General features: G+C 55.1%; 56 protein-coding genes and 1 other RNA gene (1 of these 57 cut by a window edge). 34 read left to right on the forward strand and 23 right to left on the reverse strand.

Going from position 1 to position 55,678, the window contains the following annotated elements:
* Window positions 1–61: 61 nt before the first annotated feature.
* Window positions 62–1,108: a 3-deoxy-7-phosphoheptulonate synthase AroH gene (aroH, locus tag EKN83_RS11925; RefSeq protein ID WP_025757322.1), complete on the reverse strand. Its 1,047-nt coding sequence runs from the start codon at window positions 1,106–1,108 to the stop codon at window positions 62–64.
* Between the two features lie 152 nt (window positions 1,109–1,260).
* Entirely contained in the window at window positions 1,261–2,094 is an 834-nt protein-coding gene (locus EKN83_RS11930) for a pyruvate, water dikinase regulatory protein (RefSeq protein WP_023311315.1), read from the reverse strand.
* A 335-nt stretch (window positions 2,095–2,429) separates the two neighbouring features.
* On the opposite strand from EKN83_RS11930, the gene ppsA reads away from it, so the two are divergent.
* The 3 genes from ppsA (at window position 2,430) to EKN83_RS11945 (ending at window position 8,821) form a co-directional block, all read left to right on the forward strand.
* Window positions 2,430–4,808, forward strand: coding sequence for a phosphoenolpyruvate synthase (ppsA, locus tag EKN83_RS11935; RefSeq protein ID WP_025757321.1), 2,379 nt, complete (start codon window positions 2,430–2,432; stop codon window positions 4,806–4,808).
* 233 nt (window positions 4,809–5,041) lie between these two features.
* Window positions 5,042–6,442, forward strand: a complete 1,401-nt coding sequence (locus EKN83_RS11940) for an MFS transporter (protein WP_025757320.1) — start codon at window positions 5,042–5,044, stop codon at window positions 6,440–6,442.
* Window positions 6,443–6,445: 3 nt separating this feature from the next.
* Window positions 6,446–8,821, forward strand: a complete 2,376-nt coding sequence (locus EKN83_RS11945; RefSeq protein WP_126800988.1) for a glycoside hydrolase family 3 N-terminal domain-containing protein — start codon at window positions 6,446–6,448, stop codon at window positions 8,819–8,821.
* 5 nt (window positions 8,822–8,826) lie between these two features.
* Here the strand turns inward: EKN83_RS11945 and rprA are convergent.
* An RNA gene (gene rprA / locus EKN83_RS11950) (antisense sRNA RprA) lies at window positions 8,827–8,934 on the reverse strand.
* Window positions 8,935–9,143: 209 nt separating this feature from the next.
* Complete coding sequence (ydiK, locus tag EKN83_RS11955) at window positions 9,144–10,259, reverse strand: AI-2E family transporter YdiK (protein ID WP_025757318.1); 1,116 nt, start codon at window positions 10,257–10,259, stop codon at window positions 9,144–9,146.
* A 200-nt stretch (window positions 10,260–10,459) separates the two neighbouring features.
* Here ydiK and EKN83_RS11960 point away from each other — a divergent pair, with 200 nt between their 5' ends.
* From EKN83_RS11960 to EKN83_RS11970, 3 genes are all read left to right on the forward strand, one after another.
* Complete coding sequence (locus tag EKN83_RS11960; RefSeq protein WP_126800989.1) at window positions 10,460–13,516, forward strand: FAD-binding and (Fe-S)-binding domain-containing protein; 3,057 nt, start codon at window positions 10,460–10,462, stop codon at window positions 13,514–13,516.
* Entirely contained in the window at window positions 13,513–13,923 is a 411-nt protein-coding gene (gene menI / locus EKN83_RS11965; protein WP_045285297.1) for a 1,4-dihydroxy-2-naphthoyl-CoA hydrolase, read from the forward strand. The genes EKN83_RS11960 and menI overlap by 4 nt, the downstream gene beginning before the upstream one ends.
* Before the next feature lie 86 nt (window positions 13,924–14,009).
* Window positions 14,010–14,204, forward strand: coding sequence for a YdiH family protein (locus EKN83_RS11970; RefSeq protein WP_003857766.1), 195 nt, complete (start codon window positions 14,010–14,012; stop codon window positions 14,202–14,204).
* A 44-nt stretch (window positions 14,205–14,248) separates the two neighbouring features.
* On the opposite strand, the gene EKN83_RS11975 is transcribed toward EKN83_RS11970, so the two are convergent.
* Together EKN83_RS11975 and EKN83_RS11980 are read right to left on the reverse strand one after the other, a co-directional pair.
* Window positions 14,249–14,878: a helix-turn-helix domain-containing protein gene (locus EKN83_RS11975; protein WP_025757315.1), complete on the reverse strand. Its 630-nt coding sequence runs from the start codon at window positions 14,876–14,878 to the stop codon at window positions 14,249–14,251.
* Window positions 14,879–14,944: 66 nt separating this feature from the next.
* The gene (locus tag EKN83_RS11980) at window positions 14,945–15,604 is read right to left on the reverse strand and encodes a winged helix-turn-helix transcriptional regulator (RefSeq protein ID WP_126800990.1); all 660 of its coding nucleotides are present in this window, start codon (window positions 15,602–15,604) and stop codon (window positions 14,945–14,947) included.
* A 444-nt stretch (window positions 15,605–16,048) separates the two neighbouring features.
* Here EKN83_RS11980 and EKN83_RS11985 point away from each other — a divergent pair, with 444 nt between their 5' ends.
* The 7 genes from EKN83_RS11985 (at window position 16,049) to fliB (ending at window position 23,388) form a co-directional block, all read left to right on the forward strand.
* Complete coding sequence (locus EKN83_RS11985) at window positions 16,049–16,579, forward strand: fimbrial protein (RefSeq protein ID WP_025757313.1); 531 nt, start codon at window positions 16,049–16,051, stop codon at window positions 16,577–16,579.
* A gap of 56 nt (window positions 16,580–16,635) precedes the next feature.
* Window positions 16,636–17,313, forward strand: a complete 678-nt coding sequence (locus EKN83_RS11990; RefSeq protein WP_126800991.1) for a molecular chaperone — start codon at window positions 16,636–16,638, stop codon at window positions 17,311–17,313.
* Window positions 17,314–17,357: 44 nt separating this feature from the next.
* Window positions 17,358–19,898 carry a fimbria/pilus outer membrane usher protein gene (locus EKN83_RS11995; RefSeq protein ID WP_126800992.1) on the forward strand — a complete coding sequence of 847 codons (2,541 nt, stop codon included), beginning with the start codon at window positions 17,358–17,360 and terminating at the stop codon, window positions 19,896–19,898.
* Between the two features lies 1 nt (window position 19,899).
* Window positions 19,900–20,847, forward strand: a complete 948-nt coding sequence (locus EKN83_RS12000; RefSeq protein WP_126800993.1) for a fimbrial protein — start codon at window positions 19,900–19,902, stop codon at window positions 20,845–20,847.
* Window positions 20,848–20,858: 11 nt separating this feature from the next.
* The gene (locus EKN83_RS12005; RefSeq protein ID WP_126800994.1) at window positions 20,859–21,371 is read left to right on the forward strand and encodes a fimbrial protein; all 513 of its coding nucleotides are present in this window, start codon (window positions 20,859–20,861) and stop codon (window positions 21,369–21,371) included.
* A gap of 48 nt (window positions 21,372–21,419) precedes the next feature.
* Entirely contained in the window at window positions 21,420–22,082 is a 663-nt protein-coding gene (locus EKN83_RS12010; protein ID WP_126800995.1) for a helix-turn-helix transcriptional regulator, read from the forward strand.
* An 88-nt stretch (window positions 22,083–22,170) separates the two neighbouring features.
* Entirely contained in the window at window positions 22,171–23,388 is a 1,218-nt protein-coding gene (gene fliB, locus EKN83_RS12015) for a flagellin lysine-N-methylase (RefSeq protein ID WP_126800996.1), read from the forward strand.
* A gap of 43 nt (window positions 23,389–23,431) precedes the next feature.
* On the opposite strand, the gene fdhF is transcribed toward fliB, so the two are convergent.
* From fdhF to ycgZ, 4 genes are all read right to left on the reverse strand, one after another.
* Window positions 23,432–25,582: a formate dehydrogenase subunit alpha gene (gene fdhF, locus EKN83_RS12020; protein ID WP_126800997.1), complete on the reverse strand. Its 2,151-nt coding sequence runs from the start codon at window positions 25,580–25,582 to the stop codon at window positions 23,432–23,434.
* A 189-nt stretch (window positions 25,583–25,771) separates the two neighbouring features.
* The gene (locus EKN83_RS12025; protein WP_023327185.1) at window positions 25,772–26,050 is read right to left on the reverse strand and encodes a biofilm development regulator YmgB/AriR family protein; all 279 of its coding nucleotides are present in this window, start codon (window positions 26,048–26,050) and stop codon (window positions 25,772–25,774) included.
* A 29-nt stretch (window positions 26,051–26,079) separates the two neighbouring features.
* Window positions 26,080–26,400, reverse strand: coding sequence for a hypothetical protein (locus tag EKN83_RS12030; RefSeq protein ID WP_095449784.1), 321 nt, complete (start codon window positions 26,398–26,400; stop codon window positions 26,080–26,082).
* A 4-nt stretch (window positions 26,401–26,404) separates the two neighbouring features.
* Window positions 26,405–26,644 carry a regulatory protein YcgZ gene (gene ycgZ, locus EKN83_RS12035; RefSeq protein WP_024909397.1) on the reverse strand — a complete coding sequence of 80 codons (240 nt, stop codon included), beginning with the start codon at window positions 26,642–26,644 and terminating at the stop codon, window positions 26,405–26,407.
* A 337-nt stretch (window positions 26,645–26,981) separates the two neighbouring features.
* Between ycgZ and EKN83_RS12040 the strand changes: the two genes are divergently transcribed.
* Both EKN83_RS12040 and EKN83_RS12045 read left to right on the forward strand, forming a co-directional pair.
* Window positions 26,982–28,202, forward strand: coding sequence for a diguanylate phosphodiesterase (locus EKN83_RS12040; RefSeq protein ID WP_126800998.1), 1,221 nt, complete (start codon window positions 26,982–26,984; stop codon window positions 28,200–28,202).
* A 188-nt stretch (window positions 28,203–28,390) separates the two neighbouring features.
* Window positions 28,391–29,122, forward strand: a complete 732-nt coding sequence (locus EKN83_RS12045) for a MerR family transcriptional regulator (protein WP_126800999.1) — start codon at window positions 28,391–28,393, stop codon at window positions 29,120–29,122.
* 59 nt (window positions 29,123–29,181) lie between these two features.
* Here the strand turns inward: EKN83_RS12045 and EKN83_RS12050 are convergent, their stop codons facing one another.
* Genes EKN83_RS12050 through EKN83_RS12060 form a run of 3 tightly spaced genes read right to left on the reverse strand, consistent with a single transcriptional unit; the run spans window position 29,182 to window position 30,440 of the window.
* Window positions 29,182–29,673 carry an Hcp family type VI secretion system effector gene (locus EKN83_RS12050; protein WP_095449782.1) on the reverse strand — a complete coding sequence of 164 codons (492 nt, stop codon included), beginning with the start codon at window positions 29,671–29,673 and terminating at the stop codon, window positions 29,182–29,184.
* Between the two features lie 4 nt (window positions 29,674–29,677).
* Window positions 29,678–29,944, reverse strand: a complete 267-nt coding sequence (locus EKN83_RS12055; RefSeq protein WP_255220586.1) for a hypothetical protein — start codon at window positions 29,942–29,944, stop codon at window positions 29,678–29,680.
* On the reverse strand, window positions 29,916–30,440 hold the full coding sequence (locus tag EKN83_RS12060) for a DUF2778 domain-containing protein (protein ID WP_126801000.1): 525 nt from the start codon (window positions 30,438–30,440) through the stop codon (window positions 29,916–29,918). The genes EKN83_RS12055 and EKN83_RS12060 overlap by 29 nt, the downstream gene beginning before the upstream one ends.
* Window positions 30,441–30,895: 455 nt before the next feature.
* Here EKN83_RS12060 and EKN83_RS23530 point away from each other — a divergent pair, with 455 nt between their 5' ends.
* The 9 genes from EKN83_RS23530 (at window position 30,896) to EKN83_RS12100 (ending at window position 38,583) form a co-directional block, all read left to right on the forward strand.
* Window positions 30,896–31,219, forward strand: a complete 324-nt coding sequence (locus EKN83_RS23530; protein ID WP_260591235.1) for a YbjP/YqhG family protein — start codon at window positions 30,896–30,898, stop codon at window positions 31,217–31,219.
* 4 nt (window positions 31,220–31,223) lie between these two features.
* Window positions 31,224–31,403 carry a YbjP/YqhG family protein gene (locus tag EKN83_RS23535; protein ID WP_260591236.1) on the forward strand — a complete coding sequence of 60 codons (180 nt, stop codon included), beginning with the start codon at window positions 31,224–31,226 and terminating at the stop codon, window positions 31,401–31,403.
* A 551-nt stretch (window positions 31,404–31,954) separates the two neighbouring features.
* Window positions 31,955–32,323, forward strand: a complete 369-nt coding sequence (gene sufA / locus EKN83_RS12070) for a Fe-S cluster assembly scaffold SufA (RefSeq protein WP_025757299.1) — start codon at window positions 31,955–31,957, stop codon at window positions 32,321–32,323.
* Window positions 32,324–32,331: 8 nt separating this feature from the next.
* Window positions 32,332–33,822 carry a Fe-S cluster assembly protein SufB gene (sufB, locus tag EKN83_RS12075; protein WP_025757298.1) on the forward strand — a complete coding sequence of 497 codons (1,491 nt, stop codon included), beginning with the start codon at window positions 32,332–32,334 and terminating at the stop codon, window positions 33,820–33,822.
* A 9-nt stretch (window positions 33,823–33,831) separates the two neighbouring features.
* Window positions 33,832–34,578 carry a Fe-S cluster assembly ATPase SufC gene (sufC, locus tag EKN83_RS12080; RefSeq protein ID WP_025757297.1) on the forward strand — a complete coding sequence of 249 codons (747 nt, stop codon included), beginning with the start codon at window positions 33,832–33,834 and terminating at the stop codon, window positions 34,576–34,578.
* Complete coding sequence (gene sufD / locus EKN83_RS12085; protein WP_126801001.1) at window positions 34,553–35,824, forward strand: Fe-S cluster assembly protein SufD; 1,272 nt, start codon at window positions 34,553–34,555, stop codon at window positions 35,822–35,824. The genes sufC and sufD overlap by 26 nt, the downstream gene beginning before the upstream one ends.
* Window positions 35,821–37,041, forward strand: coding sequence for a cysteine desulfurase SufS (gene sufS, locus EKN83_RS12090; protein WP_126801002.1), 1,221 nt, complete (start codon window positions 35,821–35,823; stop codon window positions 37,039–37,041). Before sufD ends, sufS begins: the two co-directional genes overlap by 4 nt.
* Before the next feature lie 14 nt (window positions 37,042–37,055).
* Window positions 37,056–37,472 (forward strand): cysteine desulfuration protein SufE, encoded by a 417-nt coding sequence (gene sufE, locus EKN83_RS12095; protein WP_025757294.1) that lies wholly within the window; start codon window positions 37,056–37,058, stop codon window positions 37,470–37,472.
* Between the two features lie 97 nt (window positions 37,473–37,569).
* Entirely contained in the window at window positions 37,570–38,583 is a 1,014-nt protein-coding gene (locus tag EKN83_RS12100) for a L,D-transpeptidase family protein (RefSeq protein WP_126801003.1), read from the forward strand.
* Between the two features lie 60 nt (window positions 38,584–38,643).
* On the opposite strand, the gene lpp is transcribed toward EKN83_RS12100, so the two are convergent.
* From lpp to EKN83_RS12120, 4 genes are all read right to left on the reverse strand, one after another.
* Complete coding sequence (lpp, locus tag EKN83_RS12105; RefSeq protein WP_001082307.1) at window positions 38,644–38,880, reverse strand: murein lipoprotein Lpp; 237 nt, start codon at window positions 38,878–38,880, stop codon at window positions 38,644–38,646.
* Window positions 38,881–39,189: 309 nt separating this feature from the next.
* A complete protein-coding gene (gene pykF / locus EKN83_RS12110) occupies window positions 39,190–40,602 on the reverse strand; it encodes a pyruvate kinase PykF (RefSeq protein ID WP_045284943.1) in 1,413 nt (470 codons plus the stop codon).
* Window positions 40,603–40,979: 377 nt separating this feature from the next.
* Window positions 40,980–42,125 (reverse strand): trans-sulfuration enzyme family protein, encoded by a 1,146-nt coding sequence (locus EKN83_RS12115; protein ID WP_126801064.1) that lies wholly within the window; start codon window positions 42,123–42,125, stop codon window positions 40,980–40,982.
* An 11-nt stretch (window positions 42,126–42,136) separates the two neighbouring features.
* The gene (locus EKN83_RS12120) at window positions 42,137–43,507 is read right to left on the reverse strand and encodes a pyridoxal-phosphate dependent enzyme (protein ID WP_025758307.1); all 1,371 of its coding nucleotides are present in this window, start codon (window positions 43,505–43,507) and stop codon (window positions 42,137–42,139) included.
* A gap of 400 nt (window positions 43,508–43,907) precedes the next feature.
* Between EKN83_RS12120 and EKN83_RS12125 the strand changes: the two genes are divergently transcribed.
* The 4 genes from EKN83_RS12125 (at window position 43,908) to fumD (ending at window position 46,747) form a co-directional block, all read left to right on the forward strand.
* Window positions 43,908–44,930, forward strand: a complete 1,023-nt coding sequence (locus tag EKN83_RS12125; RefSeq protein WP_045284941.1) for a methionine ABC transporter ATP-binding protein — start codon at window positions 43,908–43,910, stop codon at window positions 44,928–44,930.
* Entirely contained in the window at window positions 44,923–45,591 is a 669-nt protein-coding gene (locus EKN83_RS12130) for a methionine ABC transporter permease (RefSeq protein ID WP_025758308.1), read from the forward strand. Before EKN83_RS12125 ends, EKN83_RS12130 begins: the two co-directional genes overlap by 8 nt.
* A gap of 23 nt (window positions 45,592–45,614) precedes the next feature.
* On the forward strand, window positions 45,615–46,427 hold the full coding sequence (locus EKN83_RS12135; protein WP_025758309.1) for a MetQ/NlpA family ABC transporter substrate-binding protein: 813 nt from the start codon (window positions 45,615–45,617) through the stop codon (window positions 46,425–46,427).
* A 110-nt stretch (window positions 46,428–46,537) separates the two neighbouring features.
* Window positions 46,538–46,747 (forward strand): fumarate hydratase FumD, encoded by a 210-nt coding sequence (gene fumD / locus EKN83_RS12140; protein ID WP_003857676.1) that lies wholly within the window; start codon window positions 46,538–46,540, stop codon window positions 46,745–46,747.
* Here the strand turns inward: fumD and EKN83_RS12145 are convergent.
* From EKN83_RS12145 to EKN83_RS12160, 4 genes are read right to left on the reverse strand one after another with little or no spacing between them, the layout of a single operon-like run.
* Window positions 46,728–47,414 (reverse strand): amino acid ABC transporter permease, encoded by a 687-nt coding sequence (locus EKN83_RS12145; RefSeq protein ID WP_126801004.1) that lies wholly within the window; start codon window positions 47,412–47,414, stop codon window positions 46,728–46,730. The two genes, fumD and EKN83_RS12145, sit on opposite strands and share 20 nt — an antisense overlap.
* A complete protein-coding gene (locus EKN83_RS12150; RefSeq protein WP_088244179.1) occupies window positions 47,398–48,174 on the reverse strand; it encodes an amino acid ABC transporter permease in 777 nt (258 codons plus the stop codon). The genes EKN83_RS12145 and EKN83_RS12150 overlap by 17 nt, the downstream gene beginning before the upstream one ends.
* Window positions 48,174–48,989 (reverse strand): amino acid ABC transporter ATP-binding protein, encoded by an 816-nt coding sequence (locus EKN83_RS12155; protein WP_025758312.1) that lies wholly within the window; start codon window positions 48,987–48,989, stop codon window positions 48,174–48,176. The genes EKN83_RS12150 and EKN83_RS12155 overlap by 1 nt, the downstream gene beginning before the upstream one ends.
* A gap of 1 nt (window position 48,990) precedes the next feature.
* A complete protein-coding gene (locus EKN83_RS12160; RefSeq protein ID WP_126801065.1) occupies window positions 48,991–49,821 on the reverse strand; it encodes an ABC transporter substrate-binding protein in 831 nt (276 codons plus the stop codon).
* Window positions 49,822–50,064: 243 nt separating this feature from the next.
* Here EKN83_RS12160 and EKN83_RS23350 point away from each other — a divergent pair, with 243 nt between their 5' ends.
* The 4 genes from EKN83_RS23350 (at window position 50,065) to EKN83_RS12175 (ending at window position 52,841) form a co-directional block, all read left to right on the forward strand.
* Window positions 50,065–50,232 carry a hypothetical protein gene (locus tag EKN83_RS23350; protein WP_014831607.1) on the forward strand — a complete coding sequence of 56 codons (168 nt, stop codon included), beginning with the start codon at window positions 50,065–50,067 and terminating at the stop codon, window positions 50,230–50,232.
* A 107-nt stretch (window positions 50,233–50,339) separates the two neighbouring features.
* A complete protein-coding gene (locus EKN83_RS12165) occupies window positions 50,340–51,665 on the forward strand; it encodes a sensor histidine kinase (RefSeq protein WP_126801005.1) in 1,326 nt (441 codons plus the stop codon).
* On the forward strand, window positions 51,658–52,269 hold the full coding sequence (locus EKN83_RS12170; protein ID WP_045284934.1) for a response regulator transcription factor: 612 nt from the start codon (window positions 51,658–51,660) through the stop codon (window positions 52,267–52,269). The genes EKN83_RS12165 and EKN83_RS12170 overlap by 8 nt, the downstream gene beginning before the upstream one ends.
* An 89-nt stretch (window positions 52,270–52,358) precedes the next feature.
* A complete protein-coding gene (locus EKN83_RS12175; protein ID WP_126801006.1) occupies window positions 52,359–52,841 on the forward strand; it encodes a GlcG/HbpS family heme-binding protein in 483 nt (160 codons plus the stop codon).
* A gap of 30 nt (window positions 52,842–52,871) precedes the next feature.
* On the opposite strand, the gene EKN83_RS12180 is transcribed toward EKN83_RS12175, so the two are convergent.
* Window positions 52,872–53,012 carry a hypothetical protein gene (locus EKN83_RS12180; RefSeq protein ID WP_003857665.1) on the reverse strand — a complete coding sequence of 47 codons (141 nt, stop codon included), beginning with the start codon at window positions 53,010–53,012 and terminating at the stop codon, window positions 52,872–52,874.
* Between the two features lie 125 nt (window positions 53,013–53,137).
* Between EKN83_RS12180 and EKN83_RS12185 the strand changes: the two genes are divergently transcribed.
* Together EKN83_RS12185 and EKN83_RS12190 are read left to right on the forward strand one after the other, a co-directional pair.
* Window positions 53,138–53,920: an MBL fold metallo-hydrolase gene (locus tag EKN83_RS12185; protein WP_126801007.1), complete on the forward strand. Its 783-nt coding sequence runs from the start codon at window positions 53,138–53,140 to the stop codon at window positions 53,918–53,920.
* A 72-nt stretch (window positions 53,921–53,992) separates the two neighbouring features.
* Window positions 53,993–54,628: a carbonic anhydrase gene (locus EKN83_RS12190; RefSeq protein WP_025758321.1), complete on the forward strand. Its 636-nt coding sequence runs from the start codon at window positions 53,993–53,995 to the stop codon at window positions 54,626–54,628.
* Window positions 54,629–54,656: 28 nt separating this feature from the next.
* Here the strand turns inward: EKN83_RS12190 and EKN83_RS12195 are convergent, their stop codons facing one another.
* Window positions 54,657–55,678 carry the 3' portion of an FAD-NAD(P)-binding protein gene (locus EKN83_RS12195; protein WP_126801008.1) on the reverse strand. It continues 574 nt past the right edge of the window, so 1,022 of the gene's 1,596 nt are visible here — the last part of the coding sequence; its start codon lies beyond the right edge, outside the window — the gene reads right to left on this strand; it ends in the stop codon at window positions 54,657–54,659.

Genomic DNA, 55,678 nt, shown 5'->3' on the forward strand with positions numbered 1-55,678 from the left:
GGGGAGAGGGAGAAGGGCACGAATCGTAGGCCGGGTAAGCGCAGCGCCACCCGGCAGGATGTTAAAAGCGAGTGTCCACGGCGGCAGCCAGCTTCTCCAGCAGCAGTTCACTGTCTTCCCAGCCCAGGCACGGGTCGGTGATGGACTGCCCGTAAACCATCTGCTGTCCGGCAACGATCTTCTGCGTGCCTTCCTTGATGAAACTTTCGGCCATAATGCCGGCGATAGCGGTTGAACCGCTGCGGATCTGCTGGCAGATCTCATCGCACACATCCAGCTGGCGGCGATGCTGTTTCTGGCAGTTGCCGTGGCTGAAATCCACCACCAGATGTTCCGGCAGGTCGAATTCGGCCAGCGATTCGCAGGCCGCCGCAATATCTTCTGCATGGTAATTGGGTTTCTTGCCGCCGCGCATGATGATATGGCCGTACGGGTTACCGCTGGTCTGGTAGATGGTCATGTGGCCGCTCTTGTCCGGTGACAGGAACATATGGCTGGCACGGGCTGCGCGGATGGCATCCACCGCGATACGGGTGTTGCCATCGGTACCGTTTTTAAAGCCCACCGGGCAGGAGAGGGCAGAAGCCATCTCGCGGTGGATTTGGCTCTCGGTGGTGCGCGCGCCAATGGCGCCCCAGCTGATCAGGTCAGCGATAAACTGCCCGGTCACCATATCGAGAAACTCGGTTGCCGTCGGCACGCCCAACTCGTTGACCTGTAACAGCAGCTTACGCGCCAGCTCAATACCGTGATTCACACGATAGCTGCCGTTCAGGTCAGGGTCGGAAATCAGGCCTTTCCAGCCCACCACGGTGCGCGGTTTTTCAAAGTAGGTTCGCATCACGATCTCAAGGCGATGCTGGTACTTATCCCGCAGCCCCTGCAGCCGTTTGGCATAATCCATCGCCGCATCCAGATCGTGGATGGAGCACGGCCCAATCACCACCAGAAGACGTGGGTCTTCACCATTGAGGATTTTTTCAATGCGTCGACGGGAGGCCGTCACATGTTCCGCAACGGTGGCGGAAACGGGATGCCGCTGTGCCAGTTCAGCCGGCGTAACCAGGCTGTCAATGCGCGCAGTGCGGAGTTCATCGGTTTTATTCATGGAATGTCTCAGAAAATTTTTGCTTCATCGGCAGACTACCGGGAAGTGATGGGCATCACCTTAAACCAATCCCTGCTGATTTCAAGTTCGGGGCGACACCGCCCCGTGGTTGCCGATGATGATACCTGAATCTGAGTTAATGTACTAGCATATTAGTACATGCGGCGGTTAAGCCCCATGATGTCGAGAATTTTGGTGGCGATCTCTTCTACCGAATAATTGGTGCTGTTCAGCCACGGGATCTGGTTTTTACGGTACAGCGCTTCCACTTCGGAGACTTCCATTCGGCACTGGCGCATCGAAGCGTAGCGGCTATTTTCGCGGCGCTCTTCGCGGATGGCGGCGAGGCGTTCCGGGTTGATGGTCAGGCCAAACAGCTTGTGCTGCAGCGGCTTCAGGGCGGCGGGCAGCACCAGGTTATCCATGTCGTCAGCAATAAACGGGTAGTTGGCGGCGCGAATACCGAACTGCATCGCCAGATAGAGGCTGGTCGGGGTTTTGCCGCAGCGCGACACGCCCAGCAGGATCACCTGCGCCTGGTCGAGATTACGCAGAGAGATACCGTCGTCGTGCGCCAGCGTGTAATCAATGGCGGCGATACGGGCATCGTACTTGGTCAGGTTACCGGGATTAAGCCCGTGGGTACGGTGGGCGATGGGGGTCGGGTCGAGCTTAAGTTCGCTTTGCAGCGGGGCCACCAGCGCCTGCACGATATCCTGACAGAAGCCTTCACTTTGCAGAATGATCGAGCGAATCTCGGGGATCACAATCGAGTAAAACACCAGCGGGCGGACGCCGGTCTGCTGATAGATGGCGTCAATCTGGTCTTTCACCGCTTTGGCGCGGCTTTCATTTTCGACAAACGGCAGCGTGATGCTGTTAATCGAAACGGGGAACTGCGACATCACCGCGTGGCCCAGCACCTCGGCGGTGATCGCCGTCCCATCAGAAATATAAAAAACGTGGCGATCGACAGCACTATCCATTTTACCCACCCTGAATATCATACGTAATTGTCTGAAAGCATAAATTAAAAAAGTAATTTATACAGCAAAGAACTTATCCTAATTATGAATGAAACGCTGTTTTTGATTTTCCTGAAAAGTGGATTTCATTTTTCAAATAGCGACTTTATTTTTGGGGTTTCTGGCTGAATATAGAGGAATCATCGGCTTAATCGTTGATGGGAAAGTATCCGAAAAGTTGAAAATTTAAATTGCTTACACGATTCACCGTTTTTTTAGCGGAAATAAATATGCCACTATAAATACGTAGTCAGGCGTTACTTACTCCGATCAAATATCACAAAAGGATTGTTTCGATGTCCAACAATGGCTCGTCACCGCTGGTGCTTTGGTATAACCAACTCGGCATGAATGATGTAGACAGAGTTGGGGGCAAAAATGCCTCCCTGGGTGAAATGATTACAAATCTGTCAGGTATGGGTGTCTCCGTACCGAACGGGTTTGCCACCACCGCCGATGCCTTTAACCTGTTTTTAGACCAGAGCGGTGTTAACCAGCGCATTTACGACCTGCTGGATAAAACGGATATTGATGACGTTACCGAGCTTGCGAAAGCCGGGGCGCAGATCCGCCAGTGGATCATCGACACACCTTTCCAGCCGGAACTGGAAAAAGCCATTCACGACGCGTACAACCAGCTTTCTGCTGATGACGCGCAGGCCTCTTTTGCCGTGCGCTCTTCTGCCACCGCAGAAGATATGCCGGATGCCTCGTTTGCCGGGCAACAGGAAACCTTCCTGAACGTTCAGGGATATGACGCCGTGCTGGTGGCGGTGAAACATGTCTTTGCGTCCCTGTTCAACGACCGCGCTATCTCCTATCGCGTGCATCAGGGCTATGACCACCGTGGCGTCGCGCTTTCCGCTGGCGTTCAGCGCATGGTGCGCTCGGATGTCGGTTCCTCCGGCGTCATGTTCTCCATTGATACTGAATCCGGCTTCGACCAGGTGGTGTTTATCACCTCCGCATGGGGTCTCGGTGAGATGGTGGTGCAGGGGGCGGTTAACCCTGACGAATTCTACGTCCACAAGCCGACGCTGGCCGCAGGCCGCCCGGCGGTGGTGCGCCGCACCATGGGCTCGAAAAAAATCCGCATGATCTATGCCCCGACGCAGGAGCATGGCAAGCAGGTGAAAATTGAAGATGTGCCGCAGGAGCAGCGCGATCGCTTCTCCCTGACCGACGCCGAAGTACAGGAGCTGGCGAAGCAGGCGGTGCAGATCGAAAAACACTATGGCCGTCCGATGGATATCGAATGGGCGAAAGACGGTAACACCGGCAAGCTGTTTATCGTGCAGGCGCGCCCGGAAACCGTCCGTTCTCGCGGCCAGGTGATGGAGCGTTATACGCTGCACGCGCAGGGCAAAATCGTGGCGGAAGGCCGTGCGATTGGTCACCGTATCGGTGCCGGTCCGGTGAAAGTGATCCACGACATCAGCGAAATGAACCGTATTGAGCCTGGCGACGTGCTGGTAACCGACATGACCGACCCGGACTGGGAGCCGATCATGAAGAAAGCCGCGGCTATCGTTACCAACCGCGGTGGCCGTACCTGTCACGCTGCCATCATTGCGCGTGAACTGGGTATTCCTGCGGTTGTCGGCTGCGGTGACGCCACCGAGCGCATGAAGGACGGGCAGAATGTGACCGTCTCCTGTGCCGAAGGCGATACCGGCTACGTGTATGCTGATATCCTCGACTTCAGCGTCAAGAGCTCCAGCGTGGATACCATGCCGGACCTGCCGCTGAAAATCATGATGAACGTCGGTAACCCTGACCGCGCGTTTGACTTCGCCTGCCTGCCGAACGAAGGCGTAGGTCTGGCGCGTCTGGAATTCATCATCAACCGTATGATCGGCGTCCACCCGCGTGCGCTGCTGGAGTTTGACGACCAGGATCCGAAACTGCAGAACGACATCCGCGAGATGATGAAAGGCTACGACTCGCCGAAAGAGTTCTACGTCGGCCGTCTGACCGAAGGGATCGCCACGCTGGGCGCTGCCTTCTGGCCGAAACGCGTGATTGTGCGTCTGTCAGACTTTAAGTCTAACGAATACGCCAACCTGGTGGGCGGCGAGCGCTATGAGCCGGAAGAAGAGAACCCGATGCTGGGCTTCCGCGGAGCCGGACGCTACGTATCCGACAGCTTCCGCGACTGCTTCGCGCTGGAGTGTGAGGCGGTGAAACGCGTGCGCAACGACATGGGGCTGACCAACGTCGAGATCATGATCCCGTTTGTGCGTACCGTGGATCAGGCGAAAGCCGTGGTGGACGAGCTGGCTCGTCAGGGGCTGAAGCGCGGCGAGAACGGGCTGAAGATCATCATGATGTGTGAAATTCCGTCCAACGCCCTGCTGGCTGAGCAGTTCCTTGAGCACTTCGACGGCTTCTCTATCGGTTCGAACGACATGACGCAGCTGACGCTGGGTCTGGACCGCGACTCCGGCGTGGTCTCTGAGCTGTTCGATGAGCGTAACGAGGCTGTGAAAGCGCTGCTCTCTATGTCCATCCGTGCAGCGAAGAAGCAGGGTAAATACGTCGGGATTTGTGGTCAGGGCCCATCTGACCATGAAGACTTTGCCGCATGGCTGATGGAAGAGGGGATTGATAGCCTGTCCCTGAACCCGGATACCGTGGTGCAAACCTGGCTGAGCCTGGCGGAACTGAACAAGTAACCGCTAAAAAACGGATAAAGGCGAGGAGATATCTCCTCGCCTTTTTTATTTCCGCCCGAATATGCTCCCCATCACAAATAAAGTAAAAAACTAAATATCATAATTTGTCTGTTAATTTAGACAATTGTTAGCCCGCAAAGCGTTGCTAATACTTGAGCCTTACTGCGCATTTCCCTGGTGAAGATGCGCAACTGGTTGAAATACGTTTTAACCTGATAAAAAGGCAAATAACAATGACAATCTCCTCTGTATTGCGTACCAAAGATAAAATAGGTTATGGCTTAGGTGATATGGCCAGCGCGCTGGTCTGGCAAACGGCAACGCTATTTCTCGCTTATTTCTATACGGACGTTTTTGGTTTGCCCGCCGCGGTTATGGGCACCATGTTTTTAGTGGTGCGCGTGGTCGATGCGTTTGTCGACCCGTGCATTGGCGCGCTGGTGGATCGCACCCGGACGCGCCACGGTCGTTTCCGTCCCTGGCTGCTGTGGTTTGCCATTCCGTTTGGCGTGAGCTGCCTGATTACGTTCTATGTCCCGGATGTTGGGCCGACGGCAAAAATCGTGTATGCCTGCGTGACCTACGCTATTTTAAGCCTGATTTACTCCGCGATTAACGTGCCTTACTGCGCCATGCCGGGCGCGCTGACGCTGGACCCGCGTGAGCGTCACTCCCTGCAATCCTGGCGCTTTGGCCTGTCGTTTATCGGCGGGTTGATTGTGACGGTAATTGCCCTGCCGCTGGTCTCCTTGTTAGGCCAGGGCAACGTGCAGAAAGGCTATTTCTATGCCATGAGCCTGATGGGGCTGCTGGGGATTGTACTGTTCTTCTGCTGTTTCATGATGACCCGCGAGCGTTATTCTCCACGCAACGATACCTCCGGATCCATGTTCACCGATTTAAAACTGCTGGCCGGAAACAGCCAGTGGCGTATTGTGTTCCTGTTTAATATTTTACTGTTAACGGCGGTGGTGACGCGGGGTTCCGCCACGATGTATTACGTGAAATATGTGCTGTTGCGTCCGGAGCTGGTTTTTGCCTTTATTGTTTCCGGGATGGTGGCCTCCTTAAGCGGCGCGTTATTATCCGAACGGCTGCTGGGGAAATTTGACCGCGTACGCGCCTATCAGTGGACCATTATTTCCTTCGTCATCTTCGGCGCGCTGATTTTCTTCCTGCCGCCTTCTCAGGTCTGGCTCATCTTTGGCCTCAATATCGTCTTCAGCTTTGTGCAAAACCTCACCACACCGCTGCAGTGGACCATGTTCTCCGATGTGGTGGACTACGAAGAGCACCGCAGCGGCCGCCGCCTGGACGGGCTGGTGTTCTCCACCGCGCTGTTTGCCATCAAATTTGGCCTGGCGCTGGGCGGGGCGGTCGTCGGCTGGGTGCTGGGCATGGTGGATTATGCACCCGGTGAGGCAGCCCAGGCACCACACGTGCTCTCGACCATTAACGCACTGTTCACCCTTATCCCTTGCGCGCTGTTCCTCTGCATGGTCGCGCTGCTGGCCATCTACAAACTGAACAGCCGGCTGGTGGACTCCATCGCCCGGGAGCTGGCCAGCAAACGTGAGGTAAGACCCGAAGCAGGGCAGCTCAGCCCGGCAACCCCTTCCGCACTACAGGAGTAAAACATGACAGCTATCTATAAGGACGCGGGACGTCCCGTGCACGAGCGCGTCGCCGATTTACTGGCACGCATGACCCCGGAAGAGAAGTTCGCCCAGATGCATGCGTACTGGCTGATCCTCGATGAAAACGGCAACCACCGCGAGCGTAGCGATCTGAGTGACGAATTTGCCGGTGTGAGCCAACAGGCTTCTCTCGGCGAACGGCTTAAGCTGGGCGTCGGGCAGATCACCCGTCCGCTGGGAACCCATATCGTTGATGCGAAAACCGGGGTACGCGCCGCTAACCGCCTGCAGCGGATGATGATGGAGGAGACGCGTCTCGGCATACCGGCGCTGTTCCATGAGGAGTGCCTGGTGGGGCTGCTGTGTAAAGAAGCCACGCTGTTCCCGTCGTCGCTGAACTACGGTTCAACCTGGGACCCTGAACTGGTGCAGCGAGCGGCACAACAGATTGGCAAAGAGGCGCGGTCTGTGGGCTGCCAGCAGGGGCTGGCGCCGGTGCTGGATGTCTCCCGCGACGTGCGCTGGGGGCGAACCGAAGAGACCTTTGGCGAAGATCCCTGGCTGGTGGGCGTCATGGCTACCGCCTATGTTAAGGGACTGCAGGGCGACAAACGTGACCTGCTGGCGACCCTCAAACATTATGTGGGTCACTCGTTCAGTGAAGGCGCGCGTAACCATGCTCCGGTACACCTGGGTTTTAGCGAGCTTAACGACACCTTCCTGCTGCCGTTTGAAATGGCGGTGAAGCTCGCCAACGCCGGTTCGGTAATGCCCGCCTATCACGATATTGATAACCAGCCGGGCCACAGCGACAGCTTCCTGCTGACCACCGTCCTTCGCGAACAGTGGGGCTTCGACGGGATCGTTGTGGCCGACTACGGCGGCGTCAGCCTGCTGCATCAGCATCATGGGGTTTCCCACGATGCGGCAGAATCTGCCGCGCTGGCCTTCAACGCCGGGCTGGATGTTGAGCTGCCGAAAGATGACTGCGCACGCCACCTGGCCGAAGCCGTCGATCGCGGGCTGATCGCCATGGCGAAAGTGGATGAGATTGTGGGCCGTGTACTGACCGAAAAATTCCGTCTCGGTCTGTTTGAACAGCCGTATGTCGATGAAAACGGTATCGATCTGCAAAATGAAGTGACCCGCCAGGTCGCGCGGGAGGTGGCGACAAAATCGGTCACGCTGCTGGAGAACAACGGCATCTTACCTCTTGGCGGCAAACCCCGCGTGGCGGTGGTAGGGCCGACGGCAGACGATCCGCTGGCGTTACTCAGCGGCTACAGTTTCCCCGTGCATCTGATCATCAGCGATATGGTCGAGGAGACCTCTCAGGTGACGACGCCGCGCGCGGCGCTGGAGCACTATCTCGGCGCGTCGCAGGTTCGCTACGCGAAAGGGTGTCACATCATCGAAAAACGGATGGCGGGTGCGCCGGTCTTCCCGGGGGACAGCGGCGGCAAACCGATGCAGCAGTCGCCGGTTTCGCAAAGCACCGCCTTGATCCCCGAGGCTGTGAACGCGGCGCAGGAGAGTGATGTCGTTGTGGCCTGCGTGGGCGATCTCGCCGGGCTGTTCCAGAGCGGTACCGTGGGGGAAGGATCGGATACCGACTCCTTAAACCTGCCGGGCGTGCAGCAACAGCTGCTGGAGGCGCTGGTGGCGACGGGCAAACCGGTGATTGTCGTGATGACCGGGGGGCGTCCTTACCATCTTCAGGGCCTGGAGGACAAGGTGGCCGCGCTGATCGTGGCGTGGGCACCGGGGCAGGAAGGGGGCTGGGCCATTGCGGACGTGCTAACGGGGCGTGCGGAGCCGCAGGGGCGTCTGGTGGTGAGCGTGCCGAAAAGCGCCGGCGCGATGCCGTATTACTACAATCACAAGCTCAAAAGCGGCGGCACGCCGTTTGCGTTCCATTTCGGTGCACGTTACCCGTTTGGCTTCGGCCTCGGCTGGACGACATTTAACTGGGAGAACGCGAGCGTGGCTTCATCTGAGGTGTCGGTCGACGGCGAGGTGGCACTGAGCGTGGAGATCACCAACACCGGGGAACGCAGCGGCAGCGAGGTGGTGCAGGTTTACGTCAGGGATCAGGTCGCCACGCAGGTTCGGCCGCTCCAGGAGCTGAAGGCCTTCCAGCGCGTCACGCTCTCACCGGGGGAAACCGCCACGCTCACCTTTACGCTGCCGGTGGAGATGTTCAACTTCACCCGTCGTGACGGGAAACGCATCGTTGAGCCGGGCGAGTTTGAGCTGCAGATGGGCGCATCGTCGGCGGATATCCGCGAGGCGGTTACGGTTAATGTGACAGGAGAAACGCGGGTGCTGCCTGCTGAGTGGCGGATGCTCAGTACCTGTGAGGTTAAGCGCGCGTAGTCAGGATAAAAAAAAGCCCATCGTGGGAGATGGGCAAAGACTACACACAGCAATTCGTTGTTTCACTCAGGGGATTTCCATGCTTATAAATCAAGGTGTTGATTTATAACCGTGTGCTAATAGTAGGCATGTCCTCTTTTAGCGTCGATCGGATTCGTCTCAATAGTTAAAGAGACGTAAAGATTTCTTGAGGTTAGGAGCAGATTGAGTGCAGAAATGGCGGGTCTGACCAGTGTGCAACGAATAAATACTTTAGCAGTGTTAAAGTATTTGGCGGGAGAATGTAGGCCGGGTAAGCGTCAGCGCCACCCGGCAACAAGACTTAATGGGTATTCTTTTCTTCCAGCTCTTCCAGTTCGCTCAAAATCACGTCCGGATCAGTTCCCGGCGGTGGAATTTCATGCACCCAGGCGGAGAACAGACGCCAGGTGACGGCGAGAAGCACCGGGCCGATAAACAGGCCAATCATGCCGAAGGCAATCAAGCCGCCAATCACCCCGGAGAGGATCAGGATCAGCGGCAGGTCAGCGCCCATGCGGATCAAAATCGGGCGAATGACGTTATCCATCGTGCCGACCACGCAGCTCCAGACCAGCAACACCGTTCCCCACGTGGTATCACCCGTCCAGTAGAGCCAGATGATGCTGGGTACCAGCACCAGCAGCGGCCCCAGTTGCGCAAGACAGGTCATCAGCATGACCACGGTGAAGACCGTGGCGTACGGTACGCCGGAAATCGCCAGACCAATACCACCCAGCACCGCCTGCACCAGCGCGGTCACCACCACGCCCAGCGCAACCGCGCGTACGGCCTGTGCCGCCAGCAGTACCGCAGCGTCGCCCCGTTTACCCGCCAGGCGGGTTGCAAAGTGACGAACGCCCAACGCCACCTGTTCACCGCGCCAGTAGAGCAGGGCGCTGAAGAGCAGCATCAGGGTACAGTGCATCATAAAGCGACCAATATGCGCCGCCTGACCCACAAACCAGGTGGTGGTGGTGCCAATATACGGGCGAACTTTTGCCATCAACGCGCTGCCCCCCATCTCCAGCAGGCTATGCCAGCCGCTGTAGAGCTTGGCCCCCACCAGCGGAATGCTGTTCAGCCAGGCGAGATCCGGCAGCGTCAGGTCGCCACTGGTAATGGCACGGATAACCGGGCCGCTGGAATCCACCAGACTGTTCACCAGCAAAGCAATGGGAATAATAAACAGCAGGAACAGCAGCAGCGTCATGACCAGCACGGCTAGTCCGCGGCGGCCGAACAGCAGCTTCTGCAAGCGCAGCAATAAAGGCCATGTGGCGACGACCACGGTCGCAGCCCAGGCGAAGCCGAGAATAAAGGGTTGAACAATCCACAGACACGCAATAATCATGAGGGCCAGGAACAGCACCGACAGCAAAATTTGCGCAACATCCCTGGGCTGGCGAACATTGACCATAAATGAAACTTTCCTTAATAAAACACCAGCGAGGCTGGCGGGAAGGGAAAACCGCGTCTCTCTAATCATTAATGATATCAGCGATTTTTGACAGGCGAATTCTGCCTGTAATTCAGCAGAGATTATAAGAAAAAAATGTGATAAAACTTTCCGGACACAACGCAAACGATTTCACATTACTCTAATTAGGGTCGACGGTCATGATCCCACAGATTTCTCAGGCACCTGGCGTCGTTCAGCTGGTGCTTAATTTTTTGCAGGCACTGGAGCAACAGGGTTTTACAGGTGATACCGCCACGAACTATGCCGACAGGCTGACGATGGCCACCGATAACAGTATTTACCAGCTTCTTCCCGATGCCGTCGTTTTTCCTCGTTCAACGGCCGACGTGGCGCTGATTGCCCGGCTCGCCACGCAGGAGCGCTTCGCCTCGCTGGTCTTTACGCCGCGCGGCGGCGGCACCGGGACCAACGGTCAGGCGCTGAACCAGGGCATCATTATTGATATGTCGCGCTATATGAACCGCATCATTGAGATCAATCCTGAAGAGGGATGGGTGCGGGTCGAAGCGGGCGTGATCAAAGATCAGCTTAACCAGTACCTCAAACCGTACGGCTACTTCTTCGCACCTGAACTCTCCACCAGTAACCGCGCCACCATTGGCGGGATGATCAACACGGATGCCTCCGGCCAGGGCTCGCTGGTCTACGGCAAAACCTCCGATCACGTACTGGGCGTGCGAGCGGTTCTGCTGGGAGGCGATATCCTCGATACCCAGCCGATGGCGGTGGAGCTGGCGGAAACGCTGGGCAAAGATAACACCGCCAGCGGGCGTATTTATCGCACCGTGCTGGAGCGCTGCCGCGACAACCGACAGCTGATCCTCGATAAATTCCCCAAACTGAACCGCTTCCTGACCGGGTACGACCTGCGCCACGTCTTTAACGATGACCTGACCCAGTTTGATTTAACCCGCGTGCTGACCGGCTCCGAAGGGACGCTGGCGTTTATCACCGAGGCGCGGCTGGATATCACCCGGTTGCCGAAGGTGCGTCGCCTGGTGAACGTCAAATATGACTCGTTCGACTCCGCGCTGCGCAATGCGCCGTTTATGGTGGAAGCCCAGGCGCTGTCAGTGGAAACCGTTGACTCTAAAGTGCTCAATCTGGCCCGGGAAGATATCGTCTGGCACTCCGTTAGCGAGCTGATTACTGACGTGCCGGGTAAAGAGATGCTGGGTCTTAATATCGTGGAATTTGCCGGCGATGACGCAGCGCTTATCGACAGCCAGGTGACCACGCTGTGTCAGCGACTGGACGAACTGATTGCCCATGGCGAAGGCGGCGTGATCGGCTGGCAGCTCTGTAACGATCTGGCCGGTATCGAGCGTATCTACGCGATGCGGAAAAAAGCCGTGGGGCTGCTCGGCAATGCCAAAGGGGCGGCGAAGCCGATTCCGTTTGCCGAAGATACCTGCGTTCCCCCTGAGCACCTGGCGGATTATATCGTTGAGTTTCGCGCCCTGCTGGACAGCCACGGCCTGAGCTACGGCATGTTCGGCCACGTGGATGCCGGGGTGCTGCATGTGCGTCCTGCGCTGGATATGTGCGACCCGCAGCAGGAGCTCCTGATGAAGCAGATCTCCGATGAGGTGGTGGCCTTAACCGCCAAATACGGCGGTCTGCTGTGGGGCGAACATGGGAAAGGGTTCCGCGCGGAATACAGCCCGGCGTTCTTCGGTGAACAGCTCTATGCGGAGCTACGTAAGGTGAAGGCGGCTTTCGACCCGCATAACCGCCTCAACCCGGGTAAAATCTGCCCGCCTGAAGGTGTCGATGCCCCGATGCTGCAGGTGGACGCCGTCAAGCGCGGCACCTACGACAGACAGATCCCGATTGCGGTGCGTTCCTCCTGGCGCGGCGCGATGGAGTGCAACGGCAACGGCCTGTGCTTTAACTTTGATGTCAAAAGCCCGATGTGCCCGTCGATGAAAATCACCAGCAACCGTATTCACTCGCCGAAAGGGCGGGCGACGCTGGTGCGCGAGTGGCTGCGCCTGCTCGCCGACCGCGGGGTTGATCCGCTCCGGCTCGAGCAGGAGTTACCGGAAAAACGCGCCAGCCTGCGCTCGCTTATCGAGCGCACCCGCAACAGCTGGCATGCCAGCAAGGGCGAGTATGATTTCTCCCACGAGGTGAAAGAGGCGATGTCCGGCTGTCTGGCCTGTAAAGCCTGCTCCACCCAGTGCCCGATTAAAATCGACGTGCCGGAATTCCGCTCACGTTTCCTGCAGCTTTACCACACGCGCTATCTGCGTCCGGTGCGCGACCATCTGGTAGCGACGGTAGAGAGCTACGCGCCGCTGATGGCGCGAGCGCCAAAGACCTTTAACTTCTTTATTAACCAGCCGCTGGTGCGCAAGCTTTCCGAAAAGCATATCGGGATGGTCGATCTGCCGCTGCTCTCGGTGCCCTCTCTTCAGCGCCAGCTCGTCGGGCATCGCTCGGCGAACATGACCCTGGAGCAGCTGGAGGCACTCACGCCTGAGCAAAAAGCGAAGATAGTACTGGTGGTGCAGGATCCGTTTACCAGCTACTACGATGCAGAGGTGGTGGCGGACTTCATCCGCCTGTCAGAAAAGCTGGGCTATCAGCCGGTGGTCCTGCCATTCTCGCCTAACGGCAAGGCGCAGCACATTAAGGGCTTCCTGACGCGCTTTGCGAAGACCGCGCAGAAAACGGCTGATTTCCTGAATCGCGTGGCGCAGTTGGGGATACCGATGGTCGGCGTCGATCCGGCGCTGGTGCTGTGCTACCGCGATGAATATAAGCAGACGCTGGGCGACAAGCGTGGCGATTTCAACGTGCTGCTTGTGCATGAGTGGCTGCCTGGGGTCCTGGAAGACAAAGCGGTTCAGGATGTCAGCGGTGAACCGTGGTACCTGTTCGGCCACTGCACCGAAGTCACCGCGCTGCCTGGCGCACCCGCCCAGTGGGCGTCTGTCTTTGCCCGGTTCGGCGCGAAGCTTGAGAGCGTCAACGTGGGCTGCTGCGGAATGGCCGGTACCTACGGACATGAAGTGAAAAACCATGCCAACTCGCTCGGCATTTACGAGCTGTCCTGGCATCAGGCGATGCAGCGTTTGCCGCGAAACCGCTGCCTGGCGACGGGCTACTCCTGTCGAAGCCAGGTGAAACGGGTCGAAGGTAACGGGGTACGCCACCCATTGCAGGCTTTGCTGGAGATTATTGGATGATCTGGAAACGCGCTGTCACGCTACAGGCGTTAAACGCCATGGGCGAAGGGAATATGGTCGGGCTACTGGATATCCAGTTTACCCGCATCGGCGAGAACGATCTGGAGGCGACCATGCCTGTCGATCACCGCACGCATCAGCCGTTTGGCCTGCTGCACGGCGGCGCCTCCGTGGTGCTGGCCGAAACGCTGGGCTCGGTGGCGGGGTATCTCTGCACCGAAGGGGAGCAGAAGGTTGTCGGGCTTGAGGTGAATGCTAACCACATTCGCTCGGTGCGCAGCGGGCGCGTGCGCGGTATTTGCCGTGCGCTGCACGCCGGTAGCCGTCATCAGGTGTGGCAGATCGATATTCTCGATGAGCAGGACCGTCTGTGCTGCTCTTCGAGGCTGACGACGGCGGTGGTATAAATTTTCCTGATGTTTTTGCAATCGGTCAAAAACTAGCCAGCAGGTTGTGGTATACTGGTCAGGTTTTGTACATAAGCGAGGACATCATGGATACTGAAATAACCCCAACACAGCTGGCAATTGAATATTTACGTCGCGATAAGAGCAACCTGTCTCCGGCGCAGTATCTGAAAAAGCTGAAACAGCTTGAGCTGGAATTTACAGATTTGCTGGCGCTCTCTTCGAATGAGCTGAAAGAAGAGATCTATTTTGCCTGGCGGTTGGGCGTTCACGTCCATTGAGAGCGTAAAAAGGCCGCAACAGCGGCCTTTTTTGTCTCCGGAATTCAATATTTAGCGGGCAGTTTATTGATTTTAATGAGCCGTCCCTCTTCCATTTCGATAAACCCCCCGGTTTTTAAATCCGCGAGGATCCGCATCACGCCGCTGCGGGAAAGCTGGGTCTTGTCGCGAATGTAGCGCTCAGCGGTAATCCCCTGGCGATAAGACTCATCTTCATTCATCAATAACATCAGCTGCTGGCGGATCATCTCATAGGCCGTTGGGGCGCCCTTCGGCATGACGGTGTTGTAGAGCCGGTTGTACATAAACATCAGATGGTTAGACAGCAGCCCCCATAGCGCCTTCTCCTGAATGAGGACGTTGAGCTCCCGGGTGGGCAACAGGCCAATTTTGCAGGGGGTCACCGTTTTCAGGTAGTCGTCAAAAAAGATGTCATTCAGGTTGGCCACACCAAAAAACGCCGGGCTTTTCGCCGTCGACAGCATCAGATTGTCGCTGCGTCGGTAAATGGCCACGGTGCCTTCCAGGATCAAATAACTCATCCCCTGACCGTTGACCACCAGATCCAGTTGCTCCCCGCGACCGGTGTTACGAATCGCAGAGTAAGGTTGTAAGTGCGTAATCAGCTCTTGTGCATAAGGGGAGCCACGTCGTGGCTTTTCTGTGGTGGACATAACCTGAACCTGAAAGAATCATCTTTCTGATTATAGCGTTACTCGTTTTAGCCAGCACCACCTGGGTCAGTATTTCCTCGGTAAATGGTGTATATCAAGCAGCACGCCGCGCTCCATTGTAATGTACTGCCCGGTGCGAAGTTCGGCCAGGATCCGCATAATTCCGCTGCGCGACAGCCAGGTTCGACTCTGTATATACGCAGCCGCCGTGGTGTTCATCCGTATTGCTTCCGGCTCCTGCATCAACTCCACCAGTTGAAACCGGATGATGTCATAGGCCGACATCTGTGAGATCCGCGAGCAGTGTTCATAGACCCGTGAGGCGGTGTAGATCAGCAGATGCGAAAAGGGTTCCCACAAATTGTGTTGCGCAATCGTGCTGTTAAAACGTTCCAGCGAAACGGCCGCGAATTCAGAGGTTTCCAGCGCCCGGACGTACAGATGTTCTGACGAGAACTGACTGCTGACGCCGAGAATAAACGGCGAGGATTCAGAATTTAATACAATGCCATCTCCCCGACGGTGCAACGCCACGCTGCCCTGCAGAAGTAAAAAACACTGACGATCGTCGTGATGGTAATAGTGAACCACTTCCCCTCTGGACAGAATGCGTCTTTCTGTCAGGGGAAGAAGAGTATTAATTAATTTCTCGATGTGCTTATAGGGTTTTGCAGTCAGAACCGGGGTTTTTTCAATATCGACTTCGGGAGCCATTCGGGTGTTCATCAGAGTCCTCACTTACGGATGCGATCATTTTTTGATCGGCATAAAGAATTATCTTAAAAAACAGCGAGTCGTGGAATGTTTACGGCAGGTCTAAAAATAGACCGCAAGATGTTGTTGTCCTAATTATATGAATTTTAAGGTTGTCTTTTACGGGTCTAAAAGTAGACCCGTAATAATGGCATTGAGATAATTCTAAAGAGAATTGTTTTAATTTTGTTAAACCTGAGTCTACAGCTAGACCTCAAATAGATTGTGCGCCGAAAAAGAGTTGTATAAATTTTACTCGTCGGCAGGCATAACCCGGAATGTTTAAGCTGAGCTAGGAAACGACATTATTTAATGGGCTCCTGACAATATATAAATGACAAGGTGAGGTGGCGGTGAACAGCTTCAAACCGCTTTGTCTGGATTTCTGTAATAAATAAAGTGATACAGGATTTACTTATGAAAAATAAAATGATGATAGCAATGCTGGCAATCGGCTCCACTCTGGCAACGACGCACGCTTTTGCCGCAGCCGGTACCGTTAACTTTAACGGTAATATTCTGGATTCCGCCTGCGATGTGGATGTCGCGTCTCAAAATCAGGTCGTGGTATTAGGGGATTATTATAAAACGGAGTTCCCAACCACCGGCGCCAGAACGGCAGCAACGCAGTTTAATATTGTGTTGAAAAACTGTCCGGTGACGGTGACCAGCGCCAAAGTGCGTTTTGATGGTACGCCGGATGCCACCAATGCCAGCCTGCTGGCGATTGATTCGTCTGCGGCGGGGGCGGCGACCGGGGTGGCCATTAATCTGATGACGGCCGATAAGGCGGATCTCCCGCTTCATGGCAGCAACAGCTACAGCTATGTGCTGAGCAGCACGGCGGATAATACCCTGAGCTTCTATGCCCAGTATATTTCCACCGCAGCGACAGTCACCGCCGGCCCGGCAAACTCTGTCGCTAACTTCTCAGTGATCTATAACTGATATTTTGCAGAATCATTAAGGGGCCAACCCGGCCCCTTTGTTGTATGAGGTTTATCATGCGTTTTATCACCACGACAGGACTGGCCCTGGCGCTGTCTGCGCTCACGCTGACCACAGCCAATGCCGGCGTTATTATTGGCGGCACCCGCCTCATCTTCGATGGGGCTAAAAAAGAAGCGTCAATAAGCATAAATAACCCTGACAGTACGCCCTATTTAATTCAGTCATGGATAGATATGCAGGAAGGGAATTCAGGTAAAGCGCCTTTTATTATTACACCGCCATTATATCGCCTGGATGGCGGACAAAAAAACATTGAGCGAATTGTAATGACGGGTGCATTGTCACAGGAACGGGAAAGTCTGTTCTGGCTGAATATTAAAGCGATTCCGTCGGCATCAAAACAGACGAACTCCCTGCAAATTGCAGTGAAAACCCGCATCAAACTGATTTACCGGCCTGAAGGTCTGCGGGCGTCAACACCAGAGGAACAGGCCAATAAATTAACCTGGCAACGAACCGGGAATAACCTTGAGGTCAAAAACCCTACGCAATACGTCATTAATTTTAATGAAATTACGCTGGCGGGGAAAAAACTGGATGACGTGACGTACGTTTTACCCGGCGCTTCAGCCCGGTTTGCATTACCGAATGAAGTAAGGGGAAATTCACTCACGTTTAAAATCATTAATGACTATGGCAGTCCCGGCGTTTTACACCAGGCCAGTTTGTAATGTGTTAGCAAACGGCAACGCCCGTATTTATCAGGTAATTCGTCATGACAGTAATAAACAGGATGCGGCCTGCACGCCTGGCGACGTTTATCGCCATGGCGTTTGCCGGATCCTCTCCGGCGCTCTGTGCCAGTGTGGCATTTAACACGGATCTGATAGAGCTGGATAATCCCGGCATGGATAAAGCCGATCTGTCGGCTTTTGAATCAGGCTCTCAGGCGCCGGGGAACTACCATGTCGATATTATTGTTGACGACGCGTTAGTGGAGACGGGGGATATTCGCTTTACCGCAGGCAAAAACGAGAATGGCGATGAGACATTGCAGCCGTGCCTGAGCAGTGAGCAATTAAAACGCTGGGGGGTTAAAACCGCATTATTTCCCGCACTCAGTGCGGAACCGGGCGAGTGTGTCAATCTTCAGGCGATACCGCAGGCCAGTGCAGATTTCCAGTTTAGCGCCCAGCGCCTTGTGCTCAGCATCCCTCAGGCAGCCATCGACCTGCCGGCGAGAGGTTATGTCCCGCCGCAGATGTGGGATGAGGGGATAACCGCAGCCATGCTCAATTACAGCCTGAGCGGGGCGACCAGCCGGGCGAAAACGGGCGCGGGGTCCAGCAGCAACAGCCAGTATGCGAACCTGCGTCCGGGGATCAATTTCGGGCCGTGGCGTTTACGCAACTACACCACCTGGTCGCGGGATCCTTCCGGCAAGGATCAATGGGACACGGTCTACAGCTACCTGCAACGTGCCGTGATCCCGCTGAAAGCGCAGCTTACCGTCGGGGACAGTTCCGCCCCGGCGGATGTGTTTGACAGTATGCCGTTTCGCGGCGTCCAGCTGGCGTCGGACGATGACATGCTGCCGGATTCCCTGAAGGGCTATGCGCCTGTGGTACGCGGGATCGCGCGCACCAATGCCCAGGTGGTGATCCGCCAGAATGGCTATCAGATCTACCAAAGCTATGTGGCGCCGGGCGCGTTTGAAATTAGCGATATGTACCCCACCGGCGGCGCGGGCGACTTAGACGTAACCATCAAAGAGGCGGATGGCAGCGAGCAGCATTTCACGCTGCCGTATGCCTCGGTACCGGTATTGCAGCGCGAGGGACGGCTGAAATATGCCCTCTCCGCGGGACAGTATCGCGCCTATAACAGCAGCGTGGAGAAAACCCCGTTTGGCCAGATCACCGCGATTTATGGCCTGCCGGATGGCATTACGCTCTATGGCGGCGTGCAGGGTTCCGGCAAGTACCAGTCCCTTGCGCTTGGAGTAGGTAAAAACATGGGCGATTTCGGTGCGCTTTCCGCGGATATCACCCAGGCCTGGTCATCACCGGCCGATACCGCAAAAACGCAGGGGCAGTCCTTGCGCGCGCGTTACAGCAAGAACCTGCTCAATACCGGCACAAATTTTTCGATTGCAGGATACCGCTATTCAACCCGTGGCTATTACGGGATGCAGGAAGTGCTGGATTCCTTCGGGGACAGCGGCGCACTTCAGGAGAGACGGCGCAATCGCGTGGAGCTGACGATGAGCCAGACGCTGGGTGGAAACCTGGGCGCGCTGACGCTGAGCGCCGCACGGGAGGATTACTGGAACGCCGATAAATCAATGGCGTCATGGAGCGTCGGTTACAACAATTACTGGCACAACATCAGCTATGGCGTGACCTGGACATTCAGTAAAAACGGCAGCCCGGCGTCATCCGGTAGCGGGAGTACGAAATCCTGGGATCGCGACCAGCTTCTGGCGTTTACCGTCAGCGTGCCGCTGGACAAATTTCTGCCGCAGACGTGGACCAACTATGGCCTGAACGCCAGTCAGAATAACGGCACAACACACAATCTCGGCATGAATGGGGTTGCTCTCGAAAACAGCGCCCTGAACTGGAATATCCAGCAGGGCTACGGCACCGATGGCGTGGGTTATACCGGCAATATGAACGGCGACTATAAAGGCACATACGGCGAGGTCTCGGCGGGCTATGGCTACGACACCAGTAGTGAGCGCCTGAATTATGGCTTACAGGGTGGCATCCTTGCGCATGCTGACGGCATTACGCTGTCGCAGCCGCTGGGGGAAACCAACGCGTTAATCAAAGCCCCTGGCGCGCACGGCGTCAATATTCGCAATCAGGCTGGCGTGCGGACGGATTATCGGGGCTACACGGTGGTGAATAACCTCTCCGTGTACCGGAAAAACGATCTCGCCCTCGATCCTGAGAATATGCCTGATGATGTGGAGCTGGAGATCAACACGCGCACGGTCACGCCGACACGCGGTGCGGTCGTGAAAGCCGATTACCTCTCCAAAGTGGGACGCCGGGTGCTGATGACCTTAATGGACAATAACCGTTTCGTGCCGTTTGGCGCGGTGGTCACGCTGGAGGGCGACACCAGCAGCAGTTTTATCGTCGGCGATCGCGGTCAGGTCTATTTAACCGGCCTGCGCGAACAGGGCACCGTTCTGGCGACTTGGGGGACGCAATCCCACCAGCAGTGTCGGGCGGATTTTAATCTGCCGAAAGGATCTCAGTATGGTGGCATCGCTGACATTAGCGTCACGTGTCGCCAGGAGCATTAATATGAAGTTCATCAACGCTATTTTACTGCTGTGTTGTCTGTGCGGCTGGCAAATGGCCAGGGCAGGGACCTGCACCACTATTACGCCGCAGCTGTCGACGCTGTCGGTGGGGACCATTAATGTTCAACGTGATACGCCTGTCGGCACGGTGATTTTTTCCGGCACGGGAAGCATGACAGGCAGCTATCTGACAGGGTGTACCAATCCGTTAATGCTGGGTTTTAGCATGCGCTATAACAATGCCACGCTGAGCAGCTACGGCAATCATGTGTATAACACCAACGTCAGCGGCATAGGCATTCGGTTTTCTTCAAATGCCTATTTCGAGAACCCGAGCAATACATTCTCTTACAGTGCGCAGACCTCTTATGTGGACTGGTATGGCGGCCGGGTCGAGCTGGTGGTGACCGGCCCGGTGTCATCCGGTGCCTTAACGCCGGGGGTCATCGGCGTGGTCACGCTCCAGGGCAGCGACGGGGTTTATCGTGACGGGCTGACCGAGCAACTTACCGGCGGAACCATCAACGCCCTGGCATGCACGATCAGTACGCCACAGCTGACGTTCCCGCTTGGTGATATTCCGGCATCCGCGTTTGGCACCGTAGTGGGGACCACGCCGGGCGTGGCGCAGAATACACAAAATCTGGGATTAACCTGCAGCGCTGGCACCAATATTACGGTCTCGCTCAGCGGAATACAGAATCCCGACAGTGCAAATACCAGCGTGATGGCCTTAACGGGGCAGGGGAGTGCCGGTACGGCAAAAGGTGTCGGCGTGCAGCTTTTATATAACGGTACGCCGCTGGCATTAAATAGCCGTCTGTTATTAAAACAATCTGCGGGTGGACAAGAGACGCTCCCGTTAACGGCGCGTTATTACCAGACCTTAACCTCCGTTGAGTCCGGCTCCGCGAATGCCTCCGCCACGCTAAATCTGACGTACCAGTAACAGGTGGAGTGATGAAATTACATTATCAGCGTGGGCTTATTTTGCTTTTATTCTGCGGGCACACGTTCGCGGCTGACAGCGTGAATCTTGGCGTCACGGGAAATATCGTTGCCTCGCCCTGTATCTTTAACGGCGGGAGCACCAGTATGGATATTAATCTTGGGAATATACAGGCCACCAATATGGCGACGCCGGGGTCATCATCCGATCCGGTGCCTTTTAACCTGCTGTTTACCCAGTGTCCGGCGGGAACCCGTAGCGTCACGGTCTCGTTCACCGGAAGCCCCGATCCGCTCGCCGGGGCGGACTACTATATGAACAGCGGCTCGGCGACAAACGTGGCGGTCGCCATGCGTGAGGCCGGAACCGGGACGCTAAAGGGAACAGGTTCCAGCATAACGCAAACTATTGCGGCAGACAGAACCGCCACGATGGCCATGCAGGCGTCGGTCAAATCGGTTAGCGGCGGCGCGACGCCGGGGAGTATCAGTGCAGTCGTTGTGATGACGATGCAATATAACTGAGATGTCAGCGTTGACGTTCCTCACTCATTAAGGACAGTGGTACTTGCTATGTTGAATATTCTTATTCAGGAAGCCGATCAATTTTTTCGCAGTGGACTGCAGCATTTTTTTATGGATTTCTTTTTGCGTAATTTTAAACAGCCGATCCACTTCGCGACGCAATTTAGCCATGAAAACGTCAGCACTGCCGATATTATCGTGCTCTCCCTCTGTAAAGGGGAGACGCTCACCTGTATTCCAGAATTACAGGCCCGCCAGAAAGGGATCGTGATAGGACTGGTGGAAGATGCGCCGGGCGTTTCGGCATTTAACGCCTGTTTCCACGATATTCTTTTTATTCCGCGTAATGTCTCGCTCGATCGCCTGAGCGAGATGCTGTTTCTCGCCTGGTATCGCACGCAGGCGCCCGGTTATATCTGGAAGAAAATAAGCTGCTGTGAATGTCAGTATAAAATATTATCACCCCAGCAAATTCGCATTATGGTGAATTTTTACCGGGGGCTATCGGTAGTGCAGGTGGCCCGGGCGCTGGAGATGAATGATAAAACTGTCTTTACGCATAAATATATGATGATGCAGAAATTTAATCTGCGAACGGATTTTGAACTGATTGCGCTGATTCGTAAAATGGTGGAGAAAAAGAGTTACCCGAACCTGCTGCGTGACTATCTGGTCAATCATTACGGGGAGTGTGTTCCCGTGATGCAGTGAATTACAAAACATAGTGCACGGTTATGCGCCTTTAGAATAGCGAGCGCGTCATGGTACTTTTTATGCTTTATAAAATGACGCCTTCGCTATGCATATTCATAAAACTATCAAGCCGCTTTTTTTTACTAAGTTTCAGTGCGTTGGGCCAGAGTGCTTAATGTCATGCTGTCGTGGCTGGACGATCAATATTGATAAGAAAACCCACCAGAAATATCTCCTCTCCTCGCACCCGGGCATTGCCGCCATTGCCAAAGAGAATCTCATCCTGCAGCGCAAGGGCAAGAGCAGCTATTCCAGAATCAGGCTCAACGAAAACGGGGACTGTCCGTTTATCGATGAAAACAAGCTTTGCATGGTACACCGTGATTTAGGGGAAGAGGCGCTGTCGCCTACCTGCAGTATCTATCCCCGCAATTCAACCCGCTATCAGGATGAGACACGACATACGATGACGCTCTCCTGTCCGGAAGTGGTGCGACGTGTGCTGTTTGACCCGGATGCCATGCTGCTTCAGGAGCAGGATGAGCTCGTGGCGCGCTATAAAACAAACCTGATTGGGCAGCGCCAGTCTGCTTCGCAGACGCAGCAGGTGATCCATCTCTTTGCCTGGAATATCATCCAGTCGCCATCCCGTAACATTGAAGAGAATTTAATGGCGCTGGCACAGTTTATTCTCTGTCTTCAGCACGTTAACTTTGATTTGCATAATAGATTTGCGGAAGTGGAACGTTTCTACGACGCGTTACTGACTGAACTGCAAAGCGGAAAATCGCTGATGGATTCCGGTAATCTGGCCCGTTCAAACGCGATGAAATATCTTGCACTGTCGGTAATGGGAACCAACGTGGCGAAAGATTCAGCCCGGGACGGTTTTATTCTGGAAGGGCATCAGCACATTGCCGCGTATCTGGATATTGCCGGTTCAGACGACCCGGCCGACCTGGAGGCGAAGTTCGACAAGATTAATCATCAGTGGCGTACACTGTGTGAGGATTCCTGTTTGTCAGAGCCTTATGTGTTACGCAATTATCTGCTGTATAAACTCTACAGCAGCTATTTCCCCGGCAAAAACACGGCAACCATCATGCGACAGTTTTATCGTATGGTGCTGGACTTTTTCTACGTCAAATGCATTCTCAGCGTTAAATCGATGCAGGGTGAAATCGACCAGCAGGTGGTGATGAAAACCATCGCCAGCCTGTCAGAAAAGACCATGCACAATTCGACCATTGATGCGCGCATGGACTTTGCAATTAATAAAATCAACGGCGGTGATGATTTATCCTGCCTGCTGTTAATTGGATAAACGCGCAATGTGTCAGAGGCCCACGCGGTGAGCCTCTTTTTACTCACACATTCACTGCGCTGATCAACCGGGTCTTCATCGATTGATAGGCAGACGCCGCATAGTCCTCAGCCCAGCGCTGGTCCTCAATCGCTTCCAGTTGCACCGCGCAGTACTTCGTTTCCGGCGTTTTGGAGATGGGGTCGAGATTATCCTGGGTCAGCTCGTTGCAGGCGCCGATCCACCACTGATAGGTCATGTAGACGGCCCCGGCGTTGATGCGCTCGCTGATGCTGGCGCGGGTAATCACTTTGCCGCGACGCGAACGCACCCAGACCAGCTGCCCGTCAGTAATGCCCCGTTTGTCCGCATCGGCAGGGTTCAGTTGCACCCGGCCGGGCTCGTCGGCCAGGCTTTGCAGCGCGGCGCAGTTACCGGTCATGGAGCGGCAGGAGTAGTGTCCCACTTCGCGCACCGTACAGAGCACCAGCGGGTAATCGTCATCAGGCGTTTCTGCCGGCGCGCGCCACGGCGCGGCAAACAGTTGCCCCTTACCGGTTGGGGTGTCGAACTGATTATCTTTGTACAGGTACGGAGTGCCGGGGTGATCCAGCGTCGGGCACGGCCACTGCACGTGGCCCATCTCGCCCATTTTTTCATAGGTTACCCCGTAGAAAAGCGGGCACAGCTCGCGCATCTCATCCCAGATCTGCTGGTTAGTGTCGTAGTGCATGGGGTAACCCATCTCGGTGGCGAGCAGGCTGATAATCTCCCAGTCGCGCTTCACGTTGCCGCTGGCCTCGATGGCTTTGCCGAAACGCTGGAATCCCCGGTCGGCACAGGTAAAGACGCCGCCGTGTTCACCCCAGGAGGTTGCCGGGAGCAGAACGTCCGCCACTTCCGCCGTTTTGGTCATGAAGATGTCCTGAACCACGACAAAATCGAGCGCTTCAAAACCACTGCGCACCAGCCCGAGATCGGCCTCCGTTTGCAGCGGATCTTCCCCCATGATGTAGTAGGCCTTGATCTTGCCTTCCAGCGCCAGGTGCGGCACTTCGGTGATGCGCGTCCCGACCCGATCGTCCATCGCCGCAACGTCAATCCCCCAGGCGTCGGCGAACTTCTGCCGAACGGCCGGATCGGTGACATCCTGATAGCCGGGGAACATATTGGGCAGCACGCCCATATCACAGGCCCCCTGAACATTGTTTTGACCGCGCACCGGTCCGACGCCGACGGCAGGGCGACCGAGATTACCGGTCAACAGCGCCAGGCTTGCGAGCCCTTTGACCACATCAACGGCCTGACCAAACTGGGTGACGCCCATCCCCCACATCACGGTAGCGGAAGGGGCCGCCGCGAAGGTACGCATCGCCTGACGCACCTCACGGGCGGGGAGGCCGGTGAGATGTTCCACACGCTCTGGCGCATAGTCTTTTACCGTCTGCCGGTAGGCCTCAAGCCCTTCTGTAAAGCGTGCAACGTAGTTTTTGTCGTACAGTTCCTCTTCCAGCAGCACGTAGCCAAAGGCGTTCACCAGCGCCATGTTGCTGCCGTTTTTGAGCTGCAGATGCTGATCGGCAATTCGCGCCGTTTCAATGCGCCGCGGATCGCAGACGATAATTTTTGCGCCGTTTTCACGCGCTTTCAGCACGCGCCGGGCGACGATAGGATGGGAATCTGCGCAGTTATAGCCAAACACCAGCAGACATTTTGAGTTCTCAATATCGTTGATGGAATTACTCATCGCGCCATTGCCGAGCGTCTCCTGAAGCCCTGCAACGGATGGGCCATGACAGACGCGCGCACAGCAGTCCACGTTGTTGGTGTTTAGCACCGCACGGGCAAATTTCTGCATCACATAGTTGGTTTCATTGCCGGTTCCACGGGAGGAGCCAGTGGTCATAATTGACCGCGGTCCGTGCTGCGCTTTAATGCTGCTGAGCCGGTGAGCGGTGTAACGGATAGCCTCTTCCCAGGTAACGGGGGTGAATGGCTCGCCTTTGTGGTAGCGGATCATTGGCTGGGTCAGGCGTGGGGTGAGCAGACGGGTATCGTTGAGGAAGTCCCAACCGTAAAATCCTTTCAGACATAAGGTGCCCTGGTTTGTTACCCCCTCTGCCGCTTCGGCACGGATGATACGGTTATTTTCTACGACAAGGTTTAATTTACAGCCTGCACCGCAGTACGGGCAGACGCTGGCGATCTTTTTCATCAATAACAGACCTGTTAAGAAATGAAGCAAAGTTGACTGGACAACCCAGTCCCGTACGTGGCATTAAGCAGGAAGCGTGCCAGATTGGTTTTGCTGGTTTTACAGGGTGTTATGCGGGGCGTTACGTGTCATCGTCAGGCTGTTCGTCAGTTTTGACGATGACACGTCGGGGGCGTGGCAGGCAGGAATTCAGAGATCGTCCATCGTGTAACCCACCACGATTTCCAGCGTTTTACGAATGACGTCCGCCTGAACCACGTCGTTAGTGGCTTCCAGCGTCTGAATAAGCCATAAGATGATCGCTTTATTAGACAGGTGACCCTCGGAGGCCAGAACACAGCGTACTGCAGTAGAAAAAATAGCGGACTCTTCAGCAAAACGATCGCCTGCGTGACGGAAATATTCCGCCAGCGCACTGTCTAAAAAAGCAGAGTGGTATTCGGGTTGAAGCTGAATATTTTGTCTCATTTGTTCTCACCGTAGCTGTTAAATTGCAGTCAATGTATTTTTTTGGGGTCGGACGGTTTTCCACTTCCAAATAACGGCACTACATTGTCTCTGTTATCGTTGAGAGGTCCCTCTCTTCTCGTTCGTCCTTGTGCGGTTCTGCGACGTGTAAAGGTGAGATTGTTAGAGCCGATGTCGGCAATCACCCTCGCAAGTGTCTCCCGCCGCCGGGGATCCTTTTCACAGGCTTTCATCGCCCGCAGACGCTGTAGCAATCCTTCGGTTGTCACAGGCCCCCGCTCTTTCAACAGAGAGAGAACGGCTTCACCGATAAGCTTGTCGATCAGACTGTCTGCGTCACTGCTGTTCATAACCTTACCGTTCGAAGAGCAGACCAAGCAGCATGTGGTAATGCTCTTCCTCTTCCGGCCCATCCGCTTTCTCGAGTCGGCTGAGCAGCTTGGTACAGAGCGATTTGCGATTCAGGTTTCGCCCGTCGCTGAGAATTTCTACTACCACCTGACCCAGCGTCTCCTGTTGGGTCGGAAGGGCGGCCTTTTCGAAGTACTGTGCGATCGCTGCTGCGGAATCTGTGGCGTAACCTTTCTGCTGCATGTTTCGCTCCTGTAAAATTTTGTAATCACTAACGTTACATTTAAGGTATACACAATTTCAAAATCTGTACACCCAAAATGTACAAATTTTGAATTTTTTTATGATATATTTTATAAATTATTTTATTATCATATAGTTATAGCGTTGTCGCGAAGCGGTAACGTTACAGGATATATTGTACAAAAAGTTCTGACGCTGGTAAGTTGTACAGCAGAGAAAAAAATCACATTAACTGCTGTAAATGATTGAGATGTAAATTATTTGTAGGGCAATTAATGTGCTATAAATGAAAATTACCCACGTCTTTCGTGGCCAAAACCCTAACCCCAGGAATAGCATGCTCACAACCATCATTTACCGCAGTCATATCTGCGAGGACGTTCCAGTGAAAGCGCTGGAAGCCATGGTCGCTGCTGCAAATCGTAAAAACCGGCAATCCAATGTCACGGGGATCCTGCTGTTTAACGGCACTCATTTTTTTCAACTGCTTGAAGGGCCGGTGGAGCAGGTAACTTCCATCTATGAGCAGATCTGTAACGACCCGCGTCACCATAACGTAGTGGAGTTAATGCGCGATCACGGTCCAGTCCGGCGTTTTGGTAACGTGGGCATGGAGCTGTTTGATTTACGCCAGTACGACAGGGATGAGGTGCTGCAGCAGGTGCTCAACAGGGGAACGACCCGTTACCAGCTGACGTATAACGACCGCCCTCTGCAGTTTTTCCGTACCTTTATCGAAGCGACTGAAAAATCGAACTACTTTGAACTGCCGCCTGCGGATTCATGGGATTTTGTCACCGAAGAAACACCTTTGTCCGCGCAACCTGAAGTGGTCGCGAAAGGGGCGGATTGCAGCTTCGCCTTCCAGCCGATAGTCGATCCGTTTATGCAGCAGGTCGTCTCCTGGGAGGCGCTTCTCCGCACCCCGGACGGCGGCGCACCTGGGGTCTATTTTGCCAACCGGCCGCGTGACGAAGTGTATGCCTCGGATTTGCAAAGCAAACAGGTCGCGCTTTCCATGGCCAGCGCGCTGGGGTTACAGGGCCAGACGTTATCCCTCAACCTGCTGCCCATGACGCTGGTTAACATTCCCAACGCCGTGGATTTCCTGCTTACCGCGATTGAAGCCAATGGCTTTGTGCCCGAGCAAATTGTGGTGGAGTTTACCGAAAGCGAAGCCATTTCCCGTTTTGATGAGTTTACGGATTCGGTCAGGCAGTTGAAAAGCGCGGGGATCAGCGTGACGATCGATCACTTTGGTGCTGGTTTTGCCGGGCTGCAGCTGCTGGCTCAGTTCCAGCCGGACAGAATTAAGATTAATCGCGATCTGGTTGCGAACGTGCACAAAAGTGGCCCCCGACAGGCCATTATTCAGGCGATCATTAAATGCTGTGCCTCGCTTGAAATTCAGTTCTGCGCGGTAGGCGTAGAGAAGGCGGAAGAGTGGATGTGGCTGGAGTCTGCGGGCATTTCCCAGTTCCAGGGGCACCTTTTTGCCAGCCCCCGGCATGGCGGAATACCGGCGATTGCGTGGCCGGAGAAGAGATTCGAAATCTGATAAGGTTGTACACATTTCGACAGACTTAACTGTACGACAGGCACATTTTATACAACAATGTATTAACAGGTGAGGGGCAACGTCGCCCGTTCACCTGAGCAAAATGTGGCCTTAATTATACAAATGGTTTGTACAATCTGATAAGGTTGGTGTAGTTAGGTATGGAAGTTCTGAGCGTGAGGGAGTTAATGGCCTATTACAGTATCGGCGAAGTGGCCGAACGATGCGGTATCAACCCCGTTACGCTGCGTGCCTGGCAGCGCCGTTATGGATTGTTGAAGCCGCAGCGCAGCGAAGGGGGTCATCGTCAGTTTGACGATGAAGATATCCTGCGTATTGAAGAGATCAAACGCCTGATGAAGAGCGGCGTTTCGGTCGGCAAAGTCAAAGCCTTGCTGGAAAACAAAGAAGTGTTGACGCAGGGCAACTGGCTCACCTTTCAGGAAGAGATGATGACCGTACTGCGTTACGCCAGTCCGGCAAAACTGCGCGCCAAAGTCGGTGAGTTTCGTCGCGATCACCCGATGGATGCGCTGATTGACAATATTATCTCTCCCGTCCGCCAGCGGATGAACCAGGATCAAAACACGGTGCGCCACATGGCGAGCCTGTTTGATGGTGTACTGATTGAATTCGCGATTGCAAGCCTGGCGGAGTCCCGCAAGAAAGCCGGTAAAGACGCGCTCCTGATTGGCTGGGAATGCGATGATCGCACCCATTTGTGGCTCGAAGCCGCGCGCCTATCGCAGAAGGGCTGGCACATTGACGTTCTGGCGGAACCGATTGATTCACCGCGTCCTGAACTGTTTCCCGGGCAAAAAATCTTCGTCTGGACGGGGAAATCCCCAACCCCTCGCCAGCAGGAGCAGCTCGATCACTGGCGTGAGCAGGGATTTGCGGTTTCATTTCATCAGTCATAGTCAGAGGCCTTAAGGGCCTTTTTCTGAATAAATCTCATTAACCCCCCGAACCGTATAAGTCAACTTGTACGACGCTCATTCCATGCATCTGAAAACTGAATATTACCGTCAAGAATTCTCCAGGTGATTTTTTCATATTGAATGCTGACACTTTCAATGTGATTCATTGTATCGTTCCCCGGCAGCTTAACATTCGGAACGCTGCAGTGGACGCCAGTTAATTTCACATTCTCCATCAGAACGGTGTAGTAACAAACTTCCTGGCCTGCATCATTAATGTGATAAAACCTTACTTCTGCGCTTTTCATCGTCTGCCCGGTTGCTGCAGCCTTATAAAGATAGGGCGTAGAGCTATCAACTTCTTTTTCAATCACCATGGATGAGTGCTGGCGGGTGCCGGTGATTTTACCGTTTGCGCTGTCAACGGGCAAATTTATACCATGGCTCAGACCGATAATCTCAATACTTCCTTCACGATCCTGTATGTCAACAGATCCTTTGATATCTGCACCGCCATCGTCTTTCAGCCACATATAGGGGGGGATAGGCATTTTATTATCTTCTTAGTTTTGTGATTAACTTCATTGTTAAAATATAGAAAGAGGTAGTGATAATTAGCATTGTAAGCCAGTCAATAAATGAATAGGCGTCATACATTGATTCTGCTGTCTCATTCCCGGTAATAATCATTGCTGTTGTTCTGGCTAAATCATAATTAATATATAATTCTGGGCCTGGTAGCATATGACCAATAGCGAGTAATAAAATGAGAAAGTAAATGATTTTACGTGCCCTACGAGCAAGGTTTTTTAATGTAGCCACCCGCTACTACCTCCACCCATCCTCGCGCCATGAGTGACCGCATGCATGGAATCTGAATAAGCGATGTACTCATTAACGCGTTATGAATCATCGCAAAATCAGCAACACTGGCGATAGTTATGCATCCTTTTGAAACCGTGCCGGGATGTAGCCGGAAATTTCCACGTTTTACGTTTTCTATCCATGTGTAATCATCTGTACCCCAGTCATCACGCCACAAAGCAAACCAGTCAGATTTACCAAAAGCATTTCGGCCAATTATTCTGTTAGCCGCATCATGAATCTCCTCTTTTTTTTGCGAAAACCAGTTACCCTCCTTGCGATCTACAATCCAGTATTTTCCTGGCGGAATAGGGCCAGTATTTGCGACATGCCCGCAACTGGCATTATTTCTATTGGCCCCCAACCCGGAGTGCGCCATGAACACGCCCACACCATACAGATCGAAAGGCGCGTAATCCGCGCCGTTCAGAATCATCTTTCCCTGTAACGCCATATGACACCTAATTACCTTTGAATGTGTATGGTTAATGCTACAGCGATTAATAATGTGATCCAGAGTGAATGCATGATTTTCAGAAAAAGACTCGCATTATCAGGTTGTGTACTGCTGAGAAGCGCTTTCAAGTTACATACCAGGCCAGCGCGTTGATTTCCCCGTGACACATCCCGGTGTAAACGGCCGGGACCTACATCAGGGCATGCTTTCTGCTCAGTCCGGGTATTTGCGAAGATGTTTAGCATCAATGCTCCTGCCGTATCGCCGCAGCAATTTTTGAAAACAGCATTTTTAAACCCGCGCAAAATAAATGGTTAATATAATAATTCTATTCTTACTTACTTAAAGGAACTAAGAATGAGTTGGAATAAAGAAGCTGCAGTTTAGTATCTCCGTTCACACGTTCTGGGGCGTTCTCAAAATGCAACCCCCCTTTAATACAGGATGCATTGATGAAAAGGATATTTCTATCATTCGTTATGTTGCTGGTGGGATGTAGTTCGACTGCCAGTGATAATCAGGATGCGAAAGACGCTACCGAGTCATTTTATAAATCCTATCTTTACGCATTCGGTAGTGATGATGCCAGGCCTTATCCTGCCGATGAGCTGCGTAAATATGTTTCTGCTGATACGATTGCCCGGATTGATGCCATTCAGGAAATCTATGAACAAGAGTTAATAGAGTCTGACTATTTTACGTATACCCAGGATTATTCTCGCGAATGGATACCTGCGTTACGAGTGCAAAAACGCAAGGCCATTTTTAAACAGTGAAGTAGTGCAGGTCATTGAGGGAGCTGGTGGAGGGAAAACCATGCACCTTGAAGTATTTCTGCGTCGTGAAGATGATGCATGGAAAATCTACCGCGTTCGTGACATAACGAATAATCACGAGCACCCAATATTTAATGCCGGAGCATTAACCCAGGCGAAAGCTGCAGCAGAAAGTGGGCTTTAAGCTGTAAAACACTCTTCCAGCCTCGGTGCATGCCGGGGCTTTTTCTGGTGGAATGGACACTGCAATTGCCTCGTCACCCAAAGACTTCAGCAATATCCTCCACGCAGTGCCCATACCATTCAACCCGCGCATCGGCGGGTTTTTTATACCTTCCATTCAAGCTTCCCGTGCCGCTTTAAGCCCTGAGGAATAGGGAATTTCTGAGCAACAGGCATTTTTCCCGGATACGCGAGATCGAGAAGATGAATAGCGTTACGAGAAAATTGCCTGTTTTCACGGAAGTCAGAAAAGCTATCTCAAAAATAGGCATTTCCGATGCATATTTTACTTTTCTCATCTCTGTGATACATGCCATGACAAAATGCATTATTAATCAATGCATTGAACAATTAAATCCATCCTGCCTGCATCCTGCCACAGGGTCTATGCTTAATAAAAGTAGGCAAAAAGGGCGGTTTAGCCGAATGCCCCTGCTGACAGAGGGTTGAAGTGATAATCGTTATCACTAACATGGTGTTATGCCCTGATGGCTTATCAGATGAGGTGGACCTATGGAACTGCATTCAGAAACCTTTAATCCTGCCGATTTTAGCTGGCGCGGTTTAACGCTGACGCCCGCGGCGGCGGCACATATTCACGAGCTGGTGGCGAAAAAGCCCGAGATCCTCGGTGTGCGTCTTGGGGTCAAACAGACCGGTTGCGCAGGCTTCGGTTACGTTCTCGACACCGTCACCGAGCCCGAGAAAGATGACCTGGTGTTTGAGACGGACGGTGCAAAATTATTCGTCGCACTGCAGGCCATGCCGTTTATCGACGGTACCGAAGTGGACTACGTCCGCGAAGGTTTAAACCAGTTATTCAAATTCCATAACCCGAAAGCCCAGAACGAATGCGGCTGCGGCGAAAGCTTTGGGGTATAGGCGGTACTATGTCTCGTAATACTGAAGCAACGAGTGAAGTAAAGACCTGGAGCGGTGGACACCTCAACTATAAAGAGGGGTTCTTCACCCAGCTGCAGACGGATGAACTGGCGAAAGGCATCAACGAAGATGTCGTTCGGGCGATCTCGGCAAAACGTAACGAGCCCGAGTGGATGCTGGAATTTCGCCTGAGCGCTTACCGCGCCTGGCTGGAGATGGAAGAGCCGCACTGGCTGAAAGCCCATTATGACAAGCTGAACTATCAGGACTACAGCTACTACTCTGCACCCTCCTGCGGCAGCTGTGATGACACCTGCGCCTCGCAGCCCGGCGCGGTGCAGCAAACCGGTGCGGAAAACAGCTTCCTCAGCAAAGAGGTGGAAGAAGCCTTTAACCAGCTGGGCGTGCCGGTTCGCGAGGGGAAAGAGGTGGCGGTGGACGCTATCTTTGACTCCGTCTCGGTGGCCACCACCTACCGCGACAAGCTGGCCGAGCAGGGGATTATCTTTTGCTCCTTCGGCGAAGCGATTCACGATCATCCGGAACTGGTGAAAAAGTACATCGGGACCGTGGTGCCCTCTAACGACAACTTCTTCGCGGCGCTCAATGCGGCGGTGGCCTCTGACGGCACCTTTATTTACGTGCCGAAAGGGGTACGTTGCCCGATGGAGCTCTCGACCTATTTCCGCATCAATGCGGAAAAAACCGGTCAGTTCGAACGCACGATTCTGGTGGCCGACGAGGGTAGCTACGTCAGTTACATCGAAGGGTGCTCCGCCCCGGTCCGCGACAGCTATCAGCTGCATGCGGCGGTGGTAGAAGTCATCATCCATAAAGATGCCGAAGTGAAATACTCCACGGTGCAAAACTGGTTCCCGGGCGACGGCAATACCGGCGGTATTCTGAACTTCGTCACCAAGCGTGCGCTGTGCGAAGGTGAAAACAGCAAGATGTCGTGGACCCAGTCGGAAACCGGGTCTGCCATCACCTGGAAGTACCCGAGCTGCATCCTGCGCGGCGATAACTCCATCGGTGAGTTTTACTCGGTGGCGCTCACCAGCGGGCATCAGCAGGCCGATACCGGCACCAAGATGATCCACATTGGTAAAAACACCAAATCGACCATTATCTCGAAAGGTATCTCCGCCGGGCACAGCCAGAACAGCTATCGCGGGCTGGTGAAGATCATGCCGACGGCGACCAATGCGCGAAACTTTACCCAGTGTGACTCGATGCTGATTGGCGCAGACTGCGGCGCGCACACCTTCCCGTACGTCGAGTGTCGCAATAACACCGCCCAGCTGGAGCATGAGGCGACGACGTCACGCATTGGCGAAGATCAGCTCTTCTACTGCCTGCAGCGCGGGATCAGCGAAGAGGATGCCATCTCGATGATCGTCAACGGCTTCTGTAAGGACGTGTTCTCTGAACTGCCGCTGGAATTTGCCGTTGAAGCCCAGAAACTCCTCGCCATTAGTCTTGAACACAGCGTCGGTTAAGGAAAGCACATGTTAAGCATTAAAGATTTACAGGTTAGCGTGGAAGACAAAACCATCCTGCGTGGCCTCAATTTTGACGTCAAACCGGGTGAAGTTCACGCCATTATGGGGCCGAACGGCTCCGGGAAAAGTACGCTTTCGGCGACGCTGGCCGGGCGTGAAGATTACGAAGTCACCCGCGGCTCGGTCGAATTTAATGGCAAAGATCTGCTGGAGATGTCGCCGGAAGATCGTGCGGGGGAGGGCATCTTTATGGCCTTCCAGTATCCGGTTGAGATCCCGGGCGTCAGTAACCAGTTCTTCCTGCAGACGGCACTGAACGCGGTGCGCAAGTATCGTGGCCAGGAGGCTCTGGATCGCTTCGATTTCCAGGATCTGATGGAAGAGAAGATCAAGCTGCTCAAAATGCCGGAAGATTTATTGACCCGCTCAGTCAACGTCGGCTTCTCGGGCGGCGAGAAAAAGCGTAACGATATTCTGCAGATGGCGGTTCTGGAGCCCGAGTTGTGCATTCTCGATGAGACCGACTCCGGTCTGGATATCGACGCCCTGAAGATTGTCGCCGATGGCGTTAACGCGCTGCGCGACGGCAAGCGTTCGTTCATTATTGTCACCCACTACCAGCGCATTCTGGATTACATCAAGCCGGATTACGTCCACGTGCTTTATCAGGGACGTATTGTGAAATCCGGTGATTTCACGCTGGTTAAACAACTGGAGGAGCAGGGGTATGGCTGGCTTACCGAACAGCAGTAATGCGCTCCAGCAGTGGCACCGGCTGTTTGAAGCCCAGGGGGGGACACGTTCTGAGCAGGCGCAGCAGCATCTGCAGCAGATGCTGCGCCTCGGCCTGCCGACGCGTAAGCATGAGAACTGGAAATACACCCCGCTTGATGGCCTGTTGAACGGCGAATTTGTTTCTCGGCTGGCGGATATCAGCCCGGCCCAGCGGGATGCGCTGGCGCTGAACGTTGATGCCCTGCGGCTGGTGTTTGTTGACGGGCAGTTCCGTCCTGAGCTGAGCGACAGCACTCAAGAGAGCGGTTATACGATTACCCTCGATGATGAGCGCCAGAGCCTGGCGGCTCCCGTACAGCCGGAGGTGTTTCTGCATCTTACCGAGAGCCTGGCGCAGAGCGTGACGCATATCCACGTTAAGCGTAACCAGCGCCCGGCAAAACCGCTGTTACTGCTGCATATCACTCAGGGGCTCGACGGTGATGAAATCAATACCGCGCACTATCGCCATCATCTTGAACTGGCGGAGGGGGCCGAGGCCACGGTAATCGAACATTACGTCAGCCTTAACGAGGTCAGGCACTTTACCGGATCGCGTCTGACGATGAACGTCGCCGCTAATGCACGACTTCACCACATCAAGCTGGCGTTTGAGAATGGGCAGAGTCACCACTTTGCCCATAACGATATTGTGCTGGCTCAGGATGCCGCAGCTTTCAGCCACAGCTTCCTGCTCGGCGGGGCGGTGCTGCGCCACAACACCAGCACCCAGCTTAACGGTGAAAACACCACGCTGCGCATCAACAGCCTGGCGATGCCGGTTAAATCAGAAGTGTGCGATACGCGCACCTGGCTTGAGCACAACAAGGGCTACTGCAACAGCCGCCAGCTGCACAAAACCATCGTCAGTGACAAAGGGCGCGCGGTGTTTAACGGCCTGATTAACGTGGCGCAGCACGCCATTAAAACCGACGGGCAGATGACCAATAACAACCTGCTCCTGGGCCGCCTGGCGGAGGTGGACACCAAACCGCAGCTGGAGATCTATGCCGACGACGTGAAATGCAGCCATGGCGCCACGGTCGGAAGGATCGATGACGAGCAGATGTTCTACCTGCGTTCCCGCGGTATTGATCAGCAGGCAGCGCAGAAGATGATTATCTATGCGTTTGCCGCCGAACTGACGGAAGCGCTGCACGATGGTCAGTTAAAACAGCAGGTGCTGGACCGTATTGGCCTGCGTCTGCCTGGAGGCGAAGCATGAGTTTTCCCGTCGAGAAAGTCCGGGCCGATTTCCCGGTTCTGACCCGTGAAGTCAACGGGCTGCCGCTGGCCTATCTGGACAGCGCGGCCAGCGCGCAGAAGCCGAATCAGGTGGTGGATGCGGAGGCGGAGTTCTATCGCCACGGTTACGCTGCCGTGCATCGGGGGATCCATACCCTGAGCGCGGAAGCCACCCAGCGCATGGAGAACGTGCGCACGCAGGTGGCCGCCTTTCTCAATGCCCGCTCGCCCGAAGAGCTGGTGTTTGTGCGCGGCACAACCGAGGGGATTAACCTTGTCGCCAACAGCTGGGGCAACGCCCAGGTGCGCGCAGGGGATAACATCATCATTACCCAGATGGAGCACCACGCGAATATCGTGCCGTGGCAGATGCTCTGCGAGCGCGTTGGGGCGCAGCTGCGGGTGATCCCGCTCAATGTTGACGGGACGCTGCAGCTTGAGTTGCTTGACGGCCTGCTGGATGACCGCACGCGGCTGGTGGCGGTCACCCAGGTTTCCAACGTGCTGGGGACCGAAAACCCGATCGCAGAGATCGTCGAGAAGGCCCATCTGGCGGGGGCGAAGGTGCTGATTGACGGCGCTCAGGCGGTGATGCATCACGCGGTTGACGTCCAGGCGCTGGACTGCGATTTCTACGTGTTCTCCGGCCACAAGCTCTACGGCCCGACCGGGATTGGCGTGCTGTATGTGAAAGAGGACATCCTGCAGGCGATGCCGCCGTGGGAAGGGGGCGGGTCAATGATCGCCACCGTTAGCCTGACGGAAGGCACCACCTACGCCCGTGCGCCGTGGCGTTTTGAGGCGGGTACGCCCAACACCGGGGGCATTATTGGGCTGGGGGCGGCGGTTACTTACGTTTCGGCGATCGGCCTTGAGGCCATTCAGGAGTATGAACAGCTGCTGATGCACTATGCGCTTGCGGAACTTGCCAGCGTACCGGATCTGACCCTTTACGGCCCGGCTGACCGGCAGGGGGTGATCGCGTTCAATCTCGGGAAACACCATGCCTATGACGTGGGCAGTTTCCTCGATAATTACGGCGTAGCGGTCCGTACCGGGCACCATTGCGCCATGCCGCTGATGGCGTTTTACCAGGTCCCGGCAATGTGCCGCGCATCGCTGGTGATGTACAACACAACGGAAGAGGTCGACAGGCTGGTGGCGGGGCTAAAACGCATCCATCAGCTGCTGGGCTAACAAGGAGGCGAAAGATGGCAGATCTGCCGGACAAAGATAAATTACTGCGTAACTTCTCGCGTTGCGCAAACTGGGAAGAGAAGTATCTCTACATCATTGAGCTGGGACAGCGTTTACCGCCGCTCAGCGAAGAGGCGCATTGCCCGGAGAACAGTATTCAGGGCTGTCAGAGTCAGGTGTGGATTGTGATGGCGCAGTCGGATGACGGCACTATCGAGCTGCGCGGCGACAGCGATGCTGCCATTGTTAAAGGGCTTATTGCGGTCGTTTTCATTCTTTATCACCAGATGTCGGCTCAGGATATTGTCGCGTTCGATGTCCGTCCGTGGTTTGAAAAAATGGCCCTGACCCAACACCTCACCCCGTCCCGTGCTCAGGGACTGGAAGCGATGATTCGCGCCATCCGCGCCAAAGCTGCAATCCTTAGCTAGACTTACAGAACAGCATTCATTCTGTTTCGCGAGGTGGTTCCCGCCTCGCTGGTTTTTCAGCTTTCTGGCATCCTGCCAGTGAATAAGGAATCTCAGCATGAAGCGCGCGTCTCTCATAACTCTATTACTTATCAGTTCGCTCGGTGCCCTTCATTCGGCCCGCGCGACGGACTATCCGTTGCCGCCCGCAGGCAGCCGCCTGATTGGGCAAAATCAAACCTACACGATACAGGAAGGGGATAATAAACTGCAGACCATCGCCCGCCGGTTTAATACTGCGGCGCAGGTGCTGCTGGAGACGAACAATACTATTGCGCCGGTCAACCCTGCGCCGGGCACTGTCATCACCATTCCGACGCAGATGCTGCTGCCGGACACGCCGCGCGAGGGAATTGTAGTGAACCTTGCCGAGCTTCGCCTGTATTACTTCCCGCCGGGGGAAAATATTGTTCAGGTCTTCCCGCTCGGTATCGGGCAGTTGGGGCTGGAAACCCCGGTCACCACTACGCGGGTGAGTCAGAAAATCCCTAACCCCACCTGGACGCCCACGCCGGGGATCAGAGCCCGCTCGCTGGAGCAGGGCATTAAATTGCCTCCTGTGGTCCCTGCCGGGCCAAATAACCCCCTGGGGCGCTACGCACTGCGTTTAGGCGTGGGTAATGGGGAATATCTCATTCACGGCACCAGCGCGCCGGACAGCGTCGGCCTGCGGGTCAGTTCCGGCTGTATGCGGATGAATGCTCCGGATATTAAAGCCCTGTTCGAACAGGTGCGGGTGGGCACGCGGGTACAGATTATCAATGAACCCGTGAAGTTCTCCGTTGAGCCAGATGGTAAACGCTATATTGAAGTTCACCGTCCGCTGGCGCAGGTGGAGGGGGAAAACCCGCAGGTCTCGCCAATTAGCCATTCCGCCGACTTTGCAACCTTTGTGTCTCAGGCGGGAAGTGATAAAGCGCTCATTGATAAAGCCCTGTCACGTCGTGCCGGGATCCCGGTTGTGGTCTCCGCTGGTAGCGGCCCGTCTGCCAGTAATAACGTGTTGTCGGTACAGAACAGTCGTGTGTCTGCTGCGGTTGCGGAAGATGAAGGGGAGAAGGTGACGCAGTAGTGGTTTGACGCAGGCAAAAAAAATGGCGCACAATGTGCGCCATTTTATTAACAGGTACTATTACTTACGGTATTTAGTAGCCTGGTTGTCCAGACGCTGGTTAGCGCGAGCTGCGTCGTCTTTAGCAGCCTGAACGTCGGAACGCATTGCGTTCACGTCGTTGCTCAGCTGGTCAACTTTAGCGTTCAGAGTCTGAACGTCAGAAGACAGCTGATCGATTTTAGCGTTGCTGGAGCAACCAGCCAGCAGAGTAGAACCCAGGATTACCGCGCCCAGTACCAGTTTAGTACGATTCATTATTAATACCCTCTAGATTGAGTTAATCTCCATGTAGCGTTACAAGTATTACACAAACTTTTTTGGGTTGAGAATATTTTTTTGATGGGAATACACCTATTTTTGATCGTTCGCTCAAAGAAGCACCGAATCAGCCCTTTTCGGGCAAAAATCTAAGGAAAAAAAGGCATTTATCATCGGATTCATCTTAGATATTTCGCAATTAAATAGAAAAACCCGATTTGCAATTTGAATGAGTTTGGCTAATGCCGGGAATAAAAAAAGCGCCCAATGGGCGCTTTTTATCCAAATTAATTCGTTCGGGAATTATTACAGCACGTGAACAGATGCGGTATTGGTGGTTCCGCTTGGTACCAGGGCACCAGAAACCATTACCACAACGTCGCCTTTCTGAGCCAGACCGCTTTCCAGAGCCAGTGCTTTACCCTGAATGTAGAAATCGTCAGTAGAGGCGATCTCTTTAACCAGGTGCGCAACTACGCCTTTGCTCAGCACCAGCTGACGAGCGGTGGTTTCGTTGGTGGTCAGGGCCAGGATGGTCGCATCCGGGAAGTATTTACGCACGGCGCGCGCAGATTTACCGCCCTGAGTCGCGACCACGATCAGTGGCGCTTCCAGTTTCTCAGCAGTTTCTACCGCTCCGCGGCATACTGCTTCGGTGATACGCAGCTTGCGGCTGTCGTTGTTAAAGTCCAGACGGCTGGTCATCACGCGGTCAGTACGTTCGCAGATGGTCGCCATGATGCCGACCGCTTCCAGCGGGTATTTCCCTTTCGCGGATTCACCGGACAGCATCACCGCATCGGTACCGTCGAGGATGGCGTTTGCCACGTCGCCTGCTTCAGCGCGGGTTGGGCGTGGGTTTTTGATCATGGAGTCCAGCATCTGCGTTGCGGTGATAACCACTTTACGCGCGCGAACACACTTCTCGATCATCATCTTCTGCGCGAAGATCACTTCTTCAACCGGGATTTCAACGCCCAGGTCGCCACGTGCAACCATGATGCCGTCAGACGCTTCGAGGATTTCGTCGAAGTTGTTCAGGCCTTCCTGGTTTTCAATTTTGGAGATGATCTGGATCTTCTCGCCGCCGTGCGCTTTCAGATGCTCACGGATTTCAACCACGTCGGAACGTTTACGGATGAAGGAGGCGGCAACGAAGTCAACGCCTTGCTCGCAGCCGAAGATCAGGTCCTGCTTGTCTTTTTCAGCCAGCGCTGGCAGCGCGATGGAGACGCCTGGCAGGTTAACGCCTTTGTTCTCACCCAGGTCGCCGTTGTTCAGCACTTTACAGATAACTTTGTTGCCTTCGATAGCGGTGACTTCCATCCCGATCAGACCATCGTCGACCAGTACGGTGTTACCGACGGACAGGTCGCTGGTGAAGCCTTCGTAGGTCACTGCAACGATTTCGCTGTTACCGACCACAGACTTGTCAGTGGTGAAGGTGAAGGTCTGGCCCGCTTTCAGAGAGACGTCATTACCGCCTTCCAGTTTGATGGTACGGATTTCAGGACCTTTGGTATCCAGCAGGATGGCGGCTTTTTTACCGGTCTTGCTCATCACGTTGCGCAAGTTCTGGATGCGCTGGCCGTGCTCAGCGTAATCACCGTGGGAGAAGTTCAGACGCATCACGTTCATGCCGGCGTCCAGCATTTTGCTCAGCATCTCTTCAGATTCGGTTTTCGGGCCGATAGTACAAACAATTTTCGTCTTTTTCATGACAGTCTTAGTCTTTAAGTTGGGAAGGATATGGAAATCTCGCTCCGGGGGCGCACCGCCGCGGAGTCAAACCTGTGTTGCAAAAGAGTATATGACACGCACTAAGGATAGGAGACATCAAATGAGCGTGCAGAAGAAAGTGTGCCTGAGTGACAGCCCAACGAAGGAGAGGAGAAGTTGTACGTTGTTTTTTGTATTCCAAGCGCTGAAACCATTCACCAGGGGCCAGGCGCGCATTATACGCTGATTTTAAGATAAAAGGAAAATGGAAACGGTGTTTCAGAAATAATCTGTGCAGTTTCACATAATATTGTTATCAAGGCGTTAAGCCATGATGACAACTTATGGCGGCAGGTGATTGACCTGCCGCAATTTGCTTATTTTGTCAGCGCCTGACTGAGGTCGGCAATCAGATCTTTAGGATCTTCAATCCCTACCGACAGGCGGATCAGCTGCGGCACAATGCCATTTGCCAGCCGTTGCTCAAGGGGAATTGAAGCGTGGGTCATGCTGTAAGGCTGGCTCACCAGACTCTCCACGCCGCCGAGGCTTTCCGCGAGGGTGAACAACTTCAGGCTGCGGATAACCTCCGTTGCGCGTTGCGCATCGCCTTTTACCACCACAGAAATCATCCCACCCGGCAGGGCCATTTGCGTGCGGGCGAGGCGATACTGCGGGTGGGACTCCAGCCCTGGATAGAACACGTTTTCCACCAGAGGATGTTGCTCCAGCCATTGCGCAATCGCCAGCGCGTTGGTGCTGTGCTTTTCCACCCTCAGCGCAAGCGTGCGAATGCCGCGCAGCGTCAGGAAACTGCTGAACGGATCCAGAACACCACCCACCGCGTTCTGCAGATAGCCGAGTTTGTCCGCCAGCGCCGGGTTATCACCCACTACCGCCAGCCCGGCAACGACGTCGGAGTGGCCATTAAGGTATTTGGTGGCGGAGTGCACCACGATATCGAAGCCCGACTCAAGAGGGCGATGGATCACCGGTGACGCGAAGGTGTTGTCCGCCACGCTGATGACGTTATGACGACGGGCAATCGCCGCGATGGCCGCCAGGTCCGCCAGCTTCAGTAGCGGATTGGTTGGGGTCTCAACCCAGACCATCCGCGTCTCCGGGCGAATGGCGGCCTCAAGCCCGGCCAGGTCGTCCGGTTTAACCCAGCTGACCTGCAGACCGGTGCTGCGTTTGCGCACGTTCTCGATCAGACGATATGTCCCGCCGTAAACGTCATCGATGGCAACGATATGGCTGTCTTTATCCAGCAGTTCGAGCACGGTGGAGATCGCCGCGAGACCGGAGGCAAACGCGTAGCCGCGCGTGCCGCCTTCCAGTTCGGCGATGGCGGTCTCCAGCGCATGGCGGGTAGGGTTGCCGCTGCGCGAATATTCATAGCCGGTATGTTCCCCGGGTGCGGGTTGCGCAAACGTCGAGGTGGCGTAAATCGGCGGCATCACTGCCCCGTGCTGATCGTTGAACTCACCGCTGTGTACGCTCAGGGTTGCCAGGTTCTTCATCATCTCTTCCTTTATTGCTGTAGACGGTTGCGCCATGCGGTCAGCACGTCGCTGCGCGTAATCAGACCGAGAAAACGGTCGTTGTCATTAATCACGGCCACCAGACCGCGGTCGAAGATGGCGTGCAGGGCGCTCTCCGGAGCATGTTTATCCAGGAACTCCACCTGACGCGTCATGGCCGCCGTCACCGGAAGCGCGAAGCGATCGCCGTCGCCGCCGATATGCCGCAGCAGATCCCATTCGTCGATAATGCCCACCACCTTGCCGTTCTCCAGCACCGGCAGCTGGGAGATGTCATACAGACGCATGCGCGCCAGGACGGTGGAGAGCGTGTCATCCGGGGCGGCGGTGACGGTGGCACCTTCATCGTGGCGCAGGGCGATGTAGTCAGAGAGATCGCCAGCCTGAGGGCGGGTAAGCAGCCCCTGCTGGCGCATCCAGTCGTCGTTGAACATCTTCGAGAGATATTTATTGCCGCTGTCGCAGGCGAAGGTCACCACGCGTTTCGGCGTGGTCTGCGCCTGGCAATACTTCAGCGCGGCCGCCAGCAGCGTGCCGCTGGAGGAGCCCGCCAGAATCCCTTCTGTTTTCAGCAGCTCGCGCGCGGTGGCGAATGCTTCGCGGTCGGTGATGCGCCAGGCGCGATTCACGCCTTCAATGTGGGCCAGCGGAGGAATAAAGTCTTCACCGATCCCCTCAACCAGCCATGAGCCTGCATCGTGGTAACGTCCGGTTTCGACCTGATCGGCGAGAACGGAACCGGCCGGATCTGCCAGAACAAATTCCGTGTGCGGAGAGTGTTCGGCGAACCACGCCTGCAGACCGCCCAGGGTACCACCTGAACCGACCCCGACCACGATAGCGTCGATGTTACCGTCAAGCTGCTCATACAGTTCCGGTGCCGTGGTGGTGCGGTGTGCCAGCGGGTTGGCGGTGTTATTGAACTGGTCGATGTAAAACGCACCGGGCAGCTCACTGGCCAGACGCTGGGCGTAATCCTGGTAATAGGCCGGATGGCCCTTATTGACGTCGGAGCGGGTCAGCACCACCTGGGCACCCAGCGCGCGCAGGTGGAAAATCTTCTCGCGGCTCATTTTGTCCGGCACCACCAGGATCAGCGAGTAGCCCTTCTGGGCGGCGATCAGCGCCAGGCCCAGTCCGGTATTCCCGGCTGTGGCTTCAATAATCGTGCCGCCCGGTTGCAGTTTACCGGTGCGCTCCGCTTCGTTGATCATCGACAGCGCCACGCGGTCTTTAATGGAGCCGCCCGGGTTCTGGTTTTCGAGCTTCAGAAACAGCGAGCAGGGACCGGTATCGAGCTTGTGCAGCTGGATGAGCGGGGTACGTCCAATCAGTTCGGTGACGGAGTGGTAAATCGTCATGATGTTTTCCTTTCTGGAGGTCATGACGGGATGATAGGGCGGCGAAATTTTCGCAAGAAAGAACCATTCACTGCCTTTTAGAACAGAAAGGAATATATATGACGTTTTTGGATGTCAGGACAGCAAGACGTAAAGTTGTCTGGATGTGAGGATGGCTATATCGACATAAAATGCTGAAAAAATGAGCGTTTTTGCCGGGTGTCCGCCAGCAGATATGCATCAGGCAGATAATCATTGCTGAAATTGGTCTAAATGCTTCCTACCCGGTAAATCCGCTATTTATTCCCCAAAGTTATAACACATTCTTTTTTGTTCATTTAAAAGCTGATAACGCCTGTTTACTATCGTTTGGACATCCATACTGCTAAACCGCCACGAGCGGCACGGATAATAAATAAGAATGATCGTTCTCAGCAATATTTCGAAGGTTTTTGACAACGGAAAGGTGGCGCTCACTGCCGTTGATAATGTCAATTTGACGATAGCACAGGGGCAGATATACGGGATCATCGGTTACAGCGGAGCAGGTAAAAGCACGCTTATCCGCCTGCTGAATGGTCTGGAAAAACCGAGCAGCGGCAGCGTAACCATCAACGGGCAGAACATTTCTGCCGCAAAAGGTGAAGCACTGCGCCAGGCGCGTCTGAAGATCAGCATGGTGTTTCAGCACTTCAACCTGCTGTGGTCACGTACGGTGAGCGAGAATATTGCGTTCTCGATGCAAATTGCCGGCGTACCGAAAGCCGACATTAAGGCCCGCGTGGCCGAGCTTATTGAGCTCGTTGGCCTGAAAGGCCGCGAGCATGCGTACCCGTCACAGTTGAGCGGTGGGCAAAAGCAGCGCGTGGGCATTGCGCGTGCGCTGGCTAATCGCCCGGATGTGCTGCTCTGCGATGAAGCCACGTCCGCACTCGACCCGCAAACCACCGATCAGATCCTCGATCTGCTGCTGGATATCAACCGTCGCTTCCAGCTGACCATTGTGCTGATCACCCACGAGATGCATGTGGTACGCAAAATCTGCGACCGCGTGGCGGTGATGGAGAACGGTAAAGTGGTGGAAGAGGGAGACGTGCTGAGCGTCTTTACCCATCCGCAGCAGCCGATTACGCAGCAGTTTGTCCGTCAGGTGAGCCAGTACGCTGAGGAAGAAACCTTCAATACCGAACTGGCAAACGATCTGGAAGGGACGGTGATCAGGCTGACCTTTACCGGGCACAGCACGCATAAACCGATCGTCGGTGAACTGACCCTGCGCTACGGTCTGCCGTTTAACATCCTGCACGGCAAAATGACGCAAACCGCCCACGGCGTGTTTGGCCAGCTCTGGGTGCACGTGGTGGCATCTGATGAACAACTGAACAATATCCTCGCCGACCTGCAGCACAGCGATATTGAAGGTGAGGTAATTAAACATGGCTGAAAATCTCTTTCCGCATCTTAAGTGGGATCAGCTCTGGGCGGCGACGCTGGAGACCTTGTACATGACGGCGCTTTCCGGCGTGGCGACCTTCGTTCTGGGCATCGTCCTCGGTCTGGCGCTGTTTTTAACCGCGCGCGGCGGGTTGTTCCACAACCGCACGGTCTACAGCGCCATTTCCATTGTGGTGAACGTGTTCCGCTCGATTCCGTTCATCATTCTGATTGTGCTGCTGATCCCGTTCACCAAGACCGTTGTGGGCACCATTCTTGGCGCCAACGCGGCGCTGCCGGCGCTGATTGTGGGCGCGGCACCCTTCTACGCACGCCTGGTGGAGATCGCCCTGCGTGAGGTGGATAAAGGCGTCATCGAAGCCACACGCTCGATGGGCGCTCGACTGAGCACGTTAGTGTTTCGGGTTTTACTGCCGGAATCATCACCTGCACTGGTATCGGGTATTACGGTAACGCTCATTGCGCTGGTGAGTTACAGCGCCATGGCGGGGGTGATTGGCGCCGGCGGGTTGGGAAATCTGGCTTATCTGGAAGGATTCCAGCGCAACCATGGTGACGTCACGCTGGTGGCAACGGTGACCATTCTGATCATCGTTTTCATTATCCAGTTCTGCGGCGACGCCATTACTTCTCTGTTAGATAAACGCTAATAAATACACACAGGAACCACATCATGAAAAAGACACTGACACTGATCGCCGCTGCAACCCTGAGTGCCCTGAGCTTTGCCTCCTGGGCCGACACCCTGACCGTGGGCGCATCCAACACGCCGCACGCCGAAATTCTGGAGCAGGCAAAGCCGATTCTGGCGAAACAGGGTATCGACCTGGAGATCAAACCGTTCCAGGACTACATTCTGCCGAATACCGCGCTGGCCGGTCATGACATCGACGCCAACTATTTCCAGCACATCCCTTACCTGAACAGCGTGCTGAAAGATCATGCGGGCGATAAGGATTATGATTTTGTCAGTGCGGGGGCGATCCACATCGAACCTATCGGCATCTACTCCAAAAAATACAAGTCGCTGAAAGACCTGCCGGAAGGGGGCAAGATCATCATGCGTGACGCGGTTTCTGAAGAGGGCCGCATTCTTTCCATCTTCGAGAAAGAGGGCGTGATCAAGCTGAAGCCGGGCATCGACAAAGTGACCGCGCGCATCAGTGACATCGTGGAGAACCCGAAAAAGCTGCAGTTCACGCCTAACGTTGAAGCCTCTCTGCTGCCGCAGATGTACAACAACAACGAAGGCGATGCGGTGGTAATTAACGCCAACTACGCGATCGACGCCGGTCTGGATCCGGTCCATGACCCGATTGCGGTAGAGAGCGGTGAAAACAACCCGTACGCCAACATCATCACTGTTCATCGCGGTGACGAGAAGAAGAAAGATATCGTCGCGCTGGTGAACGTGCTGCACTCGAAAGAGATTCAGGACTGGATCCGCACCAAATACAAAGGCGCGGTTATTCCTGTTAACAACTAATTGACTGATTTTACAGATGAAGCCCGGCGAGTCTCTCGCCGGGCTTCTTTTTTGTATCCGGCAGGAGAATCATTTAAGCTCAACGTTTAACAGGCAATGGAGTGATGACGATGGGTAACGTGACCAAAGATGAAGCGCTGTACCAGGAGATGTGCCGGGTGGTCGGCAAGGTGGTGCTTGAGATGCGTGATTTAGGGCAGGAGCCAAAGCATATAGTCATTGCCGGGGTACTGCGTACCGCGCTGGCGAACCAGCGCGTGAAACGCAGTGAATTGACAACCAAAGCGATGGAAACAGTGGTTAAAGCGCTGGCCGGGTAATGCGCCAGCGCTTCGCAAGCTGCTCAAGCGAGCAGCAGAGCAGGTAATAGACCACGCCCGTAAAGATAAAAATGGCCGCCGGGTAAATCTGCACCCGGTTGTTGACCTGTCCCGCTACCGTGGTCAGTTCCGGTACGTTCACGATAAACGCCAGCGACGTATCCTTCAGCAGGCTGATAAAAATCCCCACCAGCGACGGCAGAATGTTCCTCAGCGCCTGGGGCAGCAGCACGCGCCACAGGATTTGCCGGGTGTTGAACCCCTGAGCGAGTGCAGCCTCGTACTGCCCGGACGGTAAGGCGTTCAGCCCGGCCAGCACCGAGTGCATCACGGTTGCCGCGGTAAACCAGGCCAGCGCCAGCGTGACGGTCAGCGCGCCCGGCAGATCGCCTCCGGTGATGAGCGGCAGCAAATACCACATCCAGAAAATCACGAAGATGAGCGGGATCCCGCGAATCAGCTCTGCCCACAAGAAGAGGGCTTTTCGCACAAGCCCGGTAAAGCGCCAGGCCAGGCACGCGAGTGCCACCCCGCCGGGCAGGGCGATGACCGCTGCCCCCACCGCCATCATTACCGAGAGCAATACGCCACCCGGTTCACCGGTTGCCGCGCGTCCCCACAGCAGATAATCGAGGTTATCGGTAATGACATTAAGTCCGGCAATCATGTTTTTCACTCCCTGTGGTGACGACAAGCGGGCGTTTACGCTTCGCGTGAGGTCCAATGCGAACCAGCACCATCCCCATCACCAGGCCGGTCAGGAGGTAGAGCGCGGTGCCGAAGGTAAATGCCTCAAGCGCGTGCGCGTTATAGCTTTCAATCTGCCTGACCTGATAGGTCAGTTCAGCAAAGCCGATTCCGCTGGCGAGCGAGGAGAGCTTCATCAGATTCAGATACTGCCCCACCACGGGCTGCCAGGCGTTGGCCAGCCCCTGCGGCAGCAGGATGTAGCGAAATAAGCGCCACGTGGAGAACCCCTGGGCGAGGGCCGCCTCCCGCTGTCCGGCCGGAACAGAGCGCAGCCCCGATTCCACTTCTTCGATTAAAAACGCCGAGGTAAATACCCCCAATCCCCAGGCCGAACAGAGAAACTCGGGCGTAAACCACCAGACGTCGCCGGGCAGCATTGACCAGCGGTGATCCGCATTAACCGCATCCCTGAAGAGCTGCGGTAACCCGTTCCAGGCGGCAAAATACCAGAACAGCAGTTGCACCAGCAGCGGTGTATTGCGAAACAGCGAGACCCAGCTACTGACAATCGCCTTCCCGATGCGTCCGCCGGAAAGGCGCAGCAGCATAAACAGCACCGCGAGCAGGCTGGCCAGCAGGATGCCCGCAAGCGTTACCCAGAGCGTGGTGAGAAACCCGGAGAGGATCCACTGCAGAGGCTGTCCGGTCAGTACCCCCTGCCAGTCGAGCGCGGGCATTACAGGTGCTCCTGATGCAGCGGGTTGAGCACTTTTTGCAGGAACCGCTGTGCGCGGGGATGCGACGGCTGACTGAAAAATTGTGCCGGTGGCGCGATTTCCAGAATGTGCCCCCCGTCGATAAAGACAACCCGGTCAGCAATTTCCCGGGCAAACTGCATCTCGTGGGTCACCACAATCATCGTGATCCCGCTGTGGGCCAGCGCTTTCATCACAAACAGCACTTCGCCAATCATTTCCGGATCGAGCGCAGACGTGGGCTCGTCGAACAGAATGATTTGCGGCGATGAGGCCAGAGCGCGGGCAATCGCCACGCGCTGCTGCTGTCCACCGGAAAGCTCGGCCGGGAAATGGTGGGCTTTTTCCAGCATCCCGACCTTCTCCAGCAGAGCCAGCGCGCGCTCCTGGGCCGGTTGCGGCTTCCAGCCGTGGACGTGCTCCAGCGCGAGCGTGATGTTCTGGCTGGCGGTGAGGTGGGCATAAAGATTGAACTGCTGGAACACAAACCCCACGCGGCTTCGTAGCTGACGCAGCCCGGTACCGGAAAGCGTGGCGGTCGGCTTGTTGTCGACCAGAATCTCCCCGCCGCTCAGGGTTTCAAGCTGGTTGATAAGCCGAATCAGAGTGGATTTGCCGGAGCCCGAAGGGCCGAGGATGGCGACCACTTCACCGGGCGTGATGGTGAGATTAATGTCGTTCAGAACCTGATGGTCACCGTAGCGTTTGTCCACGTGGCGAAACTCGACGCTGGCCTGTTCCAGATGTGAAAAATCCGCGGCACCGGCCGCGGAGTGTGAAAATAAACCTGAGAGCATATTACTTAGCTTCTATTTTAAAGGCGCGAGGCTGTGGAGCTGGAGTGTCGGGACCAAACCAGACATCATAGATTTTTGCCGCCTGGCCAGTTTTTTCAAGATTGACCAGCTCATCGTTAACTGCTTTCAGCAGCGCCGTTTCACCTTTCTTCACCCCAACGCCAATCTCTTCTTTGCTGAGCAGGTCAGGCAGAATTTTGAAGTTCGCTTTGTCCGGCGCCTGCGCCAGCAGGCCGGCCAGAATGGTGCTGTCCTGGGTAATCGCCTGTACGTTGCCGTTGCGCAGTGCCGTCAACGCCAGCGGAATATCGTCATAGGAGAGCACGCGGGACTGCGGGAAACGCTGGTGCAGCGCCTGCTCGCCGGTGGTGCCTTTTACCGCACCAATGCGTGCATGGCTATACGCATCCAGCTTATCGGCGGATTTGGCCGGGACCAGGAACTGTTGCCCGGTGACAAAATAGGGTGTTGAGAAATCGATCACCTGCGCACGTTCCGGGGTGATGGTGATATCCGCGACAATTAAATCGGCTTTACCGGACTGAAGCAGGGGAATGCGGTTTGCCGGGTTGGTGGCTACCAGTTCCAGCTTCACGCCGAGTGATTTTGCCAGCGCTCTGGCGAAGTCCACGTCGTAACCCACGATCTCGTGCGTTTTGGCATCAATCGAGCCAAACGGCGGGTTGGCGTCAAACGTGGCCACTTTTACCACGCCTGCGGCCTTTATATCCGCCAGCTGATCGGCCTGCGCCTGCACTGAAAGCAAGCTCCCGGCCGCCAGCAATCCCAGAACCAGTGTCCGTTTTGTAAACCCTTTCATGTTTGCTGCCATAGTCATACGTCATCCCGTTGTTTTTGTTTTCCCTCGCTACGCTCCCATAAGCGAAAGCTATCGCCAAATAAGAAATCGTTCTTTGCTTTTAGCAAAAAAGCATTAGTGAACAGTGTGTTAATGAAGCGTGAAAAGCACGGGGCGCTATTTGCAGATCCTGCACATCGACAGTGGATTTTGATATTTCCCCTGCACGCAGTTTGGGTTTTAACTGAGGACAGGTTAAGCGAGAGGGGATTGACGATGAAAAAGTGGATAAGCACGTTACGGCGGTTTTTTGCGACCCGACCAGTGAATGCGGAGAACAGCGCGCAACGTGTTCTTGAGTCGATACTGCCTGTCGCCAGCCTGTATGGCGTGGACGTCGCTAACATTGATCCGGAGTGGTTCCATGATAAAACGTCACGCTGAACTGCGCCGCACGCGCGAAATGTACTGGAATGAGCTGTGCCTGATTTTGTTCTGATAACGGATAACTGTTAATGTTGACAGATGGTTAAGTCTGCTCAGTTAACGGAATGAAGAACCCTTTTTTCAAGCGCAGTATTATTGTCTGGACGATAGTCTGCCTCATCAGCGGCATCCTGCTCTATGCCGAACAGATCCGCCGCCAGTTCTGGGAGCGCGATCGCGAGTTCGCGGCTCTCTTCGCGGAATTAAGCGCGGTACTGACGCAAAATGAATCCGTATTGCCGCTTCTGAACGGCGATGAAGATATTGCCGCCCTGCGCAGAAAATTCCCCCAACTGCTTGCCCTGGAAAAGACCTCCGGACGCGCCCTTGATGCGCCACGGGTTGAACCTGCCCACGAGATGCAGTACTGGCTTTACAATCCCTGGCGTCAGATCCGCGTGCGGGTGGATCTCGGGCCGATTCTGAATGCCCATCATCCCTTTACGCATCTCGGGATCCGTTTTATGCCAAACGGCGACGAACCGACGTCTGACGCCTTCTGGCACTGGCAGCGCACCTTCCCGCAGCATACTCAACCTTTTACGCTGGAGGCCGATTCCCGCCCGGACTGGCTCGGCGTCAATGGGGTGCTGTACCCCATCCTGTTTATCGGGTGGGGGATAGTGATTGCGCTGGCGAGCGTGGTGCTCTGGCAGCGCAAAGCGCGCAAAGAGGCCGAGCAAAGGGCGCTCTACTACCAGCACGCCAGGCTCAATACCCTGGGGGAGATCACCGCAGGTATTGTCCATGAGATTAACCAGCCGTTAACCGCTGCGCAGACGTGGATCCAGGGAGCGCAGCGTCAGCTGCAGCAGGAAAACGGGCCAGCGGTGTCGCAGGCGCTGGCGGCGGCGCTGACGCAAATGCAGCGTATTAGCGCCTTGCTGACGCGTTTTCGCGAGCACGTGGTGCAGGAGAAAGTCACCCTGCGGGAAACCGACCTGGCGCAGTGCTGGCAGCAGGTGGTGAATTTGCTTGAGCATGAGCGCAGGGCCGAACATATCATGGTCACGCATGCGTTTGCCCCCGGAGCCACGACGGTGCTGGCAGACCGTCTCTGGCTTGAGCAGGTCCTGCATAATTTGCTCAGCAATGCGATTCAGGCCCAGCAGGCATCGGTAGCCGGTTGGGTAAAGCTTGAAAGTCAGAAAAACGAGCATGGCGTTGTGATTACCGTGACTGACGGCGGCCCGGGCTTTAGTCCGGAGGCGTTACAACATGCCTTCATGCCGTTTTACAGCGGCAGAGAAGCGGGCATGGGGCTGGGGATGACCCTGACGGAATCATTGATGACGCGTATGAATGGATCGATTACGCTGGGTAATGCGCCGCAGGGCGGGGCGCAGATCCGACTACAACTGGCGCACGGAAAGGAGGCTATGGATGGATAATACAATCTGGCTGATTGATGACGATGAATCCATCAGGGAGTCGATGACGTTTTTACTTTCAGGCATGGGTTGGCCGGTCAGGGCATATGAAAGCGTCGATGCGTTTACCGCTGCCCATGCACGGGAGAAAGCGCTGGTGGGCTGTATGCTGCTGGATATGCGGATGCCCGGTAAAGGCGGTCTCACCTGGCTTGAGGAGGGCACATGGCCCTGGCCTCTGCTGCCGGTGATTATCATGACCGGCCACGGTACCGTTGACGCCTGCCGTCGGGCATTCCGTAACGGCGTGTTTGAGTTTTTCACCAAGCCGCTGGATGCCGACAAGCTTATCGAAACCGTGGGCCTGGCCTTTGAGGAGAGTCACCGCCGCTTTGCCGACTGGCAGGAAACCACCCGGATCGCGACGCGTTTCGCGCAGTTGACCGCGCGGGAACATGAAGTGCTGGGGGAGTTGATGAAAGGGCTCAGCAACAAAGAGGTGGCCGCCCGGCTGAACCTCTCACCGCGTACGGTAGAAGCGCACCGCGCGGCGGCGTTTACCAAGCTTGGCGTCAGCAGTCTGGTTCAGGCAATACGCGAATACGATAAATTGCAATCCGTATAACTACCAGGATGAGTGCGTAATCAACCGAATACCGTTTCATCGTGCGGCTGGGTAACCTTTGGGTGTCTCTTAACACGCGAGGAAGTGCGATGAAAAAAATGATGATGGCTGCGGCACTGGTGGCTGGTAGCGTAAGTCTGGCGGCGCAGGCCGAAACCTTAAACCAGAAGAATCTCTCACTGGCGCAGGCTAATGCGTTGGCAACGTCCGCCATTCAGGCCTGTACGGAAAAAAATTACCAGGTGACCGTTACCGTGGTTGACCGCGCGGGCGTCGTGAAAGCGGTACAGCGCACGGACAATGCCGGTCCACATACGGTAAAAGCCAGCGAAATGAAAGCCTGGACGGCGCTCAGCGCAAAGAATGCGTCCGGCAAGGTGATGGAAGCGGCGCAGAGCAACGCGGGTGCGCAAAACATGCGTGATATTCCGGGCTTCCTGCTGCTGGCGGGTGGCCTGCCGGTGAAAGAGGGCGATGAGGTGATCGGGGCGATTGGTATCGGCGGTGCGCCGGGCGGTCATCTTGATGAAGCCTGCGCGCAGGCAGCCATTGACGGGCTGAAAAAGTCATAAAAAAAGCACCGGCTTGCCGGTGCTTTTTACTTAGATCTTGCAGGCGTCGCCGCAGTCGTCGTCGGCGACAATCGCCTGCGCTTTTTTATCTGCGTCGTCCAGACGTTCCGCATTACGCTCTTCGGCTTCATCCAGACCGTTAAAAACTAAGTTATCGAGATCAATTTCCATGTGGCACCTGCTATGTTCAGTTTTTGATACTGGCAGAGTATAGGGCAAAAAACGCCAGCAATGTACCTCGCAGCACATAACGATAATCCCTGCCATACTCAGTGCTTTATCGCTGAGGAGCGCACATGATTACACTTTGTAAAACCTGCGGAACCGCCTATGATACACAGCCGGAAAGATGCCTGATTTGCGAGGATGAACGCCAGTACGTGCCTGCTGCGGGCCAGGCATGGATCGATTTCGACACCGTAACCGCCACGCATACCAACAAATGGCAGCAGCTGGAGCCGCGGTTGTTCGGCATCAAAACGGTCCCCGCCTTTGCTATCAACCAGCGAGCCCTGCTCCTGCGAACGCCTCACGGTAATATCCTCTGGGACTGCATTGCCAACCTCGACTCCGCCACCCGAACGCTCATCACCGCGCTTGGCGGCATCAGCGCGATGGCGATTTCACATCCGCACTATTACACCACCATGCAGGAGTGGGCTGCGGCGTTTGATGCGCCGTTGTATCTGCACGCCAGCGACAGAGAGTGGGTCATGCGTGGCAGCCCGGCCATTCATTTCTGGGAAGGCGATGCGCTGGAGATTTTCCCGTCTGTCACCCTGCTGCGTCTGGGCGGGCATTTTGCGGGGGGCACGGTGCTGCACTGGCAGGAGGGGGACGGGGTGCTGCTGGTGGGGGACATCCTGCAGGTCACGCCGGGTAAAGACGCCGTCTCGTTTATGTGGAGCTATCCTAACTATCTCCCGCTGCCGGCCCGTACCGTAGAGTCAGTCGTGAATCATCTCGAAGGCAAAAAATTTGCACGCCTGTATGGCGCCTTCGAGGGGCAGAACATCCTGGCCCGCGCGGACGCCATTGTGCAGCGGTCGGGCCAGAAATATATTGCTTGTCTGAAGTAAACCACGATGGGTACACTTTACGAGTGTGATCGCGATCATACCTAAACTAAAACAGATAAAAGAGACATTGCTATGCAACATATCATTGAAGGTTTTCTCAGCTTTCAAAAAGAGATTTTCCCGCAACGTAAAGAACTCTTCCGCAGTTTAGCGTCCAGCCAGAATCCCAAAGCGCTGTTCATCTCATGCTCCGACAGCCGTCTGGTCCCAGAACTGGTCACCCAGCAAGAGCCGGGACAACTCTTTGTCATTCGTAATGCTGGCAATATTGTGCCACCGTTTGGCCCCGAGCCTGGCGGTGTGTCTGCAACCATCGAATACGCGGTTGTGGCGCTGGGCGTCACGGATATCGTCATTTGTGGTCACTCTAACTGTGGCGCGATGAAGGCGATCGCCGATAACGCAAACCTGGAGCCGATGCCAGCGGTGTCACACTGGCTGCGCTATTCCGACGCGGCAAAAGCGGTGGTTGAGAAGAAAACCTGGGATAAGCCGATCGATAAAGTTAACGCGATGGTGCAGGAGAACGTGTTTGCGCAGCTGAGCAACATTAAGACCCATCCGTCCGTTGCGGTGGGCCTGCGTAATAACTCCATCCGTCTGCACGGCTGGGTGTACGACATTGAAAGCGGCGAAATTCTTGCCCTGGATAAAGGGACGAAAACCTTCGTTTCGCTGTCTGAAAACCCAGAAGTCTTCTTCGAGTAATCATCCACAGCAGGGCAAGGATGCCCTGTCAGCTCTCACAGTACGGTAATCTCCGCCGCAATCCTGACGCGGGCTTCTCTGCCGCTTTCGCCATCGCCTCCGCAATCTCAGCACACTCTGCCAGTCCCTGAACGAAGGGATGATCGTGCATTAGCCACGGTATCGCGCCGAAAGCGATTTTCCCGCGCACCGAGTCAGGCGCTTTCAGGGTGTAATCTTCGCCAATATCGGGTATCTCATCGCCCGTTGCCTGCAGCTGTTTGCGCAGCGTCGGGAAGGGCAGGTCTTTCGTTTTAAGCGGCTTTTGTCCGCGTGCGTCAATAAACACGTCGAAACGATACACGCGCTCTTGTGTGGTGATCACCGTCTGGTCGCTGCCTGCGTCAAGGGTGTAGTCGTCGCCGAGCGCTGCCACGCTAATGATGCCCGCCTCGCGCAGCGCAAGCAGCCGGCGAATAGACTGCGGAGGGATGGCGGCATAGTTGTCGATAAACACCCGGGCCAGCCCCGCTTTGAAGCGCTGAGTGTCCTGCTCATTAAGGTGGGGGACAATCTCCTGAACCACCTCATGCAGCCGAAGGACGGTATAGCGCCAGGCCACGGTGCGCCGTTCACGTTTGTTGCGCTCAACCTCGTTGAGATTCTCTTCCGCCCAGGTAAAGGGGTCGTGCCGTTTTCGATCCTCAAACCAGGCATCACGAATGCTGTCCGCATCTAGCTTATGCAGCGACATTTTCTCGCACCACGCCGGATCGGCGAGCTCCAGCTCGTTGACCATCAGCGCAAAGATGCGGTCAAGCAGGCCATCCGGCCCTTTGCCGATCTCGGTTTCAACCCTGAATTCGGTCAATACCGACAGCGGCTCGTAAGGAATAGGGCAGTAAAAATCTGCTTCCGGCAGAATGCCCGTCCGGGACATCAGGACGATGTTTAATGCTTCACTGCCTTGATCCAGCACGAATTTATCGTCGCGAAACGCGCCATGCTGCATCACCACCGCCATGGCCGCATCAAGGCCGCTTAACGATGTTCCCATGATGCCGACGCGGC

Source organism: Enterobacter sp. WCHEn090032 (genome assembly GCF_003986875.1).
GTDB classification, from domain to species: domain Bacteria; phylum Pseudomonadota; class Gammaproteobacteria; order Enterobacterales; family Enterobacteriaceae; genus Enterobacter; species Enterobacter sichuanensis.

Excerpts from the sequence above, each read along its gene's own strand:
- EKN83_RS12160 (WP_126801065.1), bottom strand. The coding sequence starts at position 49,821 with ATGGCAGCAAACATGAAAGGGTTTACAAAACGGACACTGGTTCTGGGA.
- EKN83_RS11970 (WP_003857766.1), top strand. The coding sequence starts at position 14,010 with ATGGATACTGAAATAACCCCAACACAGCTGGCAATTGAATATTTACGT.
- EKN83_RS12005 (WP_126800994.1), top strand. The coding sequence starts at position 20,859 with ATGAAATTACATTATCAGCGTGGGCTTATTTTGCTTTTATTCTGCGGG.
- EKN83_RS11990 (WP_126800991.1), top strand. The coding sequence starts at position 16,636 with ATGCGTTTTATCACCACGACAGGACTGGCCCTGGCGCTGTCTGCGCTC.
- ppsA (WP_025757321.1), top strand. The coding sequence starts at position 2,430 with ATGTCCAACAATGGCTCGTCACCGCTGGTGCTTTGGTATAACCAACTC.
- lpp (WP_001082307.1), bottom strand. The coding sequence starts at position 38,880 with ATGAATCGTACTAAACTGGTACTGGGCGCGGTAATCCTGGGTTCTACT.
- EKN83_RS12155 (WP_025758312.1), bottom strand. The coding sequence starts at position 48,989 with ATGCTCTCAGGTTTATTTTCACACTCCGCGGCCGGTGCCGCGGATTTT.
- EKN83_RS23530 (WP_260591235.1), top strand. The coding sequence starts at position 30,896 with ATGAAAAGGATATTTCTATCATTCGTTATGTTGCTGGTGGGATGTAGT.
- sufB (WP_025757298.1), top strand. The coding sequence starts at position 32,332 with ATGTCTCGTAATACTGAAGCAACGAGTGAAGTAAAGACCTGGAGCGGT.
- EKN83_RS12025 (WP_023327185.1), bottom strand. The coding sequence starts at position 26,050 with ATGAGACAAAATATTCAGCTTCAACCCGAATACCACTCTGCTTTTTTA.
- sufS (WP_126801002.1), top strand. The coding sequence starts at position 35,821 with ATGAGTTTTCCCGTCGAGAAAGTCCGGGCCGATTTCCCGGTTCTGACC.
- EKN83_RS12190 (WP_025758321.1), top strand. The coding sequence starts at position 53,993 with ATGCAACATATCATTGAAGGTTTTCTCAGCTTTCAAAAAGAGATTTTC.
- EKN83_RS12170 (WP_045284934.1), top strand. The coding sequence starts at position 51,658 with ATGGATAATACAATCTGGCTGATTGATGACGATGAATCCATCAGGGAG.
- EKN83_RS11995 (WP_126800992.1), top strand. The coding sequence starts at position 17,358 with ATGACAGTAATAAACAGGATGCGGCCTGCACGCCTGGCGACGTTTATC.
- sufE (WP_025757294.1), top strand. The coding sequence starts at position 37,056 with ATGGCAGATCTGCCGGACAAAGATAAATTACTGCGTAACTTCTCGCGT.
- EKN83_RS12120 (WP_025758307.1), bottom strand. The coding sequence starts at position 43,507 with ATGACGATTTACCACTCCGTCACCGAACTGATTGGACGTACCCCGCTC.
- fliB (WP_126800996.1), top strand. The coding sequence starts at position 22,171 with ATGCATATTCATAAAACTATCAAGCCGCTTTTTTTTACTAAGTTTCAG.
- EKN83_RS11985 (WP_025757313.1), top strand. The coding sequence starts at position 16,049 with ATGAAAAATAAAATGATGATAGCAATGCTGGCAATCGGCTCCACTCTG.
- EKN83_RS11930 (WP_023311315.1), bottom strand. The coding sequence starts at position 2,094 with ATGGATAGTGCTGTCGATCGCCACGTTTTTTATATTTCTGATGGGACG.
- EKN83_RS12010 (WP_126800995.1), top strand. The coding sequence starts at position 21,420 with ATGTTGAATATTCTTATTCAGGAAGCCGATCAATTTTTTCGCAGTGGA.
- fdhF (WP_126800997.1), bottom strand. The coding sequence starts at position 25,582 with ATGAAAAAGATCGCCAGCGTCTGCCCGTACTGCGGTGCAGGCTGTAAA.
- EKN83_RS12175 (WP_126801006.1), top strand. The coding sequence starts at position 52,359 with ATGAAAAAAATGATGATGGCTGCGGCACTGGTGGCTGGTAGCGTAAGT.
- fumD (WP_003857676.1), top strand. The coding sequence starts at position 46,538 with ATGGGTAACGTGACCAAAGATGAAGCGCTGTACCAGGAGATGTGCCGG.
- aroH (WP_025757322.1), bottom strand. The coding sequence starts at position 1,108 with ATGAATAAAACCGATGAACTCCGCACTGCGCGCATTGACAGCCTGGTT.
- sufC (WP_025757297.1), top strand. The coding sequence starts at position 33,832 with ATGTTAAGCATTAAAGATTTACAGGTTAGCGTGGAAGACAAAACCATC.
- EKN83_RS12040 (WP_126800998.1), top strand. The coding sequence starts at position 26,982 with ATGCTCACAACCATCATTTACCGCAGTCATATCTGCGAGGACGTTCCA.
- EKN83_RS12045 (WP_126800999.1), top strand. The coding sequence starts at position 28,391 with ATGGCCTATTACAGTATCGGCGAAGTGGCCGAACGATGCGGTATCAAC.
- EKN83_RS12030 (WP_095449784.1), bottom strand. The coding sequence starts at position 26,400 with ATGAACAGCAGTGACGCAGACAGTCTGATCGACAAGCTTATCGGTGAA.
- EKN83_RS11980 (WP_126800990.1), bottom strand. The coding sequence starts at position 15,604 with ATGAACACCCGAATGGCTCCCGAAGTCGATATTGAAAAAACCCCGGTT.
- EKN83_RS12050 (WP_095449782.1), bottom strand. The coding sequence starts at position 29,673 with ATGCCTATCCCCCCCTATATGTGGCTGAAAGACGATGGCGGTGCAGAT.
- EKN83_RS11940 (WP_025757320.1), top strand. The coding sequence starts at position 5,042 with ATGACAATCTCCTCTGTATTGCGTACCAAAGATAAAATAGGTTATGGC.
- EKN83_RS11975 (WP_025757315.1), bottom strand. The coding sequence starts at position 14,878 with ATGTCCACCACAGAAAAGCCACGACGTGGCTCCCCTTATGCACAAGAG.
- EKN83_RS12180 (WP_003857665.1), bottom strand. The coding sequence starts at position 53,012 with ATGGAAATTGATCTCGATAACTTAGTTTTTAACGGTCTGGATGAAGCC.
- EKN83_RS11960 (WP_126800989.1), top strand. The coding sequence starts at position 10,460 with ATGATCCCACAGATTTCTCAGGCACCTGGCGTCGTTCAGCTGGTGCTT.
- EKN83_RS12165 (WP_126801005.1), top strand. The coding sequence starts at position 50,340 with ATGAAGAACCCTTTTTTCAAGCGCAGTATTATTGTCTGGACGATAGTC.
- pykF (WP_045284943.1), bottom strand. The coding sequence starts at position 40,602 with ATGAAAAAGACGAAAATTGTTTGTACTATCGGCCCGAAAACCGAATCT.
- EKN83_RS12060 (WP_126801000.1), bottom strand. The coding sequence starts at position 30,440 with ATGGCGTTACAGGGAAAGATGATTCTGAACGGCGCGGATTACGCGCCT.
- ydiK (WP_025757318.1), bottom strand. The coding sequence starts at position 10,259 with ATGGTCAATGTTCGCCAGCCCAGGGATGTTGCGCAAATTTTGCTGTCG.
- EKN83_RS11945 (WP_126800988.1), top strand. The coding sequence starts at position 6,446 with ATGACAGCTATCTATAAGGACGCGGGACGTCCCGTGCACGAGCGCGTC.
- EKN83_RS12150 (WP_088244179.1), bottom strand. The coding sequence starts at position 48,174 with ATGCCCGCGCTCGACTGGCAGGGGGTACTGACCGGACAGCCTCTGCAG.
- EKN83_RS12185 (WP_126801007.1), top strand. The coding sequence starts at position 53,138 with ATGATTACACTTTGTAAAACCTGCGGAACCGCCTATGATACACAGCCG.
- EKN83_RS12130 (WP_025758308.1), top strand. The coding sequence starts at position 44,923 with ATGGCTGAAAATCTCTTTCCGCATCTTAAGTGGGATCAGCTCTGGGCG.
- menI (WP_045285297.1), top strand. The coding sequence starts at position 13,513 with ATGATCTGGAAACGCGCTGTCACGCTACAGGCGTTAAACGCCATGGGC.
- EKN83_RS12000 (WP_126800993.1), top strand. The coding sequence starts at position 19,900 with ATGAAGTTCATCAACGCTATTTTACTGCTGTGTTGTCTGTGCGGCTGG.
- EKN83_RS12145 (WP_126801004.1), bottom strand. The coding sequence starts at position 47,414 with ATGATTGCCGGACTTAATGTCATTACCGATAACCTCGATTATCTGCTG.
- sufA (WP_025757299.1), top strand. The coding sequence starts at position 31,955 with ATGGAACTGCATTCAGAAACCTTTAATCCTGCCGATTTTAGCTGGCGC.
- EKN83_RS12100 (WP_126801003.1), top strand. The coding sequence starts at position 37,570 with ATGAAGCGCGCGTCTCTCATAACTCTATTACTTATCAGTTCGCTCGGT.
- ycgZ (WP_024909397.1), bottom strand. The coding sequence starts at position 26,644 with ATGCAGCAGAAAGGTTACGCCACAGATTCCGCAGCAGCGATCGCACAG.
- EKN83_RS12135 (WP_025758309.1), top strand. The coding sequence starts at position 45,615 with ATGAAAAAGACACTGACACTGATCGCCGCTGCAACCCTGAGTGCCCTG.
- EKN83_RS12125 (WP_045284941.1), top strand. The coding sequence starts at position 43,908 with ATGATCGTTCTCAGCAATATTTCGAAGGTTTTTGACAACGGAAAGGTG.
- sufD (WP_126801001.1), top strand. The coding sequence starts at position 34,553 with ATGGCTGGCTTACCGAACAGCAGTAATGCGCTCCAGCAGTGGCACCGG.
- EKN83_RS23350 (WP_014831607.1), top strand. The coding sequence starts at position 50,065 with ATGAAAAAGTGGATAAGCACGTTACGGCGGTTTTTTGCGACCCGACCA.
- EKN83_RS12115 (WP_126801064.1), bottom strand. The coding sequence starts at position 42,125 with ATGAAGAACCTGGCAACCCTGAGCGTACACAGCGGTGAGTTCAACGAT.